This is a genomic window from Corynebacterium sp. CCUG 61414, from assembly GCF_024453945.1.
Lineage (GTDB): Bacteria > Actinomycetota > Actinomycetes > Mycobacteriales > Mycobacteriaceae > Corynebacterium > Corynebacterium pseudogenitalium.
In genome coordinates this window covers 1-57671 of record NZ_JAGPYU010000009.1, presented here as the reverse complement: position 1 = coordinate 57671, position 57671 = coordinate 1, and the positions used below count along the sequence as shown (strand labels likewise).

Here is a 57671-nt window from a genome sequence, read left to right as displayed (position 1 = left end):
AGGTGGGGTACCAGTAGTCCTTGTCGTAGATGGTTGGGGTGGCCAGTTTGTGGCGGTCTTTGACGTCGCTGAACTCTTTGTCTTTGACGGCGTTGAGGATGATGTGGTAGTCGGAGAGGAGGTGGAGGTAGTTGTCGAGGAAGGTGGGGCTGGCGGGGTCCGCATCCAGCTGCCGGACGCGGTCCTCCAAGGAGACGAGTTCTTGGCGGAGGGTGGCGTCGTTAATTGAGGTGCGTGCTTTGGTGATGTCCCTGCTGAGGCGCGCGAGGTCGGTGCGGCGGGTGGTGGTGTCGCCTTGTTCGATGTTGAAGAGGCGGTTGATGTTGTCTTCGGCGTGGCTGGTGTGGGTGAGGGTTTCGGCGGCGTCGGCGAGTTGTTTGCGGGCGCGGTAGGCAGCGGCGTCGTCGGAGATGGGGATGCTGCTGATGCCACCGGCGCCGGAGACGGTGTCGTGGAGTTGGAGGAAACGGTCGCGGACGTCGCCCCATTGACGACGCAGCTCCGCATCGGCAAACGCGCTGGTCAGGGAGTTGGCGCGGACGTCGATGCCGTCGAGGCGCCCGGCGAGGTCGGCGTATTCTTTGGTCACGAGCGAGTAGTCCGCCCGCGCCTGCTCAACCAATCGGCGGCGCCGGTTGCGCAGCGCGACGCCTGTGCCGCCAACAACGCCGGCCAACGCCCCAGCCCCCATTCCTGCACCGATGCCGCCCCAGACTCGGTCGTTGACGGCGGAGTCGTAGCGTTCTTCCTGCAGGCCGGCGGTGTCCATGGCCAGGCTCGCGCCGGCGAACAGGGCGGCGGGAACGTTGTTGCTTTGTAGTCCGGGGACCATGGCGTCGATAACTGAGGAGACGCGCGATGATTCGCTGTGGAGGTCGAGGACGTCGGCGACGTCGTCGGCGGCGTAGATTGCGTGGTGGCGGTGCGCCATGTCCACGGCGAGGATGAGCGTGCCGTCGCGGAAGCCGTGCTTGTCCAGGATTTCGTCGGGGTAGTGGGCGCGGAAGTATTCCTCGATGGTGTCGTTGATGTTGTCGCGCGTGTTTTCGGCGTTGTTGAACGCGAGGATGTGGATGGTGCGCACGACTTCTGGGTGGTCGATGCGCTGGAGGTTCTGCTCGAGTTGCGCCTGGTCAGCTGGGGTGAGCAGGCCGTCGGGGTTGGTCAGTTGCAGGCGTGGCGCCTCGGCGGTGGTAGCGATGGCGTAGTGCGCCGGGTCGGGCTCGTCGATGGCTGCGTAGGTGCCCGCGCCGACTCCGCCGCCGATCAGCAGGGCCGCCGCTCCAATGCTCAAAACTTGTGACCATGTGCTCATGCCCGCGATTTTATAGAAATCCCCGCCATAGCTACCCCGCGCTCGGCATTGCGGTGTTGTTGAGCTGCTCGAGGCTGTCGCGCAGCTGCAAAACAACGCCGACGTTTTCGTGGAAGATGTCCATGATGGAGCCGTTTTCGTCGAAAGGCGGTTGGGTGAGTTCGTGGGCTTCGACGACGCCGTTGCGGATCACCTCGCTGACGACGGTGTTAAGGAATGTGCGTTGCACGGAGTTGAGGTCGGTGGAGTGCAGCAGATCCTCGAAGTGCGCTTCGACGGCGGCAGCGTCCATCCCGACGACTTCGCGCAGGAAGAGACCGAGTTTGGCCTGGTGGGTGTCGGCGAGTTCAGCGGCGCCGTCGACGTGGGCGTTGAGCAGCAGCTGGCGTAGTTCGTCGAGGTCGTGCGTGCTGAGCTGTTGCGCGTTGCGGAGTTTGCGCAGCGCCAGGCTGGTGGTGTTGCCTTCGAGCGCGCGGCGGAGTTCTTCTTCGATGACGGAGCTCTCGCGTTGGGTGCCGCCGGTGGCCTGGAGGGTGCTGTGTTCGAGTTCGCCGAGTTCGTCTTCGAAGTCGGTGATCACCACGACGCGCTGCGCTTTGTCGAGGAAGACAGTGAGCCCGCGCACGGTTTTGCGGACCAGTTCGAGGTCCTTGTAGGTCACTCCGTCCCACCACTGCGGGCCGGCGAGCGCTTCGAGGAGCGCCGCGTTGTTGGCAACGGTGGGGATGTTGGTTTTCTGCAGCAGCGCCTCGGCGATGCCGACGACTTTCTCTGCGAGCACGTCCCAGTCGCCGCGCTCTTCGAACAGTCCGAGTTCGAGCTGGTAGATGAGGTAGTCGAAGCGCCGGGCTTGTTCTTTGTCGCCGGTCGCGGCGAAGGGTAGTGGCGCGAGTGCGGTGACGGCTTGTTGGTGGGTGTCGGCGTCGGCGGTGAGCCAGGGGGTGGCGTCGCTAAATCGCTCGAGGTAGGCGCGTGCTTCGGTGGGCACGAGGATGCTGCGGTGGGGCACGCTGCGCACGGCGTCCGAAAGATGCTTTGCGACGTCCCCTCGCACTTCATCCGTGGCCGTCAGCAGTAGGCGGGCGCGGGTGGTGAAGCTGCGCTGCGAAAGCGAGACTTGGTGCGAGCCTTCCGTGGTGTTGGTGGTGCCGCTGAATTGGCGCACGTTGTCGCAGTAATCGAAGATGTAGAAGCAGGTCTTGTCGACGCCGGGGCCGAACAGGTTGGGGCGCAGGCGGGTCCCGCGGCCGACCATCTGCCAGAACTTGGTGGGGGAGTAGACGGGCTTGAAGAACACCAGGTTGACCACCTCGGGGACGTCGATACCTGTGTCGAGCATGTCCACGCTGATGGCGATGTCCAGGCCGGAGTCGGGCTGCTTGAACTCGGCGATGAGTGCTTCCGCGTTGTACACGCCGTGGGTGATCACCTCGGCGCGGGTGGCGGTGGTGGGGAAGATGGCCCGGTATTCGTCGGCGATGAGGTCGGCGTGGGCCTGGTTGCGGGCGAAGATGATGGTCTTGCCCAGCCGGTCCGCTCCGTCGACCTTCAGCCCCTTGCCGATGACTTGGCGCAACACCTTCCGGATCGTGTCCCGGTTGAGCAGTTTCGCGTTGATCTCGGCGGCGTTGACTTCCTGGGGTGCGGAAAGTGGGTCGCCGTGTTCGTCGACACCCCATTCGGCGTTCTCCCACTCCAGCTGCTGCTCGGGGGTGAGCTCTCCGTAGGAGATGCCCTGGCGCATGATGGCGGTGCTGCCGGAGAACACCTCGTAGGGCACCAGGTTGCCCTCCTCGATGGCGCGGTGCAAGCTGTAGTAGCCGGTCGGGGTGTCGGGCTCGCAGCCGAAGAAGGTGTATGTGTCGTGGGAGAGGTTGCTGCGCGGGGTGGCTGTCAGTCCGACGACGAGGGCGTCCAGGTAGTCGAAGATGCGTCGATAGCGCTGGTAGATGGATCGGTGGGCCTCGTCGACGATGATGAGGTCGAAGTCGAAGGAGTTGAAGCGTTGGCCTTCGCCGATCATGCCGATCATGGTCTGGTACGTGTTCACGTACACCTGGCCCTCGCCGGCGGGGTTGGTGGTCAGGTTGACGGGCACCGCCTCTGCGAGGTGCTCGTTGAACGCCGCGTGCGCCTGCGTGACCAGCGCTTTGCGGTCGGCGAGGAAGAGCACGTTGCGGATCCAGCCGGCTTCCAACAGCATGGACACGGTGGCGATGGAGACGCGCGTCTTGCCCGTCCCCGTCGCCATGACCAACAGCGCGCGGCGCTTGCCCTTGCCGAACGCCTCCGCCACGGACTGGATCATCTCCAGCTGATAGGGCCTACCGGCGATCTTGGTGATGGTGGCGCTGTGCGCGCTGAGCGGTTGACGCTTGTCGCGCCGGGCGATGAGCGCCTCCATCGCACGCACTGTTGGGTAGGACTCAATAGTGCGGGTTTCGTAGCCGACACCGCCCGGCAGGTCGGCGTCCCTGTCCCAAAAGCGCACCTCGTACCCGGTGGTGTAGAAGATCAGCGGCACACGTCCCGTCGCGTTGCCGATGGCGTCGGCGTAGATCGCGGCCTGCTGGCGGCCGTCGTTAATGCTGCGGCTGGCCTTCTTTGCCTCCACAACGGCGATTGGCACACCCTGCGTATCCAGCAGCACATAGTCCACCTTCATGCCCGCCACCGGGTATTCCTCGATGAGCGTGCGGCCGCGGACAAACCCGGCATCCTCCAGCATCGGCGTGATGATGTCACGTCGCGTCTGCGCCTCATCCACCGCCAACTGCGGCGCCGGCGGCGTTAGCTTCTCCTGCTGCTTGCGGATCTGCTCCCGCAGCTTCGCGATCTCCTCCTCATACCCCGCAGCCTGCTCCAGCTCCCGCTGCTGCGCCTCATCCAGCTGCAGTTTGTACAGGTCAGCCTGCTCCCGCGCGGATTTCTCCTTCGCCGCCAGTGCCATCATCTGCCGCTGGTTCAACGCCGCCTGCCGCGGCGCCTGCTTCAAGATCTCGACGTCAAACGGCGCAATCCCTCGAATCGTCTTCCCCGAGAAGTGCGTAGTTGCGAACACCATCACGTCATACAGGTGCTTCAGCGCCTGCAGCGCCTCATCGCTGGTGATGTGCGCTTCGCTGTGCACCGCGGTGTTGCCGGCCTTGCGCAGGATGTGCATCTTGGAACGGATCGTCTCCGGCAGCAGCCGCGAGAAGTCCGGGTTGGTCAGCGTATCAAAGATGTTGGACTGTTTCTCCAGCCCATTCAACGCTGCGATATGCCCAATGACCTGCTCTAACACGAACCTGGATTGGAACATCGACGCGCGCGGGTTGGTCAGCGCGGCATCCTCCGCATTGCGACACTCAATAATGAGCTGGGGCCATGCTTGCCCAACGAAGCCAAAGTTGGACGGACGTGGAGTGATGCTCACCTGATCGCCTTTCTTCCCGGTGCGCTCGTTCGCCTGCGCGTTATTCTATACCGTTGGGTTGTGGCTCGAAACCTACTCGAAACATGCTCGAAACGGATTCACATGTTTTGACCTGGGTATATCACTCTACTCGAAATCGTTTCGAGTAGAGTGATCCACATGAATACTGCGGTAAAGGTTGATGAGTTACTTACGCGCCCCGAAGATCAGTGGTTTGAGCGGAAATCGTTTCGTATTAAACCGAAGGATCTTGCGAAGGCGATTATCGCGTTTGCCAACGCCGAGGGCGGGGTCATCGCTGTCGGTATCACTGATCGACAATTCGATGGGTTGCCTAGCGCACGGCAGGACAACGACTTACGACAATCGGCGTTTGATCACACCGATCCAACGGTTCGAGTCGAGATCGAGAGCCTTCGCATTGATGACGCCACATCTGTATACCTATTCCATATCTTGCCTAGTGAGCGTGTACATTATTCCAATTCGGGGGAGTGCTTCCTGCGCATCGGGGATGAAACGAAGCAGCTGGGCCCCGACGGCATTTTAGAGTTGCGGTATTTGAAGGGGGAGCAGCAGTTTGATGCAATTGTTCCACCACGTGCTGAGCCTGGAGACCTCGATATGGCGCAGGTCGAGCGGTATGCGGAGGCGATTGGTTCGGCCTCGGCCCAAGATGCGTTGAGGGCGCGAAACTTGGTAGATAGGGTCGGCAACCCGCGGACAGCAGCATTGTTGCTTTTCGGAAAACATCCGCAGGAGTTCTTTCCAAACGCTCATGTTCGTGTGGTCCAGTTCAATGACATAGATCGGTTGCCGGGTCATGGTCAGCAAATTCTTTACGACGAACGCTTCGACGGCACCCTGCCAGAACAGATTCAGCAGGCCAGAACTGCGATTAGCAAGATTCTTCCAAAAGTGCGCCGTCTTGTGGGCAGTGGGCTTTTTGAAGAGGAGGATTTGATCCCGCCGGATGTGTGGCTAGAGGGTTTGGTGAATGCGGTGATCCACAGGTCTTACAGTATGGCTGGGGATCACGTCAGGTTCGAGATCTATCCTGATCGGGTTGAGGTGTCTAGCCCTGGCAGGTTCCCTGGCTTGGTGGACCCGTCGAAACCCGAAGCAATTGCGCGGTTTGCAAGAAACCCGTTGATTGCGCGTGGGACTGCTGAGTTGCGGATTGGGCAGGAGTTGGGGGAAGGGATTCGACGAATGATCGCAGGTATGCGAAAGGCGGGTTTTGCAGACCCCGTGTACCGGCAGACAAGTGGCAGTGTTGTCTTGACATTGAAGGCAGTGCAACGCCTCGACGAGTCGCTTCGTGCGGACTTGCCGCGCTACTCAACAGAGGTGCTTGCAGCCTTGCAGGCAAGCCCACATCCCTTATCGACGGGCCAAGTGGCCAACGCCCTTCACCTCTCGAACCCTCCCGTCCGCCGTGCTCTGCAAGCACTCCGGGACGCTGGACTCGTGCAGTGGAACGGAAGCGGTTTGAGGGATCCTCGCGCAACATGGTCAGCGGTCAGCCCGCTGCGTTACTGATACATGACCAACGAACAAAAGTTCCCCACGGGTGCGTGGGGAGGTTTGTGTGGCCCTCTAGTTAGTCATTACTTTTGCATCGCTTCTATAAGGTACGGGATTGAAGATGACGGGCATGGCCCTTTTGCATTGGTGCATTGGGGCGCATTTCGGTCCAGTGGCGTTTTGCGCGTGCCGTTGCCTCAGGGTATCTCTCGACTGGGAACGTTACCCCGAGTTCTTTCGCATTGCGGCCTGTGAGATAGCGTTCCTTTTGCAGTACATCGGTCATTTTCTTCGCGTCGCTCCCGCCGTCGTAGAGGTGCCAATACAGCCACTGCTCAAATTGAGGGTTCGTTACTGCGACTGAGATATTGCTCTTTTGTGCGAGCTGAAGAACATCACCCAGGGTGGTGTGTTGGTCACAATCGACGACTAGGAACGCGCGGTCAAAGTTGTCGGACTTCAGATGGTTCTCGCATGTATCAAGAACTCGCTTGGGTTCTCCCTTACTAGGTACAACCTTGATGTCCGTGGCCACGTCGTTGGAACGCAGAATTTGTGCGAGCCTTTGGAAGTAAACTTGCTCAGACTTTCCTTTGTCGCCTTCTACAACAATCAGAAGCCGACTTTTCAGCTTCCGCTTTGCCCTGCTCTTGGGCTTTCTGGGTGTACCTTTACGCGCTGCCACGTTCCCCATTTTCTTGCCCCCGTCGTGTAGGTGATAGTTCTTCAACAGCACTTCGCATTAAACCTGGTAATAGATACGGTAGCGCGCCGAATCGGCCTTCCAGGTATTGCTTTGCAAGATTTGATGCCGGTTTCAAATCGCGGAAGTCCTGCAAGTTATAGAGCGTACTTGCACCAGAGCTGTCTTTTTCGGTGAACCAGACTTGCTCTTTCGTCAGGTTCGCAGAAGACTGCGGCTGGAGCAGGGTTACGTCATGTGACGTGAAGATCAGTTGGGCCCCGTGTGGGTTTGTATCTTGATCTTGGAACAGTGCGACGATTGCTTCGGCGAGAATGGGGTGGAGGCTGGTATCCAGCTCGTCGACGCAAAAAATTGTGCCGTCGCGGAGCGCTTCTAAGATGGGAACGGCCATGGCGAGCCATGCCAACGTTCCGGATGATTCATCGCGCATGAGAAAGTCGGCGTCGGCGGATTCGTTGCCATGGTGATAAAACCGCAGTGTTCTGTTTACGAAGTCGTGGTCGATCAGACTTTGGCCTGATAGAGCTTTCCCGGGCGTCTTGTTACCATGTGTCGCAGCTCGCTCGAGAATCTTGCGTATTCTCGGCGGTAGCTCTCGTTCATCTGTATCTACATCAATTCGCGTGATTCCGATATCGGCTACTGCCGCGAGTGTGGTGAGTACGTTCAACGGAATTCGTTCATCGGCGATATCCGCCGTAATCCGGTCAAGGCGTTTCCGTTGGGCACTGTCGCTGATGTCGTAGAAATCGACGCCAGCGATAATGCGTCCAACAAACGACTGTAGTGTGTCGTGACCTGCAACGTAGCCACGGGAGAGCGCAAGTTCTCGCGGGGCTGGAGATATACGTGGTCCCAGATACTTATGCCAGCTGATTATGCCTTGTTCGGCGTCTCTTTCCAGAAGCCGTGTTGGGCGGGAGGAGAAATATCCAAGCAGCAGCTCGTGTTCAATGCGGTTCGCGGAAATGGAGAATTCGTAGTGATATCGAATTTCTCGGGCCGCAAGCTCCGGGCCGCCAATGCCACCGGTTAAAGTGAAATCGAGTGCAAAGAAACTGGAGGAACGTACAGCGTCCTCATCTAACTTGAATGGGGATCGAGGATTTTTCTGAAATTGAAGCCATCTACTTGCAGAGTATTGGATTGCCTCCATTGCGTAGCGCATTGCGTCGAGTACCGCCGTCTTTCCTGATGCATTGGGTCCAAATATGGCAGCAACCGGTAGGCAGGCATCGGCCCAACTCTCACCTTGACGTGGAACTGCGGTGCGCCAGGAGTTACGCGTCATTTCCAGCGCGAACTCATCACGGAAGCTACGGTGATTCTCCGCAATAAAGCTAAGCAGTCTCATGGAAGTAAGTTTAGGTGAGAAAAGCTCATTACGGGAAAAAATTTCCCCAGGAAGGCTTAATAAAGAAAATGATGCGGTTTTACTAACTCACCGATTGCACAATCCGGTACACCGTCGCCCGGTCGCCTTGGCCACCTTCCATGGTGACGATGCCCTCGCGAAGCAGGGGCGCGAGTCCGTAGCGCACTTGGCCTGTGGAAAGTCCGGTATTGGCTGCCAGTACGTTCACGGTGATACCGCTACCTGTCGCGGAGAGTGCCTGGTAGATCCGGGGTACGTTCTTGCCCAAGGCTTGGAGGTTGATCAGTAGGTCTTCCTCGGTCGGGGAGAGTCGGGTATTGGAGCCTATGTCTTCCAGCCGGGCATCGTGTTCTGCGCTGGAGCGGGAGCCTCGTGGGAACAGTACGGTGAATTGGACGCTGGTGTTGATGAAGCGGGGCGTCGCTACGCGTGATTCGCGGCAGGAGGTGATCGCTTCGCGGGTGCCGCCGCCTTCGTCAGCGTGGTTGTCCGCGCGGCGGAACCCCGCGACAGCTTGTGCGCCCCGCGGACAGTTCGACCTGTAGGCAGAGGCCGCCCGGGGTGTCCGCCCCGCCGTCCGCGGAACTTTGTGACAACCCGACACTCCGTTTCATGTGAAACATAACTGGTCTGGGAGCAAGCAACAGTTTTACACTTTAACAGTATGGTTTTTGAAGTTTCACACTTTGATGACCTGCATGTTTAGCAGTTTGAATAGTGGGAAGCCCTCCTCAGTGCAAGCCCGTTGCCACAACATCCAGGAGTCCAATTGTTTCATGCCGATTTAGAGCACTACTTAGCCATTGTTGAGCGGGTTTATGTTGCGGTGCAGCGGAGTGGAAGGCATAAACGAGAATGTTGACATCAGGAATGATCATCGAGTACCGCCCACACAGCTTCTTTGTTGCTGAGATCAACTAGAGCCGGTCCGCCGCAATCGAAGGAGGGCAGGTTAACGGGGGTGTCTTCGGTACTGATGCGGGCTTCCTTCTTGAGGGCAGCGCGGACCGCCTCTTCGACGTATGAGCTCAAAGTGACATTGTTGGCTTTGGCTTGGACCTTCGTTTCTTCAAGGAGTTTCGGCGGGAGGTTTATCGTCGTGCGCATACCTTTAGGGTAGAAAGCATCAAGTCATCATTCAAGAGGTGCAATGATGTATCTGCCTTCAGGAAGCCGTGAAAGGTTGACTGGTGTCTTAATTCAGTGCGAGCGTCAGGATCAGTACTCCGATGGAGAATGCGAGCATGCCTAAGCAGTTGATCCAGAATGCGCTACCGAGGAAGTGGGCGCGGACATGGGCTGCTGCGGCCGCGCAGAAATAGGCGATGACTCCAATCATGGCTGTGATTCCTACGCCGGGGAACCAGAGGCCGGCAATGAGTCCTACGGCGGCGAGGCACTTGATGACAATGAGCGCCCACCACCAGTCCTTGGGGAGTTTGACGCCGCTGAGGCAGGCTTCGATGAAGGGGACTGGTTTGAGGGAGAGGGCGGCGTCGCCAAGCAGAATGGCTGCTAGTAGAAGGGAGGGCCAGGCTGGGGAAGATTCTAGGATCATTGGGTTACTCCGAATGCGGTGTTGAGGCGTTCGATCGATGAGGCGGCTTGGGATGTGAGGTGCTCGGTGTCGTAGATTCCGGCGGCCCAGCCGATGAGTAAGCCGAGGTAGACGTTGTACAGCAGGTCGGCGTACTCGGCCGCATCGGCGCTGCTGAGCCTGGTGCCGAGTCGCAGGGTGATTTCATCGGTCAGGAGCGTTTTGAGTGCGGTGAGCGCTTCGCCTTGATTGCCTTGTTGGATGAGTGCTGCGCCAAAGGCGCGGGAGAGCTCTTCGTGGCCGGTAAACATCTGGAGGAAAGGTCTCAGGACATCGAGAAGGCTATCGGATTGTCCCCGGATGTCATCGTGGAGTTCTGAAATGTGTTGGCCAATGGTGCGGATGAGCAGCGTTTGTTTGTCGCCGACTCCCATGACGGTTCCCACGCTAACGCCAGCTTCGGATGCGATAGTCCGGATGCTGGTGGTGGCGTAGCCCTGAGTGAGGAAGAGTTCGTAGGCGGTGGCTAGGACCTTGCTGACGGTGCCAGCTTTGGCGGCCGAGCGCGATGAGTGAACGTGTTCAGTGAACATGTTCAAAAGGGTAGCTCTTGATGGTTTCGAGGTCAATGACGCCGAAATGTTGACAGTTGGCGCTAGGCCAGCGTGGGGAAGACGCGGTCGCGCAGCAGGTGTGCAAGCTCGCGGTCGGGGGCTGCTGGGTTGACCCAGGCGGTGTCGCCGATTTCGGCGGCGGCATGGGGTTCGTCGGCGGTGACGGTGCGGGTGTAGGTGAAGATGGTGCCGACGACGACCTCGCCCGGTTCGTTGGCGGCGGGAGCGTCGAAGGTGCCGAGTTTGTTGAGGCTCTCGGCGTCGAGGGTGAGGCCTACTTCTTCGGCAACTTCGCGCAGGGCGGCGTCGACAAGCGCCTCGCCCGCCTCGGGCTTGCCGCCGGGCAGTTGGTACTTGGTGGAGGACTTCTTGCGCACGGTAAGCACGTGGCCTTGTGGGTTGCGGATGACGACGGCTGCTACTTCAATCATGGCTGCTGATTGTAGGCGGCCTAGAGCAGCGGCAGGAGCACGAGGGCGAGATTGAGTGCGATGACCAGCGCGGCAAGCGTCCAGCCCACGGCCATAGACCAGGGTTTCGCGGCGAACTCACCCATGACGTCCCGGGAGCCGGCATAGCGGAAAAGCGGGATGATGGCGAAGGGGATGCCCAGGGAAAGAAGTGCCTGGCTGACCACCAGTGCCATAGTGGGGTCGACCCCGCAGCCGATGATGACCAGCGCCGGGATGAGCGTGACCAGGCGGCGGACTAGTAGGGGGACCTTGATGTGAAGCAGGCCGTCCATGATTTCGGAGCCGGCGTAGGCGCCCACTGACGTCGAGGCGAGGCCGCTGGCCAGCAGGCCGATGGCGAAGAGAACGCCGGCCAGCGGGCCGAGGTGGCTGGCAATCGCCGTGTGGGCCCCGGAGATGGTCTCTGTGCCGTCCACGCCGTAGAGGGCCGAGCCCGCCAGGACCAGCAGGCCCACGTTGACGAGCCCGGCGATGGACAGCGCCACGGCGATGTCCGCGCGGGTGCCGGCCAGCACGTGGGGGATTTCCAGGTCGGGGTAGCGCTGCTTGGTCAGGGAGGAGTGTAGGTAAATGGCGTGCGGCATGACGGTGGCGCCCAACATGGAGGCGGCCAGCAGGATGCTGTCCTTGCCCTCTAGGCGGGGGATGAGGCCGCCGGCCACGTCGGCGGGGTCGGGCGGGGCGATGGCGAGGCCGGCAAGGAAGCCGATGCAGATGACCAGGAGCAGGCCGATGACAAGCCCCTCGAACCACTGGTTCTTCTTCTGGAAGATGAGGAGAATGATGGAGACCGTGCCGATGATGAGCGCGCCCGCGAACAGGGGGAGGTTGAAGAGGAGTTGCAGGGCAATGGCGCCGCCGATGACTTCGGCGAGGTCGGTGGCCGCGGCGATGAGCTCGGCCTGGGCCCACATGCCTAGGCGCGCGCGGCGGGAGAGACGCTCGCCCATGATTTCCGGCAGGGAGCGGTGGGTGACTAGGCCCAGTTTGGCGGAGTGGTACTGGATGAACATGGCCATGAGGTTGGCCACGACGAGTACCCACACCAGGAGGTAGCCGTAGTGGGAGCCGGCGCTGATGTTGGCGGCTACGTTGCCGGGGTCGACGTAAGCCACTGCAGCAACGAAGGCGGGGCCGGTGAGGCTGATTAAGGTCTTACGCATAGGCATCTCCATACCAAAAGTTCAACTACTTGAAGTCTAGTTTTCATCGCCATATGTTCAAGCCAAAAAGTTTTGCACTTTCACACTTTGGTTTTGCACTTTGGCAATGTGCGTTTGGTGCAGTTGGTTGAGGAAGAGTGAACACCCTCAAGCGGATATCCGGCGCTGGCTATTGTGTCCAGGAAAGTGTTGCGCTGTTCCAGGTTGTGGTCAACGTATGGAGTTCATTGTTCAGAACGGGGTCAATGAGGAGTGCAGCAACCCGAAGGGCTTCATCTAGAATCAAGAATTCTTTTCGTATTTCGTTGCCAAATTTCTTTGCGGCTTTCGGGTACCGATCTGCCCACGTTGCATCAGGGATATTGAGATTTGTTGGGAGAGTAACGCCTCGGATTTGTTGCTGTGAGTTGAGAGCGTCGCGGAGTTCAGCAGCATTGAGCTGTGTTGTTGGCGGAAGCTCTGAAGCTAATAGCGCAATGTCGTAGAGATCGTGATAGCGTGTCGACGCTTTGCCCGGAGGTGTGTCGCCGTGTATCTCATACATTGCGCAGACTTTATCTGCGATCTGGTTTGCGATGGGGTACGACGTGACTTGGAAATGTTCTGGAAGATAAGGTGTCTGGACGTCGTAACTTGAAGCTACGGTGACTGATTCCACTTCACTAGTGACCTCAAGGTCACCACTGACGTCGATGGAAAACTCAATGAAGCGGTTGCTGCTACCTAAGCCGTAAGTGACTGTAACTTTGAGGCGTTTGCTGTCTATCGTGCCGATTCGTTCCGCCTTGCCATTGCTCTTTTCCACTTGAAATGTATAAGGGCCTACTCGGTGCTTGTTCATTGTCGCGATGAGGCTGTCAGCGGCTTTTAAGGCTGAGGTAGGGGCATATTGCCGAAATAGGTCGAGGTCTTTTGTCTGCCGGGCGCCTGGTATTCGGCAGTAAATGTTGGTGCCCCCTTTGAGCACCCAACCGTCGTTTAGGCGCATGAGTTCATGAAGGAACACCTCACGGAAAAACTGGTTATATACGTCGTTTGGCTTCTTTCCGGCGTGGCTTGCTTCCTTCTTCAGTGCTGAAACGATCTGACCGTGGCGCTCCCTTTGTTTTTGAGGTTGTGGCACAGGATTCTCCTTGAGGTTTTGCTGTGTGGGATGGGGGAAGAGGGGTGGACAGCCAGAGGGTCTTCAAACCTTCACTGTGCACGATCGTTTCGGCTAATTGTTTATGTGTTGCTTCGAGCGCATGGGCAGTAGCTGCTCTGCCAGCGAGCATGTTCTGGAGTGCCTCTTCTACATTGCTGCTGTGAAAGTCGGTTTGAAGTGGCATCTTTGCGACGAGCGCCTTTAACTCTTCAGCAAATGGCTCGAGCGCCTTGGCGACAGCTCTTTGGATTTGCTCTTCCATGATTGCCGCGGGAACAGGTGGAAAGCATTCTTTCCAAAGCATACGTAGCCCCTCCTGATCACCTTTTGGCAGGCCGAAAGCTGTTTCGTTTCCAGCAAAAGCGCTGAGTAGCTCAGGTTCTTGCAGTAATTGCTTTTCGCTCGCATCTGCGATGAGATCAAGGAGATGTTGGGGTTCATGTCCGTCTAGTGCGAGGTCCACGATGGTGCGAGCTGCAGTTGTGATGGGGAGGTTGTGTTCGGGGTGCAGGGTCCATTCGTGGTCGTCGAGTTTGTTTCGATGAAACTGGACTTCTGGTTGCCTACTTTGGCGTCGACGGTTGACGGTGAAGTGGATTCCATCGGGCCAGAGGTCACCGATGCCCCAGAGTTCAGCTGCGGTGGTGTGGGAGATGACGGATTCGGACGCCAATGTAGGGTCGTGGACCCGGTCAGCGGCCATCATCTCGGGTCGGAGTGCAAGCCATTGTGCTTTGACGTCTAACGCTGGACTCATCATGGTGCCGACGGTCGCATAAACCCCATGTCGAACTCGGATGAGTCCACCCCTTGTCTCTAGTCGGGAGAGAGTCAAGGGCGTTACTCCTTCTGCGCGTGCTTGTTTTGCCGTGCACAGTCCCCACTGTTGGGAAGCGATCTCCCCGATGATCTCCAACGATTCGGCGGCATCCATACTTCAAAAATTACCATATAGGATAGTTTTGCAGCACGGAGATTTCATAACTCCTGCGAAACTATCAGTCGGGTTGCCGCCTCCTCATCCCATGAGCTGCAGGATGTTCGTGGCTATTTCGTCCGCGCGGCGGACACCTTGACGGGTTGCTGCAACGAAACTCGCTGGTCGCGATGGTGCCGCGGACAGCGGAGGCGCGATGGTTCTTATCGACGCCTCTTCGATCAACCACGCTTACCTTTAACACTCATGATCCAGTTTCCAGGTGATCTGTGATTATTTGTCCGCGCCGCGGAATCCAGCGACTACCTGTCCGCCCCGCGGACACCCGAATACGATCCCACTGTCCGCCCCGCGGACAGTTCGACTTGGAAGCCGAGGTTTTGCAGAGTGTCCGCGGCGCGGAACTCTGCCGTAACCCCGAAGCCACATTCACCGGTGGCAACCTGTCCGCCCCGCGGAAAGTCGGTGTGGTTGCCTGTCCGCGCGGCGGACACCTTGACGGCTTCACGCTGGGAAAGTTGCTGGTAGATGGCGTGCCGCGGACAGTGGAAGCAGCGGCGGGTTTTCTAATCAACGCCGGCTCCGTCCCATCACGTTTACCTTTCACAACGCGCCTCGGTTTCCGGGTGAGTGGTGGATGTCAGTCCGCCCCGCGGAATCTGTCGCAGCTTTTTATAGGTGGCCCTCCCACCACGGATACCTTCATCCGTCATCCACATCATGTTCACTGCTGCCGACTGTCCGCGCGGCGGACACCTCGACGGGTTGCCGTCAAGAAATTCGCTGGTGACGATGGTGCCGCGGACAGTGGAAGCAGCGATTACTTTCTTATTGACGCCCTCTCCGTCCCACCACGCTAACCACCAACAACATGACCCGGCTTCCGGGTGAGCGGTGAAGATCTGTCCACGCGGCGGAATCCAGTGACGACTTGTCCGCCGCGCGGACATTCGGAACGCGTGAGCTGTCCGCCCCGCGGACCCTTGCACCAACTGCGAAGCCGCATGCACCGATGGGAACCTGTCCGCCCCGTGGAAAGCCGGTGTGGTTGCCTGTCCGCGCGGCGGACACCTCGACGGGTTTACGCCAGGAAAGTCGCAGGTAGTGGCTGTGCCGCGGACAGTGGAACCTTGAGGATTGTCCGCCCGCGGAATGAGCCCGAGGGGTTTGTAAAAGAGACCTACAACATTGTCCGAGATGCGACCGGGTGGAAGATAGTCCAAATGTAATTCTACGTATAACTCGAAACGTACTCGAAACGACTTTTCGAGTCGTGAAAAGCGCAAAACGTTCTACTCGAAACGGTTTCGAGTAGAACGTCAAGGGTCCTTCAACTAGTCCTTTATCTGCCAGTTCTAAAGCTCTCCCGCGAAAGCACGAGAGGAAAGGGAGGTGTAGAGCTCTCGGAGCAGCGTCAATTTACTGCTGCGAAGTGCTCGCTGGTGAAAAGTCGTCCGGACTTGATTTCCAACTGTTGTTTGCAGAGCTGCGTCGGCATCTGGAATTTCAATCGCCAAAAAATCAGTTTGCGAAATGTTCTTCATGCTTCCGCCGCTACCGGAAGATGCCTTACTGATCGCATTCCGCGTAAGTGGGTGCTGCAGACATGCCCATAGGAAGAAAGGGTCGACCGAGTCCTTCGTGACCAAACGCCACAACTTATCCGGCAGCAGCAAATTCTCATAGGGTTGATCCACGATTGCAGACGCCCCCACCAGTTCGGTGGTGTTGGCTCGAGAAACGAGTAGGTCCCCTTCTTGTACTCGGTGATGCTCAGGAGGTTCGTAGCTCGGGTCCAAAGGTTTCGACTCTTCTGGTTTGAAGTACCCGCTAGTAGTCGAGCTAATTTTGAGGACACGTGGCCCTCCAGACGTTGAGTGCTCTTTGATGCTCTTCCCGGAGACAATTCTCTCTACATATTCTCCAACCGGGACAGTTCGGTTCGTTTCTGGTGCCAGATTTTTGGCCAGTGTTTCTAGCTTTGAAATGGACTGCTCTTCAGCGCGGATCGCCTCCTCTACCGTTCCCAGAATTGTCGCGATGCGCTGCTGCTCCTCCAGAGGAGGCAGAGGGACCTTGATCTCCAAGAGGTCGCGATTGTTGATCCTGGGAAGGTTGATCCCGTTAATATGCCTGTTGATTTGAGCAAATGCGAAACCGCTAAGTAAGAAATGCAACACGTAGTGGGTATCGTCGCCGTTAATCATGCGCAGGATAGTGATGTCACCTGAGCACGTGCCCGGCGCAGATGCAATAGCAGCTTTGCGGAGATTGGGCCGGAGACGTCCAAACAGAATGTCACCGGACTCGAATACGGGCTTTCCGCCTTTAAGCGAAAACGCATCGGCACGACTGTTTCCTAGAATTCCGCCACCGGTTTTGAGGTGTTCCAATCCAAAGTATGGTGTCGCAGGGTCGAGGTTTACTCCCGGCACTTTCTTGGTAACAACCTCGGCAACATTCCCCAGCTTCACCATCTCCCACCCCATCTAGATCAGCCCCTTGAGCGTGGTCATGGCGTCGGCGATTTGGGCGTCGAGAGCGTCGATGTCGGCGAGGATGTCCTGCGGGTCGCGGGTTTCTTCGGTTTCGAAGACGATTTCTTTGTACCGGTTCATCGACAGGTCGTAGTCCGCCTCGCGGATCTCGTCGACAGGGACGGTGAAGGACGCTTCGGTGCGGGCACGGTCTTGTTCGGCGGCCTGGTTGTGGAAGCGGGCCACAACGTCGGGCAGGTTGTTCAGGCGCAGCTGGGCGTCATCAAGCGGGGTCTTGGGCCAGGGGCCGAGTAGTTCCTCGGCGAGCAGTGGGGTGCGTTTGTCGTCGAGGGAGCGCCCGTCGGCGGTGATGTCATAGAACCAGATGTGCTCATTTTGGCCAGGCGAGTCGGTGCGGGTAAAACACACGATGGCGGTGGACACGCCGGTGTACGGCTTAAACGCGCCGGACGGCAGTTTGATGATGCCGTCGATTTTCTGGTTGTCCACAAGCTCTTTGCGCAGCGTCTTGTGCGCGCGCGTCGAGCCGAACAGCACACCCTCGGGCACCACGACAGCCGCCCTGCCGCCCAGCTTCAGCAAGGTCAAAAACCTCGCGATGAACAGCAGCTCCGTCTTCTTCGTCTTTATCGACGCCAACTCCGGATCCAAAATGTCCTGATTAATCGAGCCCGCAAACGGCGGGTTCGCCAGCAACACATCGAACGCTTCAAGCCGCTCTGGCGCCAGCTCCTGGAGGGAGTCAAGGTAGGAAATGTTCGGGTCCGCGAAGCCGTGCATCACCATGTTCATCGCGGCGATGCGCACCATGGTGGAGTCGAAATCGAACCCGGTCAGGCCGTGGGCGAGGTACTGCTCGCGCTGCAGTTTGGTGGCGTTTTTGAAGTCGTCGCGCAGGTATTCGCTGGTGGCGGCGAGGAAACCTGCGGTGCCGCAGGCTGGGTCGATGAGCCGGTCGGTGACCTTCGGTTCGGTCAGCGCCACGATCAGCTCGATGATGTGGCTTGGTGTTCTGAACTGTCCGTTCGTGCCGGCGGTGGCCAGCTTGGACAACATGTACTCGTACAAGTCGCCCGTCATGTCCTTATTCGAGAACTCCAGCTTCGAGATCATCGTCGCCACCGCCGTCAGTGTCGCCGCGTTCGGGATCAGGAACGCCGCGTCCTTCATATGGGTGACAAACCCGCTGTCACGTGCGGCGCCGAGCTGCTTGATGCAATCAAATCCCTCGCGGAAGGCGGCGAAGCGTGCCTCCGGCGAATCGACGGCCAACAACTTGGAAAAGCGCAGGTGGTCGTGGGTGGCGTCGTAAAATAGTTGGGTGGGATCGGGCTCCCCGCCCAGCGTGTTGGCGAGGAATTCGGCTTGCGCCTGGCGCTCGTCGAGTTGGCGCATGAAGAGGAGGTAGGTGAACTGTTCGATCATCGTGATCGGGTTTGAGATGCCACCGGACCAAAAAGCGTCCCAAATGCGGTCTACCTGGGATTTCAGTGCGCCTGTAATCATGGCGTCATTTTAACAACCGTGCGGGGCAGAAGATAGAACGGCTCGTGCGCGGAGCTATCTTTTAAAAACCGCGATTTCTATAAGATAGGTGCGTATCGAGCAGCGCCTAAGTTCTGCTTTTCCAGATTTTCAGAAGATTGAGGGGCAACGTGGCATACCGACCATTGAAAACCGTGTTTCACCAGCACGACGCGAAAACCGTCGACCACGAACACCGGTTCCGCCTGCAGCTGCCCTCAACACTGCGTTTTGCATACCCAGTTGGGGAGAATGATCTGTTTGTCGTGGTCACCAGGGAGCTCGCGACGAAAATGGAGCAAGTGTGGCGCAACGAACTTCGACTCGCAGAATTGTGGATACAACTGCCAGGAGCGGCACGCCACCACTACGTTTATTCGCTGTTGATTGATGAAATTCAAGCATCCAACCAAATTGAGAACATTCACTCAACCAGGCACGAGATCGGCGAAGCACTCGAAGCGGCGCGTAGAAACAATGGTCCAGGGATAGCGCGGAAGCGGTTTCAGGAGATGGCGAGCGCGTACATGGCGCTCTTCCAATCGGGCGCACCTGTAAAGCTTCCCGACACATTGCGTGACGTTCGCGAGTTGTATGACTCGTTGCTAGGGGACGAGATCGGCGAAGACGACATACTGGACGGTGAACTCTTCAGAAAGTCGCCCGTCAGCATTTATGACTATGGCAGTGCGGAGCCAGTCCACCGCGGCGCCACCGACGAGGCCGAGATCAACCAACGCCTAGGGACAATGCTGCAGATCCATGACCTATACGACGGCCCCGAGCTTGCTTTGGCGTTCATCGAGCACTTCATGCTCGAACACACGCACCCGTTCTACGACGGCAATGGGCGTTTCGGTAGATTCTTGCTGGCACTGCGCTTAGGCAACCTGCTTTCGACGCCAACCGCGCTGTCACTCTCAAGCGGAATTATGAAGGAGAAGAGCGCATATTACGCCGCGTTCATCAACGCTGAGCACCCAATGAATCGAGGAGAGGCGACCTTCTTCGTTGAAGCAATGGTGCAAACGCTGTTGCATGCTCAGGAAGAACGTCTGGTCTTCCTTACCCAAAAACCCGACGAGCTTCGCCGACTCGCCGAAGTCTGCAAAGCATGGCAGGACGACAACCCGGAAGACCTGACTCACTACGAACAGCAAACGCTGTTCCTGCTCGGGCAAGTGCACCTGCTCGGCCCAAGGAGTGGTGCAAGTTGGGACGAAATTGCGAACTACCAGGAACGGTCGAAGCAAACCGTACGGCCAGCGCTGGACTCCCTCGAAGGGCGGGGACTCATCGAGCGGCTCAGCGCGAAGCCGCTAGTAGTCCGGCTCGCCGAGGCGGGACAAACGTTGCTCGGGTTGGATTCATAGTCGCTGGCGGCGGAGCCGTCGTCGAAAAGTTGGACCCCTAGCGGGGCGCGATTTGGTCATACCTCATCCGAGGAGCAATATATTCGTGCTACCAATCGGACAACGTGAAGAACTGATTATGACTCAACAATTTCATCCGCGCGCATGGTTCCCCGTCGCAGGCAGCATGGTTGCTGTCGCGTGGGGCGGCAACGAATTCACCCCGCTGCTCGTGATGTACCGCGAAACCTCCCACTTTTCGCAGGTCACCGTCAATGGGCTGCTCGCCGCCTACGTCCTGGGCATCATCCCGGCGCTGCTGATCAGCGGTCCGCTGTCCGACCACATTGGACGACGCCCCACCATGCTCCCAGCCGCACCACTTTCGCTCGTGGGGTCCTTCCTGCTGTCCATCGCCCCGAACGAGCCGCTGGTGATCGCGACGGGCCGCATCCTGTGCGGGCTCGCCCTGGGCATCGTGATGGCGGTGGGGTCCACGTGGGTCTCGGAGCTGATTATTAAAGCGGGCGGGGACCCGGCGTCGGGGCCGCGCAAGGCGTCGATGTGCCTGACCGTCGGCTTCCTGATCGGCGCTGCGCTCGCCTCCGTGCTGGCGCAGTGGGGCCCGTGGCCCACGCACACCGCGTACGTGCTGCACATCCTGCTCACACTCGGCACCGCCTACTGGCTGCTCGACACCCCGGAGACCCGCCCGCCGCGCCGGGGCACCGTGAAGGAAACCTTCCTTGAGCTGCGCGTTCGCGACATGCTCGAAATGCTGCACATCCCATCCGCCGCGCACCGCCGCTTCGTGCGCATCGTGGTGCCGGTCGCGCCGTGGGTATTCGGTTGCGCCGGCGCCGCGTACGCCCTGCTGCCGCAGCTGCTGTCCAGCTCAGCGCACGATATGCCCATCGCGTTCTCCGGCTTCATGACGGTCGTGACCCTCGGCTGCGGCGTCGGCGTCCAGATGCTCGGCCGTGTCATCGATACGAGTAGGTCCGCCCGCGCTTCCGCCGTCGCGATGGCCGTGATCACCGTCGGCTGCGTCCTCGCCGCCGAGGCGTCCCGGTCCCTCTCGCTGCCAATCGGCGTTGCGGCCGCCGCCATCATGGGCGCCGGTTACGGCCTGGCCCTGGTCGCCGGACTTTCCGAGGTCCAACGCATCGCCAACGCCGACGAACTCGCCGGCCTGACCGCCGTCTACTACTCCGTGTCCTACACCGGCTTCTTCATCCCGATGGTCTTCAGTGCCGCCGCGCCCGTCGTCGGCTTCACCACCCTGTTCGTCATCGGCACCATCCTCGCCCTGTGCTGCCTGGTCAACGTGGTCCTCGGCTGGCGCGCCCACCTGCCCGGCCCGACCTGGTAGGCGGCTGCCCCGGCTCTCTGCCGCCTCCGGCCCTCAAATCTGCTCGTAGCGTGCGCTTCGAAGCGTGCGATGCAGGTCGCGCATTTCGACCCACCCCGGGCGATTTCCGGCGACCAGCGTCGCACTCCTTGAACACCTCGACCGGAACGGATTTCAGCAAGCAGCGTGCTATCTCCACAGCGCCATTCATGATCAACCAGGCCTGTAATCAGCCCCGGCGCACCTCAAACCTGCTCGTAGCGTGCGCTTCGAAGCGTGCGATGCTGGTCGCGCATTTCGACCCACCCCGGCCGATTTTTGGCGACCAGCGTCGCACTCCTTTAACACCTCGACCGGAACGGATTTCAGCAAGCAGCGCAGCCTCTAGGCGCGGCCCCAACCCCCCAGCCCCCAACCCCAGCACACCCGTCTTTCCTGAAATATCCACAAAGATGTGCCCAGATGCGAAAAATCAGATACGGGTACATCTGGGCACATCTAACCGGATATTTCACGCAAATTCGATTATTGTGAACCCATGGACCAAACACTGAACCCGTATTCGCCAGGTGCTGGCTTGCGTCCACCTGCGCTGACAGGACGCGAAGCGGAGCTCGAGCTTGTCGAGGCCATCATCACTAGGACCCGCAGCGGATTGCACAATCGCGGCGTTATCCTGAGCGGTCTTCGTGGGGTGGGCAAAACGGTGTTGCTGAATGAACTCGCGTCGCGTGCCGAGAATGCAGATTGGTTGACGGTGCAGTTTGAGGCAAGCGCTGATCGTGCTGGTGCGCAGCGGGTCCGGAAGCGGTTGGCCCGTGAACTGGCGTTGAGTGCGCGGAAGGTGTCGTTGCGTAAGCGGTGGAAGCACTTCAAGGATGCGCTCCCGGCGATCTCTTCGTTTGCGTGGCATGTCGGCGGTATCGACGTCGCGCTCGAGGTACCTGCTCAGGCGGGTATTTCTGACTCTGGTGATATCGGGATGGATCTCGAGGAACTTGTGTTGAGTGTCGCAGAGTCCGCGCAGAAGGACGGGAAGGCGATTGCGTTTTTCATCGACGAGATGCAGGACCTTGATGCGGAATTGATGTCGGCGGTGATTACCGCGCAGCACCAGGCGGGCCAGCGTGGTTTGCCGTTTTATGTGTTCGGGGCGGGCCTGCCTACGTTGCCGCAGAAGTTGGCGGAATCTCAGTCGTACGCGGAGCGTCTGTTCGAGCACCGCAAGATTGGTCCATTGTCAGATAGCGCGGCGGCGGCCGCACTTGAGGATCCCGCTACGAGGCAAGGGGTGCTGTTTACATCAGCAGCGTTGCGGAATCTTGTGGACGCCGCTCTGAATTACCCCTATTTCCTTCAGGAGTACGGGAAGGCGATCTGGAACGTTGCTCCTGCTTCGCCGTTTACCGAAAGTGATGCGCAGCTTGCGGTGGCGGAAGGCAATGCGGCCCTTGACGCCGGGTTCTTCCCGAGGCGTTGGGAGCGCGCGACGCCTGGTGAGAAGCGCTATTTGCAGGCGATGGCTGCGCATTCTGCGAAGCAGGTTCCCACGAAGGACATCGCGGATTCGCTTGACGTTTCGGTGAATTCGTTGAGTAGTAACCGGAAGCACTTGATTGAGAAGGGTCTCATTTTTGCCCCTGACCACGGTGTTGTGCAGTTCACGGTCCCTGGAATGGCGGACTATATCAAGCGTCTCTCCTGAAATATCCACAAAGATGTGCCCAGATGCGAAAAATCAGATACGGGCACATCTTTTACACAATTTCGCAATAATTGCAGGCCGCCCCGTACCGTAGCCGTATGCAATTCGTTCGCTCTCTCTTCCGCGGCGCCCCCGCAACCGCATTCATCACCGTCGTCTGCCTGGGCGTTTTCGTGATTACGGCGCTCCAGTCGCACTCGATTAGCAATGTGGTGTGGGGCTCCAGCCTCGCCGAGAGCATGGTGCTCTTCGGCCCATTTATCGACGCCCCCTCCGCCGCCCTCCGCACCCTCCTGGCGGGCTTTCTGCATGTGGATATCTCCCACGTGGCTGTGAACATGATCACGTTGGCGTTGTTGGGCCCGCAGCTGGAGCGTCGCCTGGGTACTGGGCCGTATTCGCTGCTGTACGTGGCGGGCGTGTTGGGGTCGTCGGCATCCGTGTTGGAGTGGAACTACGACGTGCCCACGGCCGGCGCGTCCGGCGCCCTCTACATGCTGATGGGCGTGCTGCTCGCCCTTTCGATGCGCCAGAAGGTGAACGTTCGGGCGCCGTTGGCGCTGGTCGGCGCGAATCTTGCCTATTCGGTGCTGTCCCCGGGCATCAGTCTGTGGGGGCACCTTGGCGGGTTGGTGGTGGGTCTGTTGGCGGGGTGGCCGGTGACGTCGGTGAAGAAGCGCGTCCGGTGGCTCGCGTCCGCCCTTGCGGTCGTAGCGGCTGTGGCTGCTGTGGCGTTTGTGATTGGTGTTGCCTAACTTTTCACATGTTATCCCCAAGTTTGTACACCGGTGGAGAACTCCACAGAGTTGTCCACATTGTGGATAAACACAACCGTGTAATTTCTAGAACATCGCTAGAACATGTCAGCGATTCACAAGAAAAAACGCCTGGCGAATGGGCATCATTGCAGCTCATTACGCCAGGCGCTCGATGTGCGAATAGGTTGTGCACAGAGTTATCCACAGGTGTGGATAACGGTCCTCTCCACAGAACCATCCACAACCTGTGGATAACTTGGCACTACGAATTACACAAAATGCTCCCTAGAAGGTGCCCTTCAGCCAGCGGCCGAAGTCGGACACGGTCACGTCGCGGGAGTCGACGTTCTGGTCGTTCCACTGGGAAACGTCACCGGCCAGGCGGCTGGTCTGGGTGACCGTCATGTAGTTGTGCAGGCGGCCTTCCTTGGTCTTGCCGTCGCCGAAGCTGAACGCGCCGAGCAGCATGTCGTCACCAGCGTTGACCGGGTTGGACAGCGTCACCTCGAAGATGCGCGCGCCCTTCTTGGCGTTGTAGCCGAGGTCACGGATGTGCGAGCCGTTCGCGCCGGTGGTGGTGATCAGGCGGTCCACACCCTTCGGGCCGGACTCGGTACGCACCTCAACGCGGAACGTCAGCGCCGGGAACTCTGCCCAGTAGCGCTCGGTGCCCACGTTCTTCACACGCAGTGCCACGGACCCAGCAAAACCGGAAGCTTTCCAGGAGCTCGTCGTGAAGTATGGCACCAGGTCGAGCGCAGGTGCCTCCGCATTATCGACGACCTCTTCGACCTCAGTGTTCTCCTCCGAGGTCGCCTCATCCGACTCCTCATCGGTGATGACCGCTGCGGTCTCGCCGTCGATTTCGACGTTGGTCACATTGGCTTCGTCGTTGTCGTCGATGGTGGTGACGTCGTCAAGATTCTCACCCTCGGTGATCTTCTGAACATCCTCGTTGTACGCCGGGTTCGGGTTCTCTACCGTGTCAGTGACCTGCGCGCCGCGGTTCGGTGCCCACGAACCTGCAGGTGTTGAGTAGTTCTTCACACGAACCTCGTTCTTGATCGGCATGTTCGCGACCCACGCCGTCGGCGTCGCCCACGTGCCGTTCGGGCGGCAACGCTGCTGCGTGCCCGTCATGGTGACGGTGCGGAAGCCGTACGTCGCTTCGCCCGTGTTGCCCGCCGGAACCTCGTACGGCCCGATCTTCTGGCCGACGTTCCAGCTCAAGCTTCCGGACACCGACCAGCCCAGCATCTTCGCCAGCGAGTAGCCGATGTTGCCCTGCAGCCCATCCTTCGAGCCCGACCCACCAATGTTGATCGTCTCAGTCTTCGACCCGTTGACCGACGCCGAAATCGTCTGCGTCCGCGCCAGGTCCTGCGTCAGCGGGATGGTGTTCTTGGTCAGGTTGGTCGTCGAAATCGTGCCGACCGGCAGGAAGTTGTCCTTCACCTTGTACACGATGGTGCGGTAGTCCTCAGTGGAGTTGCACACTGGGCGCGGGTTGAGCACGTTCGCCTTCAAGTGGTCCGATCCCCTGTAGGTGTGGATGATCGGCAGCGCATCATTGGTCGCTGGGGTTTCGGGGTACGACTCCTCAAGCGTCTGAGCCGTGGCTGGGGTCAGCGTGCCGGCAGCTAATGCCAAGGCCGCTACAACGCCCGTCATGGAACGAATAAACCGCATGACTATACCTTTCATAAGGTGACAATAGTAAAATAGCAGGTCAGGGCCGTTCAGACCCTGTTTTAATATGTACACCTTCTCGGTCAGGATTGTTCAACAATCCACCCCCGTGCCACCCCGCTACCGAACACCTGTGGGGAACCTGGCGGCTTTCCTGTGCGTCTAAACCTCATGTTGGAAAACACTGAACTTTTCGCATCCATCGTGGACACGCGCACTCTCCGTCACCGTCTGCACAGCCCCGAGTACCGACGCCTCAACCGGACGCAATGCATCCCGTCGCGCACCTGGGGGCAACTCAATGCCTGGCAGCGGCACCTCGTGCGCGCTTACGCCACCGCCCGCGCCATGACCAAAGGCTGCCTCGTAGGCAGGACCGCCGCCCGCATTCACGGCATGTGGGTCATCAGCCTCAGCGAAGAAATCCAAGAAGTAACGACGCCCAGCCGCCGCGGCCCCGCGAAACACCTCGTCGAGCCCGACGTCCGCTACCGCACCTCCGCTCTCACCGCCGCCGAGGTCACTACCGCGTACGGCATCCGTCTTTCCACACCTATTCGCACCGCAATAGATATCGCTCGCTACCACGGGTTTCAGGAGGGCCTCATCGCCATGGACTGGCTGCTCTCCATCGCGCACTTGGAGCGCAGCGACATCCTCCTGCACATCGAGCGCATGGGCCGCGTCCGCAACTGCGGCGTGGCGCGCGACGCCGCCCGCGCCGCGGTCTACAACGCCGATTCTCCCATGGAGTCCCTCGCCCGCGCCGAGTTCCTCCTCCGCGGCGTCACCGGCTGGAAGTTCCAGGCACAGGTGCAGCGCTACCGCGTCGACTTCCTTTTCGACGACTCCGTCATCCTCGAACTCGACGGCGACACCAAACACGCCTCCGACCCCCGCCGCAGCCTCCTGCAGGAGCGCAAACGCGAACGCGAGCTAACCAACCAGGGATACACCGTTCTACGGTACGGCTTCACGGATGTGCTTCACCGCATGGACGAGATCCTCGCCCGAATCGAGCTGGAACGGGCCCGCGCAAAGGCCCGCGCGGCTCGCTAAACCGCACGTCAAAACCGCACGTCAAAACGCAAATGGTAGTAACAGGATTGTAGTAATCCCCGAAATGGGGAGCGCGGATCCGGATTACTACAATCCTGTTACTACCATCTACGAAAATCCGCCGAAAAATCCGCCAGAGGCTAGCGCCACCCCATGGTCATGAGCAGGCCGAGGATCATGCCTGCGAAGCCGATGCCGTAGTTCCACGGGCCGAGCTCCGCAAGGAACGTCAGCTGGTCGCCGGCGATGTAGTAGAAGATAATCCAGCCGAGGCCAAGCAGCATCAGGCCGAACATGATGGTCTTGTACCAGATCGGGGTGCCGCCGGTGTTGATCTTGACCGGGGTGCGGGACACGCCGGTCGGGGTGGATACGGGGCGGTGGTCCTTGGTGATTTTTGCCTTTGGCATTATGTCAGTCCTTTACAAGCAAGTGCGGTGGCTTTTCCAGCTATCAGGGTTTTTACCTTATCAGGCGTTCGGCGGTGAACTGCCAGAGGTTGTAGCCGATGGCGGCGTCGCGTCGGACGGTTTCGCCCGCTGCGATTTCCTGGTGTCCGATGAGTCCGTTGTCCACGAGGGCGCCGGTCGGGACGGTTGGTCCTTCGACGAGGCGTCCGCTCCAGCCGGCGTCGCGTAGCGCTTTATCCGCGTCGGCGGGTTTCATGCGGGTGATGTTCGGCATGGTCATGAGCATGCCGTTGGAGACCCGCACTTCGACGGTGGTGCCCTTGGCTACCTCGGTGTTTTCGCCGGCGACTGCGATGACTTCGCCGTCTGGGCGTTCGGAGTCGACCTTGTTCACGGTGACTTGGAGCCCCATGGAGCCGAGGGTGGCGGACGCTTGGTTGACGTTGACGCCGGACAGCGACGGTACCTGGACCATTTCGGGGCCGTCGGACACCGTGACGGTCACCTTGGATCCCTTGGAGATCTGGGTGCCGGCTGCGGGGTGCTGGCTGATGATCTCGCCCTTCGGCACGTCTTCGCTGGCTTCTCGACGCAGCTCCGCATTCAGTTCCAGGTCGGCATCTTCGAGGACCTTTGCGGCTTCTTGGGCGTCCATGTTGGTGACGTCGGGGACGTCGGTAAGCTCGCGTCCCGAGGAGACGGTGACGGTGACGAGTGTACCGCGCTGGAGTTCGGACCCGGCGATCGGGTTGGTGTCGATGACGTTGCCGCGCTTGATGTCGGGGCTGGGCTCGTCGGAGACGGCGACCTGGAAGCCGAGGTTTTCGAGTTCGGCGACGGCTTCTGCGCGTGGTTTGTCGGCGAGGTCCGGGATGATGACCATCTGGGAGGACTTGTGGGTCTCTCCGCTGTTGGGGGAGAAGTAGGAGTAGGCGAGCCAGCCGGAGGCGCCGATGATGGCGGCGCCGAGGCCGATTGCCAGCCACTTCATCCAGGTTGGGGTGGTGGTTTCGTGTTCGCGGCGGTGGGCGGCGTAGCGCCCGGCCGCCTCAGCACCAGCGCCAGCACCGACCGCACCGGCGGCTGCCTTCTCCGGCAGCTGCCCGACGGGCCGCTCGGGGCGCGGCGCGCGGCGCGGCGCGTTGCCCTGGACGGTTTCGGAGACCATGGTGGCATCATCGGAGGGGTCGACGGGTTCGGGTTCGGGGGCGGCGAGGTGGCTGCGGGCGGCGTTGGTCACGGCGCCGCGCTTGAGGAGTGCCAGGTCTTCGCCCATTTCGGTGGCGGTTTGGTAGCGGTCCGCCGGGTGCTTGGCCATCGCGGTGAGGATGACGCTGTCCAGGTTGACGGCCTCGTTGGGGGTGAGTTCGCGGTCAGCGGGGACGCGCTCGCTCGGCGGGATGGGGTCTTCTTGGACGTGCTGGTAGGCGACGGCGAAGGGGGATTCGCCTTCGAAAGGTGGTTTGCCGGTGACGGCTTCGTACATGACGCAGCCGAGGGCGTAGATGTCGGAGCGGGCGTCGGCAGCTTTGCCGCGGGCCTGCTCGGGGGAGAGGTATTGCGCGGTGCCGATGACGGCGGAGGTTTGCGTCATGGCTGAGGTGGAGTCATCCAGCGCGCGGGCGATGCCGAAGTCCATCACTTTCACCTCGCCGGTGTTGGTGATCATGATGTTGGCTGGTTTGATGTCGCGGTGGATGATGCCGGCGTCGTGGCTGGCTTGGAGCGCGTGGGTGACGGGCAGCAGGAACGCGGCCGCTTTTTGGGGGCTTAAGGGCCCTTCGGCGCGTACGAGGTCCCGCAGGTTTTGCCCGGTGACGCGTTCCATGACGATGAAGGGGACGTCGACACCTGAGACTTCTTGGGTGCCGGTGTCGTAGACGGCGACGATGTTGGTGTGGTTGAGCCGCGCCGAGTTTTGGGCTTCTTTGCGGAAGCGTTCGCGGAAGTTTTCGTCGCGCGCCATGTCGATTTTGAGCATTTTGACGGCGACGTCGCGCCCAAGCACCGTGTCGGTGGCTGCGTAGACGTCGCTCATGCCCCCGGTGCCGATGACGGCGCCGAGTTCATAGCGGTTGGCGATCGTTGTCATTTACGCGTTCCCTCCGAGGATGTTTGGCAGATTTGGTAAGTCTAGTTCACCCAAGCCATTTTCCCCACCGCCCGGCTCGGGGCTGGGGGCCTGCGTCGTGGGCGCCTCATTATGTATCGACGTCCCCTCCGTCGGCCGCTGCTCCGGCGCGGAGGTGTGCTGTGTTGGCGTTTCGTCTTCGATGGTGAGCGTGGCCGGGGCACTGCTGCGTGTGCTGTGCCTGCTCGGCGTGTCGGGCGCGGCCGTGGTCGGCTCCTCAGTCGGCTCCTCGACGGGTGCCTCGTAGGTGGGCGCGGTTTCCACGGTGGTGGTTTGGGTGACCACGCTTTGGCGTGGAGCGGTGCTGCTTGGTGTGCTGCCGCCGAGGGTGCCGTTGTTGAACGCCCAGGCCACGCCGCCGATGACGGCGAGGGTGATCACGCCGAGCACGATGCCGACCCAGTAGCCGGCGGTGCCGCGCCGCTGACCAGCGCCAGCAGGGGCAGGAGCAGGAGCCGGCCGGGCAGGCCGCGCAGGCACCGCCGCGCGTGCCGGGGCCTGCGGCGGGACAGGTGGGCGGCGCCGCGGGGCGGCGGGCCGGGCCGTGGTTGGCCGGGACATGTCGGCGAGCATCTGGGTGGACGCGGTCGGGGAGGGCTCGATGGCGATGACGGCCGTCTCGCCACCCGGCTGCGTTGGGCGCATGCCCTGGCGGACCTGTTCGACGGCGAGCTGCATCTCGTTGCCGTCCCGGAAGCGCTGGGTGGGCGTTTTGCGCAGGGCGATCTCGATGAGTTCGCGCGCCGGGGCGCTCACACTGATGGGGAGCGCGGGCGGCTCGGCGGAGACGTGCGCCAGCGCCACGGAGACGGAGGAGTCCCCGGTAAATGGGCGTTTCCCGGCGAGCATCTCGTAGCCGACGACGCCGAGCGAGTACACGTCGGACGCCGCCGTGACTTTCTTACCTTGGGCCTGCTCGGGGGAGACGTACTGGGCGGTGCCCACGACCATCCCGGTGCGCGTCAGCGGCACGGCCGCCGCGGCCTTCGCGATGCCGAAGTCCGTAATCTTGATCTGCCCGTTCTGGGTGATCATGAGGTTGCCGGGCTTGATGTCGCGGTGCACCAGCCCCATGCGGTGGATCACGGCGAGGCCGTGCGCGGCCTGTTCCAGCACGTCAAGGGCCATGTCTTCTTCGAGTTGGCCTTCGCGCGCGATGAGGTCGGCGAGGGATTCGCCGCGGATGTATTCCATGGCGATGAAGCACATGGGGAACCCGCCGTCGGTGTTGACCTCGCGGTAGTCATACGTGGCGACCACGTTGGGGGAGTTGATTCCCTCCGCGGAGTTGGCTTCGTTGCGGAAGCGGGTGAGGAACTCCTGGTTGGCGGTGAATTCCGGTCGCAGCACTTTGAGGGCTACTTCGCGTTCGTGGCGGACGTCGTCGGCAAGCCAGACGGTGGACATGCCGCCGTGCCCGATGATCCATTGCAGCTGGTAGTCGGGCCCGATGAGCTTTTGTAGTTCGTCTTTGTTTTCGTAGTTCATCGCGCGTTGGTTCCTTCCTCATCAGCTGGCGCTGCGGGTGCCGCGTAGAGCACCGCGCGCCCGAGTGGTGCGGAGACTTGCCCGCCGGTCGCCCCAGTGCCCATGCCGCCACCATGCTTGACGACGACCCCTACGGCCACATCTTTGACCGGGTCGAAGGCGACGTACCAGGTGTGCGGTGCTGCGCCTTCGGCGTGTTCGGCGGTGCCGGTTTTGGAGGCGAATCCGTTGCCGTCGTAGCCCCAGGTGTCGTGTTCGGAGCCGAACATGAGGTCCTTGATGGTGTTGGCTTCTTCGGGCGTGATGGAGTCGGAAAGCAGGCGGGGTTTCGCCGTCTCGAGTTCGCGCAGGTCCGGGCTGAGGACGCGGTTGACCACGTACGGCGCCATGCGGCGGCCCTCGTTGGCGACGGTGCCCGCCATGACGGCGGCCTGCAGCGCGGTCATGGTGACGTCGCGCTGCCCGATCGCGGACTGGCCAAGCTCGGCGTCGCCAGGCAGGTCGCCGAGCGAGCCGGCCGCGGTGGGCATGCCGAGGTCGTACTGCTCGCCGATGCCGAATCCGTGGGCGGCCTCACGCAGCGCGTCGGTGCCGACGGCCATGCCCATCTGCACGAACGCCGTGTTGCAGGACAGGGCGAACGCGGTGCGCAGCGGCACCTGGCCGCCACCGGCGCAGGCCTGGCCCGCGTAGTTGGTCAGGGGCACGGTCGTGCCCGGCAGTGTGGTGGACGGTGCTCCGGTCAGCGGGGAATCCGGCGTGTAGCCGTTGCGCAGCCCGGCCGCGGTGATGACGATCTTAAAGATCGACCCCGGCGGCAGCTGGTCCTGCGTCGCGTGGTTGAGCAGCGGCTTGCCCGGGTTGTTGTTCACCTCGGCCCAGGCGCCCTCGGCGGTGTCAGGGTTGGAGATCGCGTTCGGGTCGTACGAGGGCGTCGACGCCATCGCCAGCACCTGGCCTGTCGACGGGCGCAGCGCCACGATCGCGCCCTCGTAGTTGCGGTTCGAAAGCTGCTCGTAGGCCAGGGCCTGCAGGTGCGGGTCGATGCTCAACTCAACCGAGTTGCCCACCACGTCCTGCTCCAGGCCGGTGCGCAGGAAGCGCGAGGACTTCCCGGAGCCCGCCCCGGTCAGCTGCCCGTTGTAGCCGGCCTCGATCTGGGAAGTTCCGTACTGGTCAGACACGTAGCCGAGCACCGGCGCAAAGGACCACGGCATGTTCGGGTACGTGCGCTGGTAGGAGCCGTCCTCGAGCGGGTGGGACTCCGCCAGCACCTGCCCGCCGGCACTGATCTGGCCGCGATTGATCTGGCGCAGCTCCACCACAGTGCGCGAGTTCAGTGGGCTCTGCGCGTACTTCTCCTCGCGGAAGCCCTGCACCACGGTGAAGTTCACCAGCAGCGCCACAATCAGCAGCAGGGCAATGCCCGCGCCTAAGCGAATGGATTTGTTCATCGTGCGCTCACCGCCTCCGGTGCCTGGGCACCCATCGCCGAAGCATCAAACTCCGCTGGCTTGTTCGCCGCGTTCGAGATCCGCAGCAGCAGCGCCAGCAGTACGTAGTTCGCCATGATCGACGAGCCACCAGCGGACATAAACGGCGTGGTCAGCCCGGTCATTGGGAGCATCGCGGAGATCCCTCCGGCGACCACGAAGATTTGGATAGCGATGGTCGTCGCTAAGCCTGCGGCCAACAACTTGCCGAACGTGTCACTGACCTGCAGCGCCGCCGAGTAGCCGCGGGTAATGAAGATGGCGAACAGGCACAGCACGCTGGCCACACCCACGAGCCCGAGCTCCTCACCAATCGCCGCCAGGATGTAATCCGAGTGCGCCACCGGCACCATCTCCGGGTGGCCGTAGCCCAACCCGGTGCCGGTCAGCCCACCCCAGGACAGGCCGAACAGCGCCTGCGACGGCTGGTAGCCCGTGGTGTCAAAGTTGGCCAGTGGGTCCATGAAGTTGGCGACGCGGTCCTGGATCTTCTCACTGACCTGGTACACCGTGTACCCGCCAACAGCCACCAGGCCTGCGCCGATCACCAGCCACGACGTACGCCCCGTGGCGAAGTACACCATGCCCAACACCGTGGCGAAGAGCAGGAGGGCCGGGCCGAAGTCGTTCGACACCGCCATGATCGCAATCGCGATCGCCCACACCGCCAAAATCGGCGCCAAGTCGCGCAGGCGCGGGAAGCTCATCCCCAGCAGCGTCTTGCCCGCCACCGTAAACAGGGCGCGCTTCTGCGCCAGCAGCTGGGCGAAGAACACCAGCAGCAGGATCTTCGAGAACTCACCCGGCTGAATCGAGAACGGGCCCAGCCAGATCCAGATCCGCGCATCCGCGAACCCAGGCGGCTGCGGCCACACCAGCGGCAACGCCAATAGCACCAGGCCAAGCAGGCCCAGCAGGTAGGAGTAGCGGGCCAGCGCCTTATGGTCGCGCACAATCACAAGCGTGCACACCATCAGCACCACACCCACCAGGGACCACATCACCTGGCGCTCCGCGAGCGGCGGGTAGCCAGCGCGTTCCGCCAGGTCCAGGCGGTAAATCACCACCAGGCCAATCGCGTTGAGCAGCGAGACCAGCGGCAGCAGCAGCTGGTCCGCGTGCGGCGCCGCCAGCGAAATCGCCACGTGGGCAATCGCGTAGACGCCCACGAACCCGCCGACCAGGTAGAACATCTCCGTCGACATCGTGCGGCCCTGGCTCAGCTCCAGGCCGAACAGCATCAGCAGCAGCAACCCCGCCGAGCACAGCAGCAGGAACAGCTCCTTCGCACGCCGAAACACACGAGACATCGCTACTTCACCTCCCGGCACGCGCCCTGCGGGGCGTCCTTCGCCGCATCATTATCGACGCACACTGGCAACGCCTCACCAGACAACCGGTTCAGAATCCCCAGCACATCGTCATACGTGCCGCCCTTGAAGTTCTCCACCGTGTTCAGCTGGCTCTCCGGCAGGTCATTGATACCGAAGATCACGCAGTCCTGCGGCACCGAGTTCGACGACACAATCTGCAACTTGTTCTGCTCATTAATGCACGCCCGCTGAATCACCTCACGGCGCGGCTCCGTAAACAACGACGTCCCGACGGCCCGCTCAATCGCGAAGTGGCCGTCGTTGCCGTCGGTGCCTAAAAAATAGCGGTCGTTGAGCCTATCGTTCGTCCACAACACCGCCGCCAGCGACAACATCAGCACAATCACCAACGCGGACAGCACCCACGGCCAAATGTTCACTTTGCGGCGAAACCGCTGGTCATCCTCCTCGTCCGCCGACGCGTCACTCGCGCCGGGCTGCGACCCATCACGGCCGCCCTCACGATTGTGGTTCGGCGGAATCGTCTCCGACTTGCGCATCAATGCCGCCGCCCTCGAAGCGGAAGAGTCCGGGTGCGTCGACTCGAACTCCGGCGCCAACGCGCCCGCCATCGCGGGGGCCGTCGGCAAGTCGGGGTGCTCCTCGCCGTCTTTGACCTCCACCACATCAGCGATGACCACCGTGATGTTGTCCGGCCCACCCGAACGCAGCGCCAACTCAATCAGCCGCTGCGCCGCTACTGACGGGGTGCCCTGACCAAGCGCCTCCCCAATCGTCGACGCCGTCACCGGATCCGACAAACCATCCGAGCACAACAACACACGATCCCCCGCGCGAACCTGAACCATCTCCAGGTGCGGCTCCACCGGGTTGCCCGTGTACGCCTTCAAAATCAACGACTTCTGCGGGTGACTCGACACGTCCTCCGGGTCCAGCTTCCCCTCGTTGACCAGGGACTGCACGAACGTGTCGTCCTCGGTGAGCTGGCGAAGCTGGCCGTCGCGAAGCAAGTAGCCTCGCGAATCGCCCACGTGAATGAGGCCGAACTCCGCGCCGTTGAACATCAACGCCGTCAGCGTCGTGCCCATGCCCTCCTGCTCCGGGTGCTGCGCCACCGAACGCTCAATCGTCGCGTTCGCATCATCTGCAGCCGCCCCGAGCAGCGCCAACATGTCGGCGTCCTCCGGATCCCGGTCGAGGTGCTCCATGTGGCTGACCATCAACTGCGAGGCAACCTCGCCCGCCGCGTGGCCACCCATCCCGTCCGCAAGCAGCAGAAGGTGCGGGCCCGCGTAGGCGGAGTCCTCATTGTTTCCACGCACCAGACCCTTGTCCGATGCCGCCACATAATTCAACCGCAGCGTCATGGCATCAACCTCACAATCGTGCGCCCCATCTTGATATTCGTCCCCACCGATACCCGCTCCGGTTGGTCAATGCGCATGCCCTGCACAAAGGTGCCATTGCGGGAGTCCAGGTCCTCTACGAACCAGTCGCTGCCGCGGCGGAACAGTCGCGCGTGCCGCGAGGACGCAAAGTCGTCCCCAAGCTGGAAATCATTGTCCGGCGAGCGGCCCAGCGTCACATGCTCCACACTCGCAATCTCCATGTGCGAGCCCTGCAGCGGCCCCTCAACGACCGCAATCTGCCGGACCTTCTCACGCGACTGCAGCGGTTTCCCCGCCTGCTTCACTTGTCGACGCCCAGCTCCACCCACCTCACGCACATTCTTCCGCTGCACCCACAACACCAGCAGAATGAACAGCCAGAGCAGCGCGAGCAGGCCAAAGCGTGCGCTCAGGATCACCGCGGAATCCAACAAAGGAGCTCCTTCAGGTCAGGGCTTGTTAGGCCTGGAAAAATTCTGTCTGCGGGTGCGACGCCGCATCCGTGTAGCGCGGCGCGCCCTCCTCCGGGTCCGGCGCCGCGGGGCTCGACGCCCTCGGCTCCACGATGCGCACCTCAATGTGGGAATGGCCCAGGGTGATCACGTCGCCGTCGGCAAGCATCCAGTTCTCCACAGGCTCATCATTGACCGTCGTGCCGTTCGTCGACTGCAAATCGACCAACACCGCAACCTGGCCATCCCACGTAATCTCCGCATGCTGCCTCGACACACCCGTGTCCGGCAGGCGGAAATCCGCATCATTCGAACGGCCCAAAATATTCGAGCCCTCATGCACCAAGTAAGTGCGCGACGACCCGTCCTGCAACAGCAGGCTCACAGTCGCTTCGCCACCCTCCACCGGCGTCATCGTATTTGGCTCATGCATGTGATCCTCCTGATCCCGGTTTGCCGCATGACGGTGCCTACCGCCCTTCGACCGCTTCGTAGGCTCCGCCACAATGGCATCAAACCCACTCGCGACCTCCGGCTGCGGATCAATATAAGAACTGACCCGCAACTGGCCCGTACGCAGCCCTGACTCCTCCGCGATCCGCACAACCGCCGGCCCATCAAAGAACCAACCCTGGTTGCGCACATACCGCGTCAGTTGTTCCGCGAGGTGCACCGGCAGGTCACGCTCCCGCGACAAGTTCTCCAAATCCTTCGAAGAAACACCCACCGCGAACACATTCGGCACCACAAACTCATCATGGTCAGTCACCACCACAGAGTCCTGCGCCTCCTGTTTCAGCAGTTCCTCGATCTCAGCCGGAACTACCTTGCCGCCGAAGAGCGCCGCCATCGAATTATCCAGGCCACGCTGCAACGAACTATCCAGCTTTGCCAATCGATCCATGACTCCCATCCGCATGCACCTCCTTTCTTTAACCCCGTTAGTATAGGTGCGCATTCCGACACAGCCTAGTGTGAAACACCTTTACACCCCATGACGTGCCGATTTGGCACTTCTCTATGTAAGGGTGTTATATTGTTCCAGTGCCCGCCCGGGTGGCGGAATTGGCAGACGCGCTGGCTTCAGGTGCCAGTGTTCGCAAGAACGTGGGGGTTCAAGTCCCCCCCCGGGCACAAACGGACCGGCTCTCCTTCGGGAGGGCCGGTTCTTTTTATGCTTGGGTGTCTCTAGGGAGCGAGTGCCAAAAGACGCAACCCAATTTGGTACGGCCATTTAAAGTGCCAGGCCAGAAAAGGGCTAGATTTTAAGAAGGGTCAGATTTGGCACTCCTGCGAGTTTCCTGTGCACCACAATCCCCATTTTCAAGCAACCCGAGCGGCGATTCCCCAGGTCGCGAAAATGCCGACCCGGAATCTGGTGCAAAGGCCCGCGAGTAGGTGAAAATAACAACAACCCCAGGCACTTGGCCCGGGGTTGTGGGGTATGGTGCGTCGATCTACATCGACGCTCTGTGGAAAAGGATAACATTAGCGACGATGCTCGGGGCCGCTCGCTTCGAGAAGTACTTCACTACCCGCACCCAACGGCTTCCAGTTCGTTACTTCGGTCGTGACATAAACGACGAGAAATTAACAGTGCTGATAAAAGACCGAGGCCACTCCTCGTCGTCGGTCAAAAGCATGTCCTCCCACAAACGCGACACGGCCGCCCCGGGCTCAATAGGCTCATCGATCGTCCCTAGTGCGGTGGAATAGCTATACATATTCCATTCATCCTCGTTAACCGGTTCATCACTCTGAGCCTGGAGATCATGGAGCAAGTTTTCTTTCACGACTGAGTCAACCTCATAAAACTCCACATCAGCAACCAGATAGACGGTGGTGAACTGTTTTACGCGTTCCACTCGTTCAAGATAGCGCTGATAGCACCGAGGAAGATCCTCCTCTTTGGCAAGGAAGTAGGTTCTAGTCAGAGTGATTTCGCTGAGTGTCATTTAGGGTTCCAATTCGTGTCATAGGCACCCGAAGGGCGGTACTTTCTCTGTGGGTAGCAATGCCTCTTATGGGCGTTGTTGAACTTGTTCACGTACAGGTTAGCTTCTTTTTCAGCGTCGTCAGGGTTCGATGGGTGGTTGCGGAATTGAACCATCAACCGCTAGAGCATGAGTCGCCGCGATGGACCAAGTTCGAAAGTGGGCGAGGAGAGGGGTACGGCGCCGGAGGCTCCAGTGCCAAAAGACGCAACCCAATGTGGTCCGGCCATTTAAAGTGCCAGGCCAGAAAAGGGCTGGATGGATAGCGATGTCAGATTTGGCACTCCTGCGAATTTCCTGTGCACCACAATCCCCGTTTTTAATCAGGCCGAATGACGTTTCCCCAGGTCGCGAAAATGCCGACCCGGAATGTGGTGCAAAGTTCCAGATGGAGCGTCCACGCCGCATATCGGCAGCGCACACCTAGTAAGGTGAGCTGCAGTATTGTTGCATATCCCTGAAGGAAGCCCCTCATGACGAACCCGTACCAGCCCGACGACACCCACCCTGGCACCAACGAGTGGGCGACCCAGCAGCCGCAGCAGCCTCAGCAACAGCAGTACCAGCAGCCGTACTACCAGCAGCCATATCAGCCGCAGCCCCCGTATCAGCCGCAGCAGAAGAGCAACACCGGCTTGGTGGTGGCGTTGTCGGTGTTGGGGACGTTGGTGTTGTTGGCGTTGGCTGGAGCGGTGGCGTTTTTGGTTGTGCGTTCCGATGGGTCGAATGGGGAGCAGCAGGACCCGGTGATCGTGACGGAGGTTGAGACGGTCGCGCCGGAAGCCGGCAGCAACGGCAGCCAGAACAGTCAGGGCAACAAGCCTAATGTGAACCGGCGTGAGCCGATGGGGTCGAGTGCGGGGTTCTCGAATGCGACGGCGGAGACCGGGAATACGTCGTCGGAGTTCGCGGGTAATGTGTTGGCTGTGTTTAATGAGCGGGCTGCGGCCACTGGTGAGTTCCCGGGGTCGTTGAGTGTGTATAGCCCGGTGACGGGGCAGACATACACGATGTCGTGCTGGCCGGCGGGTGGGGGAGCCCGGTGCCAGGGCGGTAATAACGCGTCGGTGTATTTGTACTAATGGCGTTGTATCCTCGCCCGTTGTCGGTGGGCGATCATGTGCGTGTGGTGGCTCCGGCGCGTTCGTTGGCGTATGTGGAGCAGGGGCCGGCGGGTCGTTTTGTGGCTGAGTTGGCCACGCGCCGCCTGGAGCAGCTTGGCCTGTCGGTGAGTTTTGGGGCGAATGTGCGGGTCTCGGACATGTTTTGGTCTGCGCCGGGCAAGCTGCGGGCTGAGGATCTTATCGACGCCTACTCCGACCCATCCGTCGACGGCATCATGAGCGTGATCGGCGGCTTTACCAGTAACGAGATCCTGCCTCACCTGGACTTTGATGTGATTGCGGAGCACCCGAAGTTTTTGTGCGGGAATTCGGATGTGTCGGCGTTGGCGAATGCGGTGTATGCGAAGACGGGCCAGGTGGTCTACGTGGGCCCGCATTGGTCGACGTTGGGGATGCGCGATTTCGGCGAGGTGACGCGTGATGCGTTTGTGCAGGCGGCGTTTACTGATGGGCCGATCGTGTGGGAGCCGGGGGACTGGTACACAGACGATGACTGGTTTATTAACCAGGATGGTCGCGTGCAGGAGCCGGATGATGGCTGGTGGGTGATCCAGGAAGGCCGCGCGGAGGGGATTGCGCTTGGGTCGAATTTGGGCACGTTGGGGTTGTTGTCGGGCACGGAGTTTATGCCGTCGCTCAATGATGCGGTGTTGTTTGCGGAGGTGACGGGGAAGTACACCGTGATGGACTTTCGGCGTGAGCTGGTGTCGTTGTTGCAGGCCCCGGATGGTCACGGGATTGAGGGCTTGGTGATTGGGCGCTTCCAGACCGCGAGCCGTGTCACGAGGGTGATGGTGGAGGAGATGGTGGCGTCGATACCTGAGCTGAGGGGGAAGCCGGTGGTGGCGAACGCATCGTTTGGGCACACGAACCCCTTGCTGACGTTCCCGGTCGGCGGGCGTGTGGATGTTTCGGTGGAGGGGGGAGAGGCGTCGATTAGCTTTCCTAGAGTGTAGTTTGTCCCTATGACTGATTCGACGCCGGGTCAACGTTGGACCTTCTTTGCAGTGATTTCGCTCGGTCTGCTGATGATCGGGCTGGACAATTCAATTCTGTATACGGCGATGCCGGAACTCAACGAGCAGCTGCACACCACCCCGACCCAGGGCTTGTGGATTATTAACGCCTACCCGCTGGTGCTGGCGGGGCTGTTGCTGGGCACTGGCACGCTGGGGGACAAGCTGGGGCATCGCCTGATGTTCATCGTTGGGCTGGTGGTGTTCGGGGTGGCGTCGCTGGCGGCGGCGTTTGCGCCGTCGGCGTGGCTGCTTGTGGGTGCGCGCGGGCTGCTCGGCATGGGTGCTGCGGTGATGATGCCGGCGACGCTCGCGCTGATCCGTTTGACGTTTTCGGACGAGCGGGAGCGCAACACCGCGATCGGCATTTGGGGGTCGGTGGCCGTGGTGGGTGCGGCGCTGGGTCCGCTGGTCGGCGGCGCGCTGCTGGAGGCGTTCTGGTGGGGCTCCGTCTTCCTGATCAACGTGCCGATTGTGCTCATCGCCCTGGTCCTGACGTTCTGGTTGGCCCCGGAGAACATGCCGAACCCGGCGAAGCACTGGGACTTCATTTCCTCGGTGTACGCACTGTTCGCGCTGTCGGGCCTGACCATGGCTATCAAAGAATTGGTGAACCCGAACTCCGGCTGGTCCCTGTTCGTGGTGGCGGTGGTGCTGTGCGTCGTCGGCGCGGTGCTGTTCGTGCGCCGCCAGGGGAAGCTGACGGATCCGCTGCTCACCTTCGACATTTTCAAGTCGCGCATGTTCACCGGCGGCGTCGTCGCAGCAGCCGGCGGCATGTTCTTCATGGCCGGCGCCGAGCTGATGACCACGCAGAAGCTTCAGCTTGTCGACGGCTTCTCCCCCCTCCACGCCGGCGCCACCATCATTGCGATGGCGGCGGCCGCGATTCCGGCGTCGACACTTGGCGGCGCCTACCTGCACAAGATTGGCTTCCTGCCGCTCATCGGCGGCGGCTTTTTGGGCGCTGCTGCGGGTGCCGCGGCCCTGATTTGGGGTTCGGACGCCGGCAGCCTCGGCATCGAGATTGCGGCGCTGGCCGTGATGGGCTTCTCGGCGGGCTCGGTGATGAGCGTGTCCTCCATCGCGATTATTGGCGCCGCGCCCCTGCACCGCTCCGGCATGGCGGCGGGCGTCGAGGAGGTCTCCTACGAGTTCGGCACCCTTGTCACCGTCGCGCTGACCGGCTCGTTGCTGCCGATATGGATGGTGCGCAACCTCCCCGCCGAGCTGCAGCCCATCGGCATGGACACAATTTACGACGCCTCCACCAACGCACTTGCCGCCCCCGCCTACGCCGGGGCGTACCACAATGTGCTTGTGATGATCGCCTGCTCGGCCCTGGTCTTCGGTGCGGTGACCTGGTGGTGCTTCCGCGATAACCCGAAGTCCGGCGACGCGAAGGTGGCGGCGTAAATGAGCGCACGCAGCTGGCACCGGAAGGCGTCCAAGCCGGTGAGCATCTGGATGTGGGTGTTCATCCTGATAGGGCTCACCCACACGCTGTTTCCTGAACCGGCGTGGCTGCTGATTCACATTTTCACGCTTGGCATTGTGGCGAACTCGATCGTGCTGTGGAGCGTGAACCTGACCGAGCGTTTCCTGCAGCAGCGCCTTCCCGAGGAGGCACGCCCGGCCCAGCTGCGGCGCACCTGGGTCCTCAACGCCGGCGTCATGTTGGTACTGGTTGGCCAGGTCCTGGCCAGCTGGTGGGAACAGCACTGGCTGGTCACCTGGGTCGGCGGGTTGCTGGTCGCTGTTGCGGTGCTGTGGCACGCGGTAGTGCTCGCCCGGCTGGTGCGTGATGCCGGCCCGGAGAAGCGGCACCGGCCCGCCGCGGTCGGATACGTGGCGTCGGCTGCCTGTCTGCTGGTTGGGGTGTGCTTCGGCGCGGCACTGTCGATGGGGCTGCCCGGCACCTGGCAGGAGCAGATCCGCCAGGCGCACCTGTTCACCAACGTTGGGGGTTTTGTGGGGCTTGCCGCGATGTCGAGCCTGAGCGTGCTGTTCCCAACGATGTGGCGGATCAACGGCATGCGCGACCGAACCTGCGCAGCCATTTGGGGCGCGGTGGCCGGGATTGCGTGCGCGGTTACCGGCGCGCTGCTGGGGATTTCGCAGGTAGTCGCGGTTGGCGCGTTCGTCTACGTCGGCGCGTGGCTGTGGCTCTTCCAGGGGTTCCTGGTGAACGTCATCGACGTCCTTCGCGACCCGCGCGACCGCATCACCTACCCGGGCCTGTCCGTCTTCGTAGCGATGTTCTGGCTGATCGGCACGATGCTCTGGTACGCCGTGGGCCTGGTGCGGACGATCCCGGAGATCCCCACGCTGGCGCTCTTGCTCGGCTTCGTGGCGCCACTGCTGATCGGCACCATGAGTTACCTGCTGCCCACCACGATGGGCGGCGGGCCGAAGGCGGTGCGCGCCGGGCTGCTGGAGCTGTCTCGGGGCACCTACTTCCGGGTCGTGCTGTACAACCTCGCGCTGGCGGTGTGGCTGCTAACGGAGCAGTCCTGGCTGCGGGTGGTGATGAGCTTGCTCGTGTTCGCCGTACTGGTGGCGTACCTGCCGCTGCTGCGCAGAGCGGTGAAGGCACAGGTGGCGGTGCTACGCGGGCAGCGCGAGGCCCCGGTGGCGGGCGCCCACGTGGAGCGCCCCGCTGGCCAGTCCGCCCTGGCGTTGGCGCTGGTGGCGGCGATTGTCGCGTCCTTCGGCGGGATTGCCTGAGCCCGGTCACCTAGGGGGTGACCACGAACTGGCCGCGCTGTCCCTTTTCGGCGTCGGTCATCTGGTGGTTCACGAAGGTGTAGGTGCCGGGTTCGTCGAAGGTCATTTCAACAAACCCGCCCTGGGCGGCGAGGAGCCCGAGCGCCTGTGAACCGGTGTCAGTGGCGTTTCGGATCTGGTACTGGCCTTCCTTGAATACGGTGTCGAAGATTTCGCCGACCACGTGGAAGCTCAGTGGGTTGTCGGGGCCGACGTTGAAGAGCCACACCCGGACGGTATCGCCGACGCGGGCTGGAATCGGACGTTGCTGGTATTGGTTGGGGTAGCCGTTGAACGCGGTGAGGTCGTAGAGCCCGGCGGCGACTCGCTCGGGGTCGGCGCCGTCCTCGCCGAGGAAGACCTCGTGTGAGAGCAGGACGTATTCGGCGTCGACAGGCGTGAGGTCCGGTGGGTCGATGACGACGGCGCCGAACATGCCGTTGGCGATGTGCAGGCTCATCGGCATGGTGGCGCAGTGGTACATCCAGATCCCGTACCTGCGGGCTTCGAACTCGTACGTGAGCGATTCACCCGGAGCGATCTGGGCCATATTTGTATCGGGGTTGACCTCACCCGCGTGGAAGTCGATGGAGTGCTCCATTGTGCCGTCGTTGACGATGGTGATGCGGAACAGGTCACCGACGCGCCCGCGCAGTACGGGACCTGGCATTTCCCCGTCGAAAGTCCAGACGGGTTGGGTGACGCCGGGCGCGACCTGGCGCTCGCTTTCGGCAACGTGCCAGGTGTGTTCGTGCACTGTTCTTTCGGGAGCATCGGGCGCGGGAGGCAGCGCCGGGTCGCGGTAGACCAGGCCGTCGTCAGGCCCATCCGCGGCGACTACCGGTCTCGGCGCGGCGCTCGGCGAAGTGCTCGGGCTCGCCGACCCGACCACGACGTCGAACACCATGCCCATCGCCTTGTGTCCGGCGATCGTGCACCAGCCCTGCGTGGACTCGGTGAAGACGCCGAAGTCGTGGACGACGGTGTCGCCGGGGTCGATGCGCCCGGTGTACTCGCTACCCAGCTTGAGGTCGTGCTGCTGGTCATCGGAGTTGGTGATGGTGAGGATGAGGCGGGTACCGGAGGGGACGTTGATACGATTCGGCGTGAAGGCCATGCCGTGGATGTCGACGTCGAGGGTAGTGGCGCCGCTGGTGTCGAGTGGAGCCGAGCTGCCATCGTCGCCTGCGGTCGAGCTCAGCGCGCTGAACGCCACCACGAGTGCCACAAACACCGCAATGATGCCCCACGCCAGGCCGTCGGAGGTCTGCCCTTTTTTATTCACGGTCCCGATCGTAATAAATACGGCCTGGAATAGGGAAAATCGGCGATTTCGGTTTAAGCTGGTAAAGAGCTCTGACCGAAGGAGGACACGTGGATTCGGCGACTCCGCTGACGATAGAGGGGTCTGGCAGTTTGCTGTGCACCAGAACCCGGGTTTTCGGCGGGGAGAAAAGACAAAACACCTGGTCACCTCTTGTGCAGAGTGGAATTTGGTGCGCCTTATCGCGACACGCGGCTTAATCCAAGCTCAACGCCCATAGAAAAACCCTCGGGGGAACACAAAGTCGATGTCTGTGACCCAGATCCGAGGGACTACGTTGGTTAGAATAGCAGGCCTGATCAATGCGCCGATGAGGCCCTTAAACTGTATGTATGGAACCACGACTTGGGCCAGGTGTTATGGCGAGAAAGTGCGAAATAGCCTCTTCATTACGTTCTTTCAATAAATACGGCCTGGAATAGGGAAAATCGGCGATTTCGGTTTAAGCTGGTCAGTAGCTCTGACCGAAGGAGGACACGTGAATTCGGCGACCCCGCCTCAACCGACGACGGACCTGATGGACCGCGCCGCCGAGTTGAGCGTGAAGCAGCGAGAGGTGCTCGACCGCCTAGCCATGCACCCGCACGGCGCGCAGGTCAGCGACCTTGCCGAGGAAATGGGGATGCACCCCAACACGATCCGCGGGCACTTGGACGAGTTGCTGGCGAAAGACCTGGTCAACATCACGACGGCCCCGAGCGAGGGACGCGGCCGCCCGAGCAACATTTTCCACACGCGCACCCCGCACCACTCGACCGTGACTCGCGAGTACATCGGCCTGGTCAGGACGATGGCGGAGTGCCTCACGGAGGGCGATGAGGAGAAGGCGCGCGAGATCGGCCGTCAGTGGGCGCGCCAGACTCACAACGGGCGCGAGGTGCAGTCGGATGCCTCCGGGGCGTCTCAGCTCAACGCCCTGATCGCGATTCTGCGGGACCTCGGCTTCGACCCCTCCTACCCAAACCAGTCCGGCAACATTGGCCTCAACGCCTGCCCGTTCACGACGGTGGGCGTCAGCGCGCCAAGTTCGGTCATCTGTGCCCTGCACGCCGGCTACCTGGATGAACTCAGCGGCGGCATCGTGTGCAAGCTCGTTCCGTACAGCCGCCCATCGCAGTGTGAGGTCCAGCTATGACTATCGACGACGACGCCGTCCCCCTGCCCACCGCGGAACTGATGCGCCGCGCCGCCGAGTTGAGCCCGAAGCAGCGTGAGGTCTTGGACGCGCTTGATTCCTTCCCAGAAGGAGCCTTGCTCAGCGAGTTGAGCAAGGAGCTGGGCATCCACGTCAATACCGTGCGTGGCCACGTCGATGAGCTGGCGGAGCGCGGTTTGGTGGGCTGGCGTGTGGCCAGCCGCACCACCCGTGGTCGCCCCTCGCACGTGTACCACGCGCGCACCCCGCAGCGTCACGCTGTGATGCACGAGTACGTCGCGCTCGTCGAGTCGCTGATTGAGTCGCTCGCCGGCTTCGACCTGGACGCAGCCCGCGATTTCGGGCGCGCGTGGGCGCGGCGCAACGCGGACCGTTTCGGGGAGCCGCCCGAGGACTTCGAGGAGCTCGCCGCCGCGGTGCTGCGCTCTCTGCGCGAGATGGGCTTCGACCCCCTCGTCCGCGAGGCGGACGGCGACGCTTCCGTGGAAGTTGGCCTGCAGGCCTGCCCGTTCGTCGCCGCCGACGGCACCCCGCCCGCAGCCACGATTTGCGCACTGCACCAGGGGTTTATCGACGCCACCATCGGCCCCCACCACCTCGACTTCATGCCGTTCGACGCGTCGGGGCAGTGCGGGGCCCGGCTGGTTAACCGATCAGCCAGTCGTTCGGACTAAACAGCTCGAAGTACACGTTCGCCGGGTCGAGCTGTGCCAGGTCGTCGCGGATGGACTGCAGGAAACCCTCGCCGCCGCACAGGTACACGTCCGCGCCGGAAACATCCAGGTCAGCGACGTTGAGGCGCTGGCCTTCGGCACGGAAGTAGGGGTGCAGGGAGGCGTCGTCAAGCTTGTCGACGAGCATCCGCATCTCATCCGCCTGCGCCCACGACTGCTGTGACTCGTCGGCGTGCGCGACCGTGACCTTGCGTGGCGAGCCCTCCGCCGCGAGATGCCCCAAGATGCCGGTCATCGGCGTGGATCCGATGCCGGAGGAGATGAGCACCACCGGGTTTGTGCCGGGCTGCAATACCAGGTCGCCGGCGGCGAGCGTGGCGTCGACGGTGTCGCCGACGTTGACGTGGTCGCGCAGGAACGTGGACACTTCGCCCTCGGTCTCCACGGCGATGCGGTAGTGGGAGGCGTCGCCTTCGATGATGGAGTACTGGCGCAGCTGGCGCGCGCCGTCCGGCAGCTTCACGCCGACCGACGTGTACTGGCCTGGGCGCGGCGCCGTGAGGTCTCCCTCCAGGGTGTAGGCGTAGACGGTGTCGCTGAGCTGGGTTTTCTCCGTGACGGTGGCGGTGCGGAACACGTCGCCGGCTTCCACGCCGTCCGATTCGTAGAGCTTGCCTTCGTGCTTGATCAGGACGTCGGCCATCAGCCAGTACACCTTGTCCCAGGCCTCGGCGACTTCTGGGGTGACGGCGTCACCAAGCACCTCGACGATGGCGGCCATCAGGTTGTCGTGCACGATCTGGTACTGGTCCGCCGTGATGCCCAGCGAGACGTGCTTGTGCGCGATGCGGTCCAGCATCATCACTGGGTCCGGTGCCTCGGGGTCCACCAGCTGCGTGGCGAACGTCGCCACCGACGCCGCTAGCGCCTTCTGCTGCGCGCCCTGCTTCTGGTTGCCACGGTTGAACGTGTCCGAGATGAGCTCGGGGTGGGCGGTGAACATCTTGTTGTAGAAGGTCTTCGTGATCGTCTGAATGTTCGCGCCTACCGGCGGGAGCGTTGCCTTGATGATCTCGGAGTGCTCGTCGCTCAGGTATGCCTGTTTCGGGTTTGGTTTCTCGTCAATGAACATAAACACGAATATACTCGTGTTTAATCGGATGCCCTACATACCACCCAACATCCCACATGTGGGATGTTATGTGGGATGTTATGTTGCGCGGTAGCGCTGGCGGGGGCTCTTATGTGGCTCTGTTCGCTCCGCCTCTCCGGCGTCTACCAGGCGATTGAGTGCGTTTTGGACCGCTGTTCGGCTCAGCTGCGTCTCCGTTACGAGCTCGGTCGTGGACCAGGACTCCTTCGTGGCAAGGAGATCTTTCACTTGGTCGATGGCCGTTCCGTGCCGCTCTGCTGCGATGATTCTGCGTTTGTGGAAGGTGATCGTGAAGTGCGTGAGCGAGTTTGCATACGTCGGTGGGGGCATGAGCGCTTTGGCAAGCGCTTGTTCGATCACGGCGATTCCGGAGCCACGGTTTTCCGCGACGGGTCCGCCGTCGTCGAAGCGCAGTTCCTCCAGGAACGTAGAAAGCCGCTGGTTGCGTGAGTTGCTGACCCCGGCGTCGCCAAGGTTTTCCGTGGTGACTCCGCCGTAGAGGCCCCCAGGATTCGTGATCTCCAGACGGTCGGCGAACATCATAATCTGGACCTGGCCCCCACGCGCGGCAGGGGAGTAATCGCGGTGCATGACGGCATTGACCAGCGCCTCGCGTACTGCCTCCACCGGGTAGTCCGGCATGTCTTTCCTGTACACATCGCCGATGACGCTCGCGGTGCGCATGTTCTTCTTCACAAGTTCGACGCCCGCTTCGACCATTTCGGGAATCGTGCCGGTGAGCGTCGCGTTGTCCAGGAACCGAATTCCTTCCGCGACCTCCCCGATCTCAGTGCCTGGCAAGAGAGTAAACGTAATGGTCAGACGCGGGAAGAACTGCTGCGGGTACTCACCCATGGTGAGAAGTGCAGCGAGTGTGGGGTGTTCGCCATCGAGGATGCGTAGGCGCTGCATTGCTGTTACATCACCCTGCTTGAAGGTGCGCGGGCGTAGTGATTTCTGGTGAGCAAGGTAGGGGGTGAGCAGGTCGGTATCCAGGTCGTCCGGGGAGGCGTCTGTCACTGGCTCCTCATCCCACGTGGGTTGGGTGCGTTCCTCGAGCAGGCGGTCAATTTCGTAGGGCTCGAGGCGCCGCTCGCCTTCCCCGGTACGAGTAAAGCTGCCCTTGTACATCCCTCGGTCCTTGACGTAGCAGGGCTGCTCGCGCGGGGGAAGGGCGGGCACCTCGACGACTACAATCACGGACCCTTCGAACGGCACCGGCGTGACAAGTGGTCGAAGCACTGGTGAGAGCTGGTCACAGCGCGACGCGACCGCATCCTGGGCGCGCTGCGCATCGAACCTATCGAGCGGGGCGAAGGATGCGTCCTCGCTCAATCCGATGAGAATCACCCCACCCCGCGTATTCGCAAACGCGGAGAGCGTCTCCAGGATGCTCTTCCCGACGTTCGATTTCACCTCAACTTGCGGTGTCTCACCGACCAACCGCAGATCTGCGACGATCTTCGATAACTCTTCTGCCTGCATAAACTCAACATACCACCCAACATCCCACATGTGGGATGTTATGTGGGATGTTATGTGGGAAGTAAGCTGGCGGCATGCCAACTCCAGTGCCTGCGTACCTCGATAAGATCCTCGACCTCGTCCGCGACGACGACGCCGGCGAGCCCGCCGACTACATCGAGTCGCTGCGCACGGCCGACCCGGACAAGCTCGGCCTCGCCGTGTGCACCACGTCCGGCCACCTCTACTCCGTCGGCGACGACAGCTACGAGTTCTCCATCCAGTCGATCTCGAAGCCGTTCGTCTACGCCCTCGCGCTCGAGGAACTCGGCGCCCAAGAAGTACACAAGGTTGTGGGGGTTGAGCCCTCGGGGGAGGCCTTCAACGCCATCTCTCTTGACGACGCCACCAACCGGCCCTCAAACCCCATGATCAATGCAGGCGCCATCGCCGTGAACCAGCTCATCAACGGGGCGGATTCGAGTGTCGAAGACCGCGTCGAGAAGATTCGGTCGTTCTTTTCCCGCCTTGCGGGCCGTGAACTGCGCATCGACCAAAACATCCTCGACGACGAGCTGGCAACCGCGCACCGCAACCTGTCCATCGCGCACCTGCTTCGGGAATTCGGCATGGTCCAAGACCAGGCCCACGACGCCGTGAACTCCTACACGCAGCAGTGCTCCATCCTGGTCACCGTCCGCGACCTCGCCGTGATGGCCGCCACCTTGGCCAACGGCGGCGTCCAGCCGATCACCGGCGAGCGCATCATGTCCGCTGCGGCTAGCCGGGTGACACAGGCCGTGATGACGTCCGCTGGCATGTATGACGGCTCCGGCCGCTGGATGGTCAACGTGGGCATCCCCGCAAAGTCGGGCGTGGCCGGTGGCCTCATCGGCACGATGCCCGGGCAGCTCGGCATCGCCTCGCTCAGCCCGCGCCTGGACAAACAGGGCAACTCGGTACGCGGCGTGAAGATCTTCCGCGAGCTGTCCGAATCCCTCGGACTCAACCTGATGAGCGCCGACTACTACGCGGCGCCGGGGATCCGGACGGTGGATCGTCGAGAAGCGAAGACCGTCGTGCAACTCCAAGGCATGATCAACTTCACCGCCGCCGAGAAAATCCTCCACGACCTCGGCGAATACCGCCTCGCCGGCAACCGCCTGGTGCTCGACGTCTCCCACGTCACCTCCTTCAACAAGGCCGGGCGCCTGCTGATTAAAGAAGGCATCAAGCAGATCCGCGACCAAGGTTTCGACGTCTCCATCTACGACCCCGACGGCGCCATGCCCGACTACGAGTTCTCCGACGGCACCAAATTCCGCGCCGTGAAGGACTTCTCCACCTCCTTCGAGGTTCCGGCGAGCCGCACCGAAGTCTTCCGCGCCATCACCAGGCCGCAGGAGTGGTGGGACGAAACCATCGAGGGCTCCGCCGACACCGCCGGTGGCGAGTTCCACTTCCAAAACGACGACCAATTCGCCGAGCTCTACGTCTCCGAAGCCGAGCAGGGCGACCGCCTCGTCTGGCGCGTCGAGCCCACCGGCAACCTGCTCGAGGACCCCGAGTGGGACGACACCGACATCATCTTCGAGCTTGAAGACGCCCCCGACGGCGACACCCGCGTCAAATTCACCCACCGCGGCATGCACCCGCACGAGGAAGGCTACGAGGAGGCCGCCGCCGACTGGAAGGCGCGTCTCCGCGACAAGTTGGAGCCGCTGATCAAGCGCGAGAGCAAATCGGAGTAGCCTGCGCACCAAATTCCCTCGCGCGCTTCCCGTGACCAGGGCTTTTGCAAACCCGCCCCGAGAAACACAAGGAATCTGGTGCGCGCACCCACCTTCACATGTTCCGAAAGACGGAATTGGAGATGCGTCAACTTACTCCTGTGATTAGAACTAGAAACACATGTGAAAGTGAGGTGACTCACTGTGCTGGATCTATTGTCGAAAGTCAAGGAGCGAACACCATGGGAGAGCTGAATGCAGACGTTGATGTGCTGGTCATCGGTACGGGACCGGTTGGCCTAGCGCTGGCGAACCTGCTTGGCATCCGTGGTGTTTCGGTCGCGGTCATGGAGAAGCGTGACCAGCTGATTGACTACCCGCGCGGGGTGGGTCTCGACGACGAGTCCATGCGCACCATCCAGGCGATGGGCCTGGCGGAGGAGTTCCGGCCGTACACGATTCCGCACCACATCATGCGCTTGGTCGATGGTGCCGGTAACGTCATCTTGACGAACAACCCGCAGGGTGAGCCGTACGGGTGGCCTCGTAAGTTTGGGTTCCTGCAGCCGCTGGCGGATAAGGCCTCCTTCGATGGGTTGGCGAGGTTCCCGCACGTCACCACCACGTTTGGCCGCGAGCTGGTCAAGATCGAGGAGGTCGAGGGTGGCGTCCGCGCGACCTTTGAGGTCGTGCGTGGTGAAGAGGGGGAGGAGCGCACGGGCGAGCAGGAGCAGATCACCGCGAGGTACCTCGTTGGTTGTGAAGGCGGCCGTTCGTTTACGCGCAAGTGGATGGGGACTGAGTTTGAGGGGAAGTCGCCGTCGACAAGGTGGGTTGTTGTTGACGTCAACAACGATCCGCTGGGCGCCCCGAATGTGTACCTCGGTGCCGACCCGAACCGCCCGTACGTGTCCATTGGTCTGCCGCGCGGGGTGCGTCGTTGGGAGTTCATGCTGTTCGACGACGAGCCGACCGAGAAGGTCGACGAGGATGCCTTCATTGAGGAGCTGCTGTCGGAGCACATCCCGGAGGGCACGAAGCTGGACGTGATCCGTCGCCGCGTGTTCACGCACCACGGCCGGATGGCGCGGACGTTCCGGAAGGGCAACGTGCTCATTGCCGGTGACGCGGCGCACTTGATGCCGGTGTGGATGGGCCAGGGGTACAACTCGGGTATCCGCGACGTGACGAACCTGTCGTGGAAGCTCGCTGGCGTGCTGCAGGGCAACTTCAGCCCGGAGCTGCTGGATACCTACGATGTCGAGCGCCGCGACCACGCCAAGGCCATGATCGATTTGTCGATGACGTTCGGCACGGTGATTAAGCCGACGGATAAGAAGGTGGCGTTCGTGCGCGACACGGCGGCGAAGCTGATGAACCTTTCGCCGCGTGTCAAGGAGTACTTCGCGGACATGAAGTTCAAGCCGGTGCCGCGCTACGGCCGTGGCGCGGTAGTGGATCAGGCGACGTTGAAGCCTGGCGTTGCGGATCGTTCGAATGATCCGTCGCATCGCCCGCGCATCGTCACGTCGCGCGTTGCGGTGAACAAGATGTCGCCGGTGGGTTTGCAGATCATCCAGCCGAAGGTCGAGTACAACGGCGCTGAGGTGCTTCTCGACGACGCCCTGGGCCTCAACCACGCCGTGGTGACCTGGGGCGTGGACCCGGCCCGCCTGTTCACGCCGGAGCAGCTCGCTGAGATGGTAAAGGCGAACGTCAAACTGGTGTGTGCGGTCAGCCCGACGCAGGTCGAGTGGGCGAAGGAGTACGTGTCGGCGGACACCGAGGTTGTCTCGGACATCACGGGTGCGCTGAAGGGCTTCTTTGATACCCGCGCGGTTGGTACGGTGCTTGTCCGCCCGGACAGGTTCGTTGCGGTGGCAACGCTCAACGCCCAGGCAGGCCAGGCGTGGGAGGCGTACAAGCAGGCTGCAAGCATGCGCGTGCAGTAATTACATACTGACTACTTCAGGGGCACTCAGACAGGAATGTTTGGGTGTCCCTGGTGTTTAACAAGTCTTTATCAAGGAGGTATCGCAAGTGAGCGACTCGAAACACTCGGCGCGGCCGAGAGACTACGCATATTCAGTGTTCGCCATTGTGGTGATGATGGCCGGTACCGCCCTTGTGACGACGAGCCAGCTCGGCACGCCGCCGGTCTCGTCGCCGGTGTATGCGATGACGCTGATCGGCGGGTTGAGCTTTGGCGGGTGGACGTTTGCGCTGAACCTGTTCCTCATTGCGGCGCAGTGGGTGATGCTGCGCCAGGACTTCCCGGGCCGGTACTGGCTGCAGCTGCCCGCGCTGCTTGTCGGCAGCGTGAGTTTGGACGGGTGGATGTATGTGTGCCGCCCTTTGGCGTCGACGAATTACGCGGCGCAGGTTGCACTCGTCGCGGTCGGGTTGGTGGTGCTCGGCTTTGGCGTGGCGATTCTGGCTACTGCCAACGCCGTCTTCCTGCCGGGCGAGGGCTTCGTCGCTACCGTTGCGACGCTGCGTCGAAAACCGTTCTACAAGGTCAAGCTGGTCTTTGACATCGTGTGTGTGTTGCTGGCGTTGGTGCTTTCCGTCGTGTGGGTCGGCCATTTTGAAGCTGCCCGTGAGGCGACGATCGTCTCGGCGCTGACTCTCGGGTTTATCGTGGGGGCGTTCACCCCGGTTGCCCGGCGGCTGGTGAAGCCGGTCGACTAAGGCAATAAGAAAATACCCCAGAGTAGCTCCGGGGTATTTTTTCGTGCTGTGTGAGCCCTTGACCTAGCCCTTGAACATATTCGTCTTGGTGAAGCGCTCCGCGTGGCCCATGCTCTGAGCGGTTTCCTTGGAGAAGTAAATCGCCAGCGAGGAAATCACGAAGAGGACCGAGATGATGATGGCCAGCGGGGTCAGGCCGGTCTCCGGGGAGACGAAGCGGGTCGCGACCAGCGGTGCGGTACCAGCGCCGAGGATGGACGCCGCCTGGTAGGTGATACCGGAGCCGGTGTAGCGCAGCTCGGGGACGAACTTCTCGGAGATGAATGCGCCGATCGGGCCGTACTGTGCGGGCTGGACCACGCATACGAGCAGGACCATGCCGATCCAGATCTTGGTTGGGTCACCGGAGTCGATCATGTTGAAAACGATCCAGATGCCGATGATGGAGACCAAACCACCGGCCAGCATGACGCGGCGTCGTCCGAGGCGGTCAGACAGGGCGGCCAAGCCCGGCATGACGAAGATCGCGATGGCGGAGCCGACCGTGACCATCATCAGGGCAGTCGAGCGGCCGACTGGCGTTTCAGTTTCAGCGGTCGCGTTCACGATGTACGGCACCATGAACGAGCCCTGCAGACCCTGCACGAATAGTGCGGCGGTGCCGGCGAGCGCACCGAGGACCAGCTCGCGCGGGGCTTCCTTCAGCATGCGGACCAGCGGCACACCGGTATGCACCTTGCCGGCGCGCCGGGCTGCTTCGAACTCTGGGGACTCTTTCACGTTGGCGCGCATGAACAGGCCGACGATGACGATGGCTGCGGAGAACAGGAACGGAACGCGCCAGCCCCAGTCGGTGATGAAGTACTGCTCGGGGTTGGCGAAGTTGTCGCCGGAAGCCTTCGCGAAGATCGCGAGGACCAGCGTCGACAAGATGGCACCTGCTGGGCCGCCAGCGATGGCGACGGAGGCGCCGAAGCCCTTGTTCTTGGCGGTGGAGTTCTCCATGGCCATCAGGGTGGCGCCGGCCCATTCGCCGCCGATCGCCATGCCCTGGATGATGCGCAGGATGACCAGCAGAATCGGAGCGGCCGGCCCAATCATCTGCGAGGACGGCATCAGGCCGATCGAGATGGAGACAAGCCCCATCGTCATCAGCGTGATGACCAGGACGTTCTTACGGCCGTACTTGTCGCCGAAGTGGCCGAACGCCATCGAACCAATCGGGCGGGAGAGGTAGCCGGTGAGCAGGATGACGAAGGAGAGCATCGTTCCCAGCTTCGGGTCGATGTTCGCGAAGAAGAGCTGCGGGAACACAAGTCCCGCGGCGGCTGCGTAGAGCAGGAAGTCGTAGTACTCCACGGTGGAGCCGAGGAAGGACGAACCAAGGGCGAGGCGTCGCTCTTTCGGCGTGCGCTCATGCTTCGCGAGGTCTACCGGCGGGGCATGGGTGATGTTAGTCATGTGGGTCTCCTGAAAGGGATGGGGTGGTCAGCTAGCGCGCGGACCACGCAACGGAGTGGGAATAGTTTTCGGTTGCCTCAGGGAGGAGGCGTCCGTAGTGGTACTCGAAGGGCTGCTGGCGGTAGAACTCGCGGGTAAGTTCTCCGCGCTGCGGCGTGGCGGCCTCGCGTCCGGAGTTGCCGCGGTACTCGCCCGTGGCCATGCGCCCGAACCAGTGATGGTCGTAGATTGTCTGGTCCGCCCACACCTCAAGCAGCATGAGGTGATTGGGCAGTTCCAGGTTCTCCATCCACGCGTAGTAGAGGCAGCCCGGCTCACGGCGGGTCTCGGTGATTTCCTGGGCGGTCAGCGCGCGCATCTCAGGGTTTTCGACGAAAGCGTTCTGGATGACAATGCTGACTGGCCCGCGCGCCGGCCACATGATGCGGGCGTCGTAGCCCGCTTCTGGGGCCCACACGCCGTCGGCGAGGACGTACTTGGACTGCTCGTAGATCTCCGTCGTGCCGTCCTGCACGAATGTGTGCAGGTTCGGGAGTTCCGGCAGCTTCTCGACGATCTCTGCGTAGTCGGACACGTTCGCCGCGAGAATCGCGACGGCGTAGTCCTCGTCCTCGACCGCCAGGGTTTGATAGGCCTCGGCTTCCTTGATTCCGTCGCGCTGGCGGAGGGATGCGACGTCGTGAAGAAGCTTTTCTGGAGCGTCGGTGGCTCCGCGATGAACGATGCGGATCATACGAGCTCCTCGAAGTCGACGATCCAGTCGGGTGCGGCGAACTCCGGCTTCGGTGGCTCGCGGCGCGCGACGATCTCGATGAGGTAGCCGCCGAGCGCGTCGAAGGTGTCGAAGTAGCCGAACTCGGCGGCGCCGCCGCGCAGGTTAGAGCCCATGCACAGTGGGTGGCCAGCCTCGGTCATGGAGGCGACGACCTCGTCCCACTCGGAGTCCTCCGTGGTCATCCACGCGAAGTAGTGGTGGATGCCCGGGCCGCGCTCATCGAAGAATTCGCGGTTGTAGTGGCAGTCGCCGTGGTTGACGGAGATGATCTCGAAGCCGAAGTCACCGGCGGTGCCCTGGGCGGTGAAGTAGCCGGTGTCGCCGTCCTTGCCACGGTAGTACGGCTTGTCCAGGCGGCCGAAGCCGGTCTCCCACGTCTTCATCTCGTAGCGCTGGATGCCGAAGACGTCGCGGTAGTGCGGCAGCGCCGCCATGACGTCGTGCACGAGGACACCGAAGTGGTACATGCCCTGCACCGGCTGGGGCGGGCGGGTGTCGGTGCTCACCTGGGCTGGATCGGCCGCGGTTGCGGGGAGCATCTCGACGAGGAAGCCGCCCAGGTTCTCACGCGTGTCGTAGAAGGTGCGCGTGGCGCCGTCGACAGTTGCCGTGTAGGCGATGTCGTAGCCGAGCGCCTTGAAGTGCTCCGCGACCGCCTCGTCGTTGGCCGCGGTGGAGCGGACCTGCAGGAACGCGATGCCTTCGCGCTTGGTGCGCAGGAACTCGTTGAAGGGGCTCTCGCCGCCGGTTGGTTCGATGAGCTCGAAGGTAAGGCTCGACGCTGGGCGTCCGCCTGGGCCCTTCTCGCCGTTGACGGCAGGGGTGGTGCCGACGGCGCTCCGCCAGGTTCCCGGGGTCGTCGCCAAGCGTCGGCCGTGCGCGACGGCGTCGATTGGTGCGTGCTCGGCGATGTCCCAGTCGGTAATGCCGTAGATGCGGGAGTAATCCTTGATTTTGGCGTCGAGGTCATAGACGACAACGCCGATGCGCAGGAGGTTCGTGGTTTCAATCTGTGTACTCAAGAGCGTTTCCTTTCTTTAGTAGAACAGAGACAAGTTCTTGACGAGGATGGTTGCCATATCGAAGCGGATCTCACGCTCGAGCACCAGGAATCCGTAACGCGATTCCGGTGCCCGTACGATGACGTCGCGGCGCTCACCTGCGATGGTGTCCTCGTAGCGCTCTCCACGTGAGCGATAGATGAGGAAGTTCGAACGAACGGCGAAGGCGCCGTCGCTACGCTCGTCAATGCGCAGGTTGGTGAGCATGTGGCGTGAACGTGACGGCGGCTCCTCGGCCCACGCCATGTTGGTTTGGAGACGGACGACGCGCTGGCGCAGGAACTCCTTGGATTCCTCGAAGTAGACCGACGTCCCTTTCGGGTAGAACTCTTCCTTACGCTCACGGGCGACGCGATTTTCGCGGACCGGCGCCCAGTAGTCGACGTCGTCGTGCATGCAGTCGAGCCAGTCTTCCCACTGCATGTTGTCCATCATTTCGGCTTCGTCGTACAGGAAGCGCGCGATGAGGCGCTCATCTTCCGCACCCGCAGGGGCTTGGGTCACTGCCTCTGACGCTTGCGTGTTGTTGCTCGCCATGGGTTTCTCCTTCAAAGGTCGTGTAAAAGCTAGGGACTAATCGACGTTGCCTTCGTAAGCACCGTCAGAGGCTGCAGCTGCCGCTGCTGCTTCCGGATCCATCACCTTGGTGAAGTCACGCTGGTCAACCTCCGGAACGCCCCCTCGTTCGGCCTTGAGCTGTTCCCAAGACTTGTCTTCCATCAGGTCACGGTAGAAGCCGTACATGTTCAGCGCAGCGTTGTCGGAGTAGACATGTGCCGTGGATGCGCCTGGGTAGCCGTCATCGTCGTAGCTGACGGGGACGCGGCGCATGTTGTAGGTGAAGCCGGTCTCGCGGGACTTCGCGCCGCGGAGGATGTGCTGCATCTCCTCCCAGTTCTCGGCGTCGTCCTGCTCGAACATGCCGCCAGGGGAGAAGGTGCGCATGACGTCGACGCGGATGGCTTCCTTGACCTCTTCCGGCGCGTCCTTTGGCACGAACGCCCAGGACCAGATCTCCATCTCGTTCGGGCCACGCGGGTGGGTGACGCGGAAGGTGTAGTTGCCCAGCAGCATGAAGTTGGGGAAGACGTTCATGTGGCCGCGGACCTCGCGGAACTCACCGAGGCGCTCCACGATGGAGTCGCGGATGGTGTTCTCCCACTCGATCAGCGCAGGGCCGGTGTTTGGGATCTCCGCGTCACGCTTGCCGAAGAACGCACCGCCGTGACCGTACGGGCTGAGGAACTGGCGGCCCTCCGGGACCTTCTTGCGGCCGGTCTTGCGGTCGAAGGTGTCCGAACCGGAGCTGAGCGCCTCCACCGCGGAGACGTGGGAGATCTCCGAGTGCTGCATGTCGGACGTCGGCTGCTCAACGTTGAACTTCCAGTTCGCCGGCAGGACCCACTTGTGGACGGCGATGGCTTCCATGCCGCCCTCGTAGCGGTCCATGTAGCCATCCAGGTAGTACTTCGCGTTGCCCAGGTACTCCTCCAGCGGCGGGATCGTCTCATCCCAGGAGCCGAAGATGAAGCCCTTGTAGTTCTCGATGCGCGGCACCTTGATCGCCGACAACTTCGACTTATCGATGCCCTCCGGGTACGCATTGTTCTCATGCGGGATGTTGGTCAAGTTGCCTTCGAGGTCATAGGACCAGCCGTGGAAGGAACACATGAAGGACTTCGCCTGACCGCGGTCAGCGCGGCAGATGCGCATACCGCGGTGGCGACACTGGTTCAGGAACGCCTTGACCTCGCCGGACTTCTGGCGCACAACAATGACCGGGTCCTCACCAATGTAAGTCTGGATGTAGGACCCGCGCTTCGGCAGCATTGACTCGTGCGCAAGGAACACCCAGGTGCGCTGCCAGACGGTCTCCAACTCCTGGCGGTAGATGTCCTCGTCGGCGAAAATCTTGCCGGAAACGTATCCTCCGACCGGATCGATGAGTTCTGCGATCTTACTCATATCCACTTCCCCTCTGTGATCTGTGTCATCTGTGGGAGTGACTTTAAACGGAAGAATAATTGGCTAAAACCCACGTTCCAGTCAATGGAACAGCCCCGGCGGGCATAAAAGGAGGGGCCTCGGGGCTCAAAGTTCAGCCTAGGATAGTCTTCCCGACTCTTCCCGGGGGCCAGTGCCAAAAGACGCAAGCCTAAACATCCAGCACTTTTATTACCAGCTAGTATGAATAGCTAGCCCAAAAGAGGTTGCGTCCATTGGCACTCAGACCTTACTCTACGCACACCAAATTCCCTCACGTGCTTCCCGCGACCAGGGCTTTTCCAAATCCGCCCCGCGAAACGCTCTGTGTCAAGTGGTTGTGGTCCGGAATCATGGTTAACAATGCATCATCAATGCACACGGCATCGGCGCCGTTTTACTTGTCGTGCGGATAATCGTGACTTTCTCAGGCAACCCAATCGGTGTTTTCGGTCGCG

General features: G+C 61.5%; 47 protein-coding genes, 1 tRNA gene and 1 pseudogene (1 of these 49 running past the window's edge). 17 read left to right on the top strand and 32 right to left on the bottom strand.

Annotation, left to right across the window (positions count from 1 at the left end; translation table 11 throughout):
* Both KBX14_RS07730 and KBX14_RS11330 read right to left on the bottom strand, forming a co-directional pair.
* Positions 1-1315, bottom strand: partial view of a DUF5129 domain-containing protein gene (locus tag KBX14_RS07730; protein WP_256042225.1) — the 5' portion only. The gene continues 140 nt to the left of window position 1, outside the view; the window shows 1315 of its 1455 coding nt (coding positions 1-1315); its start codon is at positions 1313-1315; the stop codon falls past the left edge of the window.
* A 31-nt stretch (positions 1316-1346) separates the two neighbouring features.
* Entirely contained in the window at positions 1347-4733 is a 3387-nt protein-coding gene (locus KBX14_RS11330) for a DEAD/DEAH box helicase family protein (protein ID WP_256042224.1), read from the bottom strand.
* Between the two features lie 159 nt (positions 4734-4892).
* Here KBX14_RS11330 and KBX14_RS07720 point away from each other — a divergent pair, with 159 nt between their 5' ends.
* Complete coding sequence (locus tag KBX14_RS07720) at positions 4893-6275, top strand: RNA-binding domain-containing protein (protein ID WP_252931234.1); 1383 nt, start codon at positions 4893-4895, stop codon at positions 6273-6275.
* An 85-nt stretch (positions 6276-6360) separates the two neighbouring features.
* On the opposite strand, the gene KBX14_RS07715 is transcribed toward KBX14_RS07720, so the two are convergent.
* The 12 genes from KBX14_RS07715 to KBX14_RS07660 form a co-directional block, all read right to left on the bottom strand.
* Positions 6361-6945 carry an RloB family protein gene (locus tag KBX14_RS07715; protein WP_168156208.1) on the bottom strand — a complete coding sequence of 195 codons (585 nt, stop codon included), beginning with the start codon at positions 6943-6945 and terminating at the stop codon, positions 6361-6363.
* On the bottom strand, positions 6932-8320 hold the full coding sequence (locus KBX14_RS07710; RefSeq protein ID WP_256042223.1) for an ATP/GTP-binding protein: 1389 nt from the start codon (positions 8318-8320) through the stop codon (positions 6932-6934). Before KBX14_RS07710 ends, KBX14_RS07715 begins: the two co-directional genes overlap by 14 nt.
* Before the next feature lie 82 nt (positions 8321-8402).
* On the bottom strand, positions 8403-8945 hold the full coding sequence (locus tag KBX14_RS07705) for a hypothetical protein (protein WP_256042222.1): 543 nt from the start codon (positions 8943-8945) through the stop codon (positions 8403-8405).
* Positions 8946-9205: 260 nt separating this feature from the next.
* A complete protein-coding gene (locus KBX14_RS07700) occupies positions 9206-9448 on the bottom strand; it encodes a CopG family transcriptional regulator (RefSeq protein ID WP_005292604.1) in 243 nt (80 codons plus the stop codon).
* Between the two features lie 88 nt (positions 9449-9536).
* Positions 9537-9899 (bottom strand): DoxX family protein, encoded by a 363-nt coding sequence (locus KBX14_RS07695; protein ID WP_005292602.1) that lies wholly within the window; start codon positions 9897-9899, stop codon positions 9537-9539.
* Entirely contained in the window at positions 9896-10471 is a 576-nt protein-coding gene (locus tag KBX14_RS07690) for a TetR/AcrR family transcriptional regulator (protein ID WP_005292598.1), read from the bottom strand. The genes KBX14_RS07695 and KBX14_RS07690 overlap by 4 nt, the downstream gene beginning before the upstream one ends.
* Before the next feature lie 62 nt (positions 10472-10533).
* Positions 10534-10923 (bottom strand): NUDIX domain-containing protein, encoded by a 390-nt coding sequence (locus KBX14_RS07685; protein ID WP_005292595.1) that lies wholly within the window; start codon positions 10921-10923, stop codon positions 10534-10536.
* Positions 10924-10943: 20 nt separating this feature from the next.
* Positions 10944-12128, bottom strand: a complete 1185-nt coding sequence (locus KBX14_RS07680) for an Nramp family divalent metal transporter (protein ID WP_070363637.1) — start codon at positions 12126-12128, stop codon at positions 10944-10946.
* 169 nt (positions 12129-12297) lie between these two features.
* Positions 12298-13251 (bottom strand): nucleotidyl transferase AbiEii/AbiGii toxin family protein, encoded by a 954-nt coding sequence (locus tag KBX14_RS07675; protein WP_246814950.1) that lies wholly within the window; start codon positions 13249-13251, stop codon positions 12298-12300.
* Complete coding sequence (locus tag KBX14_RS07670) at positions 13151-14206, bottom strand: type IV toxin-antitoxin system AbiEi family antitoxin domain-containing protein (RefSeq protein ID WP_070479067.1); 1056 nt, start codon at positions 14204-14206, stop codon at positions 13151-13153. Before KBX14_RS07670 ends, KBX14_RS07675 begins: the two co-directional genes overlap by 101 nt.
* A gap of 1358 nt (positions 14207-15564) precedes the next feature.
* The gene (locus tag KBX14_RS07665) at positions 15565-16686 is read right to left on the bottom strand and encodes a restriction endonuclease subunit S (protein WP_256042221.1); all 1122 of its coding nucleotides are present in this window, start codon (positions 16684-16686) and stop codon (positions 15565-15567) included.
* Between the two features lie 12 nt (positions 16687-16698).
* Entirely contained in the window at positions 16699-18213 is a 1515-nt protein-coding gene (locus KBX14_RS07660; protein WP_256042220.1) for a class I SAM-dependent DNA methyltransferase, read from the bottom strand.
* A 149-nt stretch (positions 18214-18362) separates the two neighbouring features.
* Between KBX14_RS07660 and KBX14_RS07655 the strand changes: the two genes are divergently transcribed.
* The 4 genes from KBX14_RS07655 to KBX14_RS07640 all read left to right on the top strand — a co-directional run bounded on the left by KBX14_RS07655 (position 18363) and on the right by KBX14_RS07640 (position 23394).
* Positions 18363-19604, top strand: coding sequence for a Fic family protein (locus tag KBX14_RS07655; protein ID WP_256042219.1), 1242 nt, complete (start codon positions 18363-18365; stop codon positions 19602-19604).
* Between the two features lie 118 nt (positions 19605-19722).
* The gene (locus tag KBX14_RS07650) at positions 19723-20955 is read left to right on the top strand and encodes an MFS transporter (RefSeq protein WP_256042218.1); all 1233 of its coding nucleotides are present in this window, start codon (positions 19723-19725) and stop codon (positions 20953-20955) included.
* 517 nt (positions 20956-21472) lie between these two features.
* Positions 21473-22639 (top strand): ATP-binding protein, encoded by a 1167-nt coding sequence (locus tag KBX14_RS07645; protein WP_256042217.1) that lies wholly within the window; start codon positions 21473-21475, stop codon positions 22637-22639.
* 98 nt (positions 22640-22737) lie between these two features.
* Positions 22738-23394 (top strand): rhomboid family intramembrane serine protease, encoded by a 657-nt coding sequence (locus KBX14_RS07640; protein ID WP_256042216.1) that lies wholly within the window; start codon positions 22738-22740, stop codon positions 23392-23394.
* A gap of 288 nt (positions 23395-23682) precedes the next feature.
* Here the strand turns inward: KBX14_RS07640 and KBX14_RS07635 are convergent, their stop codons facing one another.
* On the bottom strand, positions 23683-25086 hold the full coding sequence (locus KBX14_RS07635; RefSeq protein ID WP_070363348.1) for a hypothetical protein: 1404 nt from the start codon (positions 25084-25086) through the stop codon (positions 23683-23685).
* 171 nt (positions 25087-25257) lie between these two features.
* On the opposite strand from KBX14_RS07635, the gene KBX14_RS07630 reads away from it, so the two are divergent.
* Positions 25258-26145, top strand: coding sequence for an endonuclease domain-containing protein (locus KBX14_RS07630; RefSeq protein WP_256042215.1), 888 nt, complete (start codon positions 25258-25260; stop codon positions 26143-26145).
* Positions 26146-26285: 140 nt separating this feature from the next.
* On the opposite strand, the gene crgA is transcribed toward KBX14_RS07630, so the two are convergent.
* The 8 genes from crgA to KBX14_RS07590 are packed head-to-tail and all read right to left on the bottom strand — an operon-like array spanning position 26286 to position 35754.
* Positions 26286-26555, bottom strand: coding sequence for a cell division protein CrgA (crgA, locus tag KBX14_RS07625; RefSeq protein ID WP_070363346.1), 270 nt, complete (start codon positions 26553-26555; stop codon positions 26286-26288).
* A 52-nt stretch (positions 26556-26607) separates the two neighbouring features.
* A complete protein-coding gene (pknB, locus tag KBX14_RS07620) occupies positions 26608-28647 on the bottom strand; it encodes a Stk1 family PASTA domain-containing Ser/Thr kinase (protein WP_256042214.1) in 2040 nt (679 codons plus the stop codon).
* Positions 28648-30174: a serine/threonine-protein kinase gene (locus KBX14_RS07615; RefSeq protein WP_256042213.1), complete on the bottom strand. Its 1527-nt coding sequence runs from the start codon at positions 30172-30174 to the stop codon at positions 28648-28650.
* Positions 30171-31628, bottom strand: a complete 1458-nt coding sequence (locus KBX14_RS07610; protein ID WP_256042212.1) for a penicillin-binding transpeptidase domain-containing protein — start codon at positions 31626-31628, stop codon at positions 30171-30173. Before KBX14_RS07610 ends, KBX14_RS07615 begins: the two co-directional genes overlap by 4 nt.
* Positions 31625-32977, bottom strand: coding sequence for an FtsW/RodA/SpoVE family cell cycle protein (locus KBX14_RS07605; protein WP_256022114.1), 1353 nt, complete (start codon positions 32975-32977; stop codon positions 31625-31627). The genes KBX14_RS07610 and KBX14_RS07605 overlap by 4 nt, the downstream gene beginning before the upstream one ends.
* 2 nt (positions 32978-32979) lie before the next feature.
* Complete coding sequence (locus tag KBX14_RS07600) at positions 32980-34368, bottom strand: PP2C family serine/threonine-protein phosphatase (protein ID WP_256042211.1); 1389 nt, start codon at positions 34366-34368, stop codon at positions 32980-32982.
* Positions 34365-34820: an FHA domain-containing protein gene (locus KBX14_RS07595; protein ID WP_070363634.1), complete on the bottom strand. Its 456-nt coding sequence runs from the start codon at positions 34818-34820 to the stop codon at positions 34365-34367. The genes KBX14_RS07600 and KBX14_RS07595 overlap by 4 nt, the downstream gene beginning before the upstream one ends.
* 28 nt (positions 34821-34848) lie before the next feature.
* Positions 34849-35754 (bottom strand): DUF3662 and FHA domain-containing protein, encoded by a 906-nt coding sequence (locus tag KBX14_RS07590; protein WP_256042236.1) that lies wholly within the window; start codon positions 35752-35754, stop codon positions 34849-34851.
* 137 nt (positions 35755-35891) lie between these two features.
* Here KBX14_RS07590 and KBX14_RS07585 point away from each other — a divergent pair.
* A tRNA-Leu gene (locus tag KBX14_RS07585) sits at positions 35892-35975 on the top strand.
* Between the two features lie 425 nt (positions 35976-36400).
* Here KBX14_RS07585 and KBX14_RS07580 read toward each other — a convergent pair.
* The gene (locus KBX14_RS07580; protein WP_256042210.1) at positions 36401-36796 is read right to left on the bottom strand and encodes a hypothetical protein; all 396 of its coding nucleotides are present in this window, start codon (positions 36794-36796) and stop codon (positions 36401-36403) included.
* Between the two features lie 512 nt (positions 36797-37308).
* Between KBX14_RS07580 and KBX14_RS07575 the strand changes: the two genes are divergently transcribed.
* From KBX14_RS07575 to KBX14_RS07560, 4 genes are read left to right on the top strand one after another with little or no spacing between them, the layout of a single operon-like run.
* Positions 37309-37917, top strand: coding sequence for a hypothetical protein (locus KBX14_RS07575; RefSeq protein WP_256042209.1), 609 nt, complete (start codon positions 37309-37311; stop codon positions 37915-37917).
* Positions 37917-38915, top strand: coding sequence for a S66 peptidase family protein (locus KBX14_RS07570; protein WP_256042208.1), 999 nt, complete (start codon positions 37917-37919; stop codon positions 38913-38915). Before KBX14_RS07575 ends, KBX14_RS07570 begins: the two co-directional genes overlap by 1 nt.
* A 9-nt stretch (positions 38916-38924) precedes the next feature.
* Positions 38925-40391: an MFS transporter gene (locus KBX14_RS07565; protein WP_256042207.1), complete on the top strand. Its 1467-nt coding sequence runs from the start codon at positions 38925-38927 to the stop codon at positions 40389-40391.
* Positions 40392-41702, top strand: coding sequence for a copper oxidase (locus KBX14_RS07560; protein WP_256042206.1), 1311 nt, complete (start codon positions 40392-40394; stop codon positions 41700-41702).
* A gap of 10 nt (positions 41703-41712) precedes the next feature.
* Here KBX14_RS07560 and KBX14_RS07555 read toward each other — a convergent pair whose 3' ends face one another.
* Positions 41713-43026, bottom strand: coding sequence for a multicopper oxidase domain-containing protein (locus KBX14_RS07555; protein WP_256042205.1), 1314 nt, complete (start codon positions 43024-43026; stop codon positions 41713-41715).
* A 517-nt stretch (positions 43027-43543) separates the two neighbouring features.
* Here KBX14_RS07555 and KBX14_RS07550 point away from each other — a divergent pair.
* A complete protein-coding gene (locus tag KBX14_RS07550) occupies positions 43544-44200 on the top strand; it encodes a metalloregulator ArsR/SmtB family transcription factor (RefSeq protein ID WP_083433272.1) in 657 nt (218 codons plus the stop codon).
* Entirely contained in the window at positions 44197-44895 is a 699-nt protein-coding gene (locus KBX14_RS07545) for a metalloregulator ArsR/SmtB family transcription factor (RefSeq protein ID WP_083433271.1), read from the top strand. Before KBX14_RS07550 ends, KBX14_RS07545 begins: the two co-directional genes overlap by 4 nt.
* Here the strand turns inward: KBX14_RS07545 and KBX14_RS07540 are convergent.
* Positions 44867-46027, bottom strand: coding sequence for a globin domain-containing protein (locus KBX14_RS07540; protein ID WP_256042204.1), 1161 nt, complete (start codon positions 46025-46027; stop codon positions 44867-44869). The genes KBX14_RS07545 and KBX14_RS07540 overlap by 29 nt on opposite strands.
* Positions 46028-46105: 78 nt before the next feature.
* On the bottom strand, positions 46106-47533 hold the full coding sequence (locus tag KBX14_RS07535; RefSeq protein WP_256042203.1) for an ATP-binding protein: 1428 nt from the start codon (positions 47531-47533) through the stop codon (positions 46106-46108).
* Positions 47534-47607: 74 nt separating this feature from the next.
* Between KBX14_RS07535 and KBX14_RS07530 the strand changes: the two are divergent.
* The 4 genes and pseudogenes from KBX14_RS07530 to KBX14_RS07515 form a co-directional block, all read left to right on the top strand.
* Positions 47608-48849 (top strand): annotated as a pseudogene (locus KBX14_RS07530) (glutaminase); the annotation flags it as partial.
* A complete protein-coding gene (locus tag KBX14_RS07525; RefSeq protein ID WP_255366105.1) occupies positions 48841-49263 on the top strand; it encodes an SRPBCC domain-containing protein in 423 nt (140 codons plus the stop codon). The pseudogene KBX14_RS07530 and the gene KBX14_RS07525, both read left to right, overlap by 9 nt.
* Positions 49264-49484: 221 nt before the next feature.
* On the top strand, positions 49485-51194 hold the full coding sequence (locus KBX14_RS07520; RefSeq protein WP_256042202.1) for a bifunctional 3-(3-hydroxy-phenyl)propionate/3-hydroxycinnamic acid hydroxylase: 1710 nt from the start codon (positions 49485-49487) through the stop codon (positions 51192-51194).
* Positions 51195-51282: 88 nt separating this feature from the next.
* The gene (locus KBX14_RS07515; RefSeq protein WP_071573679.1) at positions 51283-51933 is read left to right on the top strand and encodes a DUF6198 family protein; all 651 of its coding nucleotides are present in this window, start codon (positions 51283-51285) and stop codon (positions 51931-51933) included.
* A 63-nt stretch (positions 51934-51996) separates the two neighbouring features.
* Here KBX14_RS07515 and KBX14_RS07510 read toward each other — a convergent pair whose 3' ends face one another.
* Genes KBX14_RS07510 through KBX14_RS07490 form a run of 5 tightly spaced genes read right to left on the bottom strand, consistent with a single transcriptional unit; the run spans position 51997 to position 57195 of the window.
* On the bottom strand, positions 51997-53394 hold the full coding sequence (locus KBX14_RS07510; protein ID WP_070363329.1) for an MFS transporter: 1398 nt from the start codon (positions 53392-53394) through the stop codon (positions 51997-51999).
* Between the two features lie 31 nt (positions 53395-53425).
* Positions 53426-54127, bottom strand: coding sequence for a putative quinol monooxygenase (locus KBX14_RS07505; RefSeq protein WP_070363328.1), 702 nt, complete (start codon positions 54125-54127; stop codon positions 53426-53428).
* Positions 54124-55191, bottom strand: coding sequence for a VOC family protein (locus KBX14_RS07500; RefSeq protein WP_256042201.1), 1068 nt, complete (start codon positions 55189-55191; stop codon positions 54124-54126). The genes KBX14_RS07505 and KBX14_RS07500 overlap by 4 nt, the downstream gene beginning before the upstream one ends.
* Positions 55192-55206: 15 nt before the next feature.
* A complete protein-coding gene (locus KBX14_RS07495; RefSeq protein ID WP_256001448.1) occupies positions 55207-55767 on the bottom strand; it encodes an aromatic-ring-hydroxylating dioxygenase subunit beta in 561 nt (186 codons plus the stop codon).
* 36 nt (positions 55768-55803) lie between these two features.
* Positions 55804-57195 (bottom strand): aromatic ring-hydroxylating dioxygenase subunit alpha, encoded by a 1392-nt coding sequence (locus tag KBX14_RS07490; protein ID WP_070363325.1) that lies wholly within the window; start codon positions 57193-57195, stop codon positions 55804-55806.
* Positions 57196-57671 lie beyond the last annotated feature (476 nt).

Excerpts from the sequence above, each read along its gene's own strand:
- KBX14_RS07720 (WP_252931234.1), top strand. The coding sequence starts at position 4,893 with ATGAATACTGCGGTAAAGGTTGATGAGTTACTTACGCGCCCCGAAGAT.
- KBX14_RS07710 (WP_256042223.1), bottom strand. The coding sequence starts at position 8,320 with ATGAGACTGCTTAGCTTTATTGCGGAGAATCACCGTAGCTTCCGTGAT.
- KBX14_RS07700 (WP_005292604.1), bottom strand. The coding sequence starts at position 9,448 with ATGCGCACGACGATAAACCTCCCGCCGAAACTCCTTGAAGAAACGAAG.
- KBX14_RS07695 (WP_005292602.1), bottom strand. The coding sequence starts at position 9,899 with ATGATCCTAGAATCTTCCCCAGCCTGGCCCTCCCTTCTACTAGCAGCC.
- KBX14_RS07690 (WP_005292598.1), bottom strand. The coding sequence starts at position 10,471 with ATGTTCACTGAACACGTTCACTCATCGCGCTCGGCCGCCAAAGCTGGC.
- KBX14_RS07685 (WP_005292595.1), bottom strand. The coding sequence starts at position 10,923 with ATGATTGAAGTAGCAGCCGTCGTCATCCGCAACCCACAAGGCCACGTG.
- KBX14_RS07680 (WP_070363637.1), bottom strand. The coding sequence starts at position 12,128 with ATGCGTAAGACCTTAATCAGCCTCACCGGCCCCGCCTTCGTTGCTGCA.
- KBX14_RS07670 (WP_070479067.1), bottom strand. The coding sequence starts at position 14,206 with ATGGATGCCGCCGAATCGTTGGAGATCATCGGGGAGATCGCTTCCCAA.
- KBX14_RS07665 (WP_256042221.1), bottom strand. The coding sequence starts at position 16,686 with ATGGTGAAGCTGGGGAATGTTGCCGAGGTTGTTACCAAGAAAGTGCCG.
- KBX14_RS07660 (WP_256042220.1), bottom strand. The coding sequence starts at position 18,213 with ATGATTACAGGCGCACTGAAATCCCAGGTAGACCGCATTTGGGACGCT.
- KBX14_RS07650 (WP_256042218.1), top strand. The coding sequence starts at position 19,723 with ATGACTCAACAATTTCATCCGCGCGCATGGTTCCCCGTCGCAGGCAGC.
- KBX14_RS07645 (WP_256042217.1), top strand. The coding sequence starts at position 21,473 with ATGGACCAAACACTGAACCCGTATTCGCCAGGTGCTGGCTTGCGTCCA.
- KBX14_RS07640 (WP_256042216.1), top strand. The coding sequence starts at position 22,738 with ATGCAATTCGTTCGCTCTCTCTTCCGCGGCGCCCCCGCAACCGCATTC.
- KBX14_RS07635 (WP_070363348.1), bottom strand. The coding sequence starts at position 25,086 with ATGCGGTTTATTCGTTCCATGACGGGCGTTGTAGCGGCCTTGGCATTA.
- KBX14_RS07630 (WP_256042215.1), top strand. The coding sequence starts at position 25,258 with ATGTTGGAAAACACTGAACTTTTCGCATCCATCGTGGACACGCGCACT.
- crgA (WP_070363346.1), bottom strand. The coding sequence starts at position 26,555 with ATGCCAAAGGCAAAAATCACCAAGGACCACCGCCCCGTATCCACCCCG.
- pknB (WP_256042214.1), bottom strand. The coding sequence starts at position 28,647 with ATGACAACGATCGCCAACCGCTATGAACTCGGCGCCGTCATCGGCACC.
- KBX14_RS07615 (WP_256042213.1), bottom strand. The coding sequence starts at position 30,174 with ATGAACTACGAAAACAAAGACGAACTACAAAAGCTCATCGGGCCCGAC.
- KBX14_RS07610 (WP_256042212.1), bottom strand. The coding sequence starts at position 31,628 with ATGAACAAATCCATTCGCTTAGGCGCGGGCATTGCCCTGCTGCTGATT.
- KBX14_RS07605 (WP_256022114.1), bottom strand. The coding sequence starts at position 32,977 with ATGTCTCGTGTGTTTCGGCGTGCGAAGGAGCTGTTCCTGCTGCTGTGC.
- KBX14_RS07600 (WP_256042211.1), bottom strand. The coding sequence starts at position 34,368 with ATGACGCTGCGGTTGAATTATGTGGCGGCATCGGACAAGGGTCTGGTG.
- KBX14_RS07590 (WP_256042236.1), bottom strand. The coding sequence starts at position 35,754 with ATGGGAGTCATGGATCGATTGGCAAAGCTGGATAGTTCGTTGCAGCGT.
- KBX14_RS07580 (WP_256042210.1), bottom strand. The coding sequence starts at position 36,796 with ATGACACTCAGCGAAATCACTCTGACTAGAACCTACTTCCTTGCCAAA.
- KBX14_RS07575 (WP_256042209.1), top strand. The coding sequence starts at position 37,309 with ATGACGAACCCGTACCAGCCCGACGACACCCACCCTGGCACCAACGAG.
- KBX14_RS07570 (WP_256042208.1), top strand. The coding sequence starts at position 37,917 with ATGGCGTTGTATCCTCGCCCGTTGTCGGTGGGCGATCATGTGCGTGTG.
- KBX14_RS07565 (WP_256042207.1), top strand. The coding sequence starts at position 38,925 with ATGACTGATTCGACGCCGGGTCAACGTTGGACCTTCTTTGCAGTGATT.
- KBX14_RS07560 (WP_256042206.1), top strand. The coding sequence starts at position 40,392 with ATGAGCGCACGCAGCTGGCACCGGAAGGCGTCCAAGCCGGTGAGCATC.
- KBX14_RS07545 (WP_083433271.1), top strand. The coding sequence starts at position 44,197 with ATGACTATCGACGACGACGCCGTCCCCCTGCCCACCGCGGAACTGATG.
- KBX14_RS07540 (WP_256042204.1), bottom strand. The coding sequence starts at position 46,027 with ATGTTCATTGACGAGAAACCAAACCCGAAACAGGCATACCTGAGCGAC.
- KBX14_RS07535 (WP_256042203.1), bottom strand. The coding sequence starts at position 47,533 with ATGCAGGCAGAAGAGTTATCGAAGATCGTCGCAGATCTGCGGTTGGTC.
- KBX14_RS07520 (WP_256042202.1), top strand. The coding sequence starts at position 49,485 with ATGGGAGAGCTGAATGCAGACGTTGATGTGCTGGTCATCGGTACGGGA.
- KBX14_RS07510 (WP_070363329.1), bottom strand. The coding sequence starts at position 53,394 with ATGACTAACATCACCCATGCCCCGCCGGTAGACCTCGCGAAGCATGAG.
- KBX14_RS07505 (WP_070363328.1), bottom strand. The coding sequence starts at position 54,127 with ATGATCCGCATCGTTCATCGCGGAGCCACCGACGCTCCAGAAAAGCTT.
- KBX14_RS07495 (WP_256001448.1), bottom strand. The coding sequence starts at position 55,767 with ATGGCGAGCAACAACACGCAAGCGTCAGAGGCAGTGACCCAAGCCCCT.
- KBX14_RS07490 (WP_070363325.1), bottom strand. The coding sequence starts at position 57,195 with ATGAGTAAGATCGCAGAACTCATCGATCCGGTCGGAGGATACGTTTCC.